Origin of the sequence: Chryseobacterium sp. MIQD13, assembly GCF_050496705.1 — a bacterium.
Taxonomy (GTDB): Bacteria; Bacteroidota; Bacteroidia; order Flavobacteriales; family Weeksellaceae; genus Chryseobacterium.
Genome location: NZ_JBNWAF010000004.1, coordinates 288358 through 346028, shown reverse-complemented (window position 1 = coordinate 346028; position 57671 = coordinate 288358). Strand labels below are relative to the sequence as shown.

Sequence of the window (57671 nt, the reverse complement as noted above, 5' to 3'; positions counted from 1 at the left end):
CCTTCAGTCTGAAACAAGCCGCACAGGTAGCCCTTTAAATGTTTCGCTTAAAGATTTTAAAATCGAGACGATTACTGAACTGATCAAAAAAGATACGGTTCTTGCCAGAGGGACCATTAACGGAACGGCTCAGCTAAGGGATATTACAAAAAATATGACCTTCACTTCCGATCTGAATATTTCAGACCTGATTGTATATGGAAATCCGGTTGGAAATCTGGCGGTAAAAGTAAACAATACTTCACCGAAAATATTAAATGCCGATGTTGCCCTTTCCGGTAATGATAATGATGTGAAAATTCTTGGGGATTACAATACTTCTTCAAGCACATTTGACCTGAATATGGCCATCAACAAGCTTCAGATGAAGAGTGTTCAGGGCTTTTCGATGAATGCAATAACCAATACGGAAGGCTATCTTTCAGGAAATTTAAAGATTACCGGAAGTACGGATAAACCGAATATTTTAGGTAAAGTGAAATTCAATGATGCCGGACTGGAAATTGCCAAAACGGGCAGTGATTTCAGAAAACTTAATGATGAAATTGATTTTACCAGCCGCGGTATCGAGTTTAATAAATTTAAAATAAATGATAAGGACGGAAATTCTCTTGTGATCAACGGACAGGTTCTTACGCAAACCTACAGGGATTTTGCCTTTAATCTTGATGTAAATGCCAAGGACTTCAAAGTGGTGAATTCTGAGAAATCCAATGACGCCATGATGTACGGAATTCTTTCTATTGATGCAGGACTTCATGTTCGTGGAAACCTCGATCTTCCAAAAGTTGATGGCAGACTGGCCGTTTCTGATGATACGGATTTCACGTTTGTTCTTCCGCAATCCAGTCCCTCCCTTCAGGAAAGAGACGGAATTGTAGAATTTATCGATCAGGATCAGGTCGTTTTAAATAAAACCATCGTAGCGGATTCTCTGAAAGCACAAAGCCGTTTTAAAGGAATGGATGTAAGTGTGAATATTGAGGTAAGCAAAGAAGCGAAACTGTCAATTGTTATTGATAAAGCCAACGGGGATTTTGTAAAACTTCAGGGGGAAGCTGATCTTACCGGCGGAATTGATCCGTCAGGAAAAACGACTCTTGTCGGGGTTTATGAGGTGGAAAAAGGATCTTACGAACTTTCGGTAAGTCTTCTGAAACGTAAATTCGATATCCAGAAAGGCAGCACGATTACATGGACGGGAGAACCTACCGCCGCCACAATGGATATTACGGCTGTTTATAAAACGGAAGCACCGCCTATTGATCTCGTTGAGCAGCAGGTAAGCGGTGAAGATGCTGCTATTATGAACCAGTTTAAGCAAAGAATTCCTTTCAATACATTATTAAAAATGAAAGGTGAGCTTCTGAAACCTCAGATTACTTTCGATATCACTACAGATGAAAAGAACAATGCGGTTTCTTCTACAGTAACGGATATTGTGGATCAAAAGCTTACCCAGCTCAGAACGCAGGAATCGGAAATGAATAAGCAGGTTTTTGCGCTTCTTCTACTGAATCGTTTCATCGGAGAAAATCCGTTTGAATCCGGCGCGGGAATGTCAGCCGAAATGATGGCCAGACAGAGTGTAAGTAAAATTCTTTCCCAACAGCTGAATAATCTTGCTTCCGGCTTGATCAAAGGGGTTGATATAGATCTTGGACTTGATTCTTCTGAAGATTATTCAAGCGGAGAAAAAAATACACGAACAGATTTAAACGTTGGGGTAAGCAAAAAACTGCTGAACGACCGTCTGAAAGTTTCCGTGGGAAGTAATTTTGCCCTGGAAGGTGAAGCACGCCAGAATGAGAATATGACGAACATCGCAGGAAATGTGACTGTGGATTACAGTCTTTCAAAAGACGGAAGATATATGCTCCGGGCCTACCGTAAGGATGAATATCAGGTGGCTCTTCAGGGGCAGATCATAGAAACGGGGTTAGGATTCATCATCACTTTAGATTATGACAAATTCCGTGAGATTTTCCAGAAATCAAGAAAGGACAGACGTAAAAAAGAAAACAAAAATAACCAGGTGGTAGAATTTAAATAATGAAAAGTAGATTCAGTACATATTACAAATATTTGTTCGCTTCAGGATTTGCGGCTGTCAGTCTTTCATGCAGCAATACAAGATTCCTTAAAGAAGGCCAGATGCTTTACACCGGCGGGGAAGTAAAAATAGTGAATGATACGATCTCGAAGAAGGAGAAAAACGAGCTTAAGGCAGCGCTGGAAGAAAACCTGGTTCCTAAGCCCAATTCCTCTATTTTAGGCCTTCGCCCGAAACTGTATTTTTATAATATTGCCAAAGAACCTAAAAAAGACAAGGGTTTTAATTACTGGCTGAAATATAAAGTAGGTGAAAAACCTGTTCTATTGGGCGATGTAGATCGTGAATTCAACAAAGATATTATTGAAAACTACTCTGAGAACAAAGGGTATTTCAACGCAAAAGCAACTTACGATACGGTTTCCAAAAACAAGAAGGCAAAAGTTATTTATACATTACGGCCTGGTGCAAGATATATGGTAAGCAACGTTAAGTTTCAGCAGGATTCTTCACTGGTTAACAGGGAAATTCAGACTTTGGCTCCAAAAACTCTGCTTAAATCCGGGAAACCTTTTGACCTGGATGTGATCAAAGATGAAAGAGTACGTATTGATAATGGTTTAAAGGAAAGAGGGTTCTATTATTTCAATCCTGATAATATTATTGTTCAGGCAGACAGTACGGTAAGTAAAAATCACAAGGTTGAGCTTAATGTAAAATTAAAGGATGATACTCCTGATCTTTCTAGACAGCAGTTCAGTATTGACAAGGTGATCGTTTTCCCCAATTATAATATCCAGGATGTAAAGAGAGGGAAATACAGTGTTCCGATGAATACGGATTCACTGTCTAAATATGCTTATGGTGATATTTATGTGATTGATCCGCAGCATAAATTCAAGCCCAAAATCTTTGACAGGGCTTTATATTTTAAGAAAGGGGATCTTTACAACCGCTCCAATCATAATCTTACGCTTAACCGCCTGATCAGCTTAGGTGTTTTCAAGTTTGTAAAGAATGAATTCATTGTTTCGGATTCACTGAAACATCAGTTTGATGCCTATTATTTACTGACGCCAAGACAAATTCAGTCACTCAGACTGGAAGCTTTGGGAAGAACCAACTCAGCCAATTATGCGGGTAGCGAGCTGAATTTAAACTGGACACACAGGAATTTCTTCAGAGGTGCAGAACAGTTTAAAGCAGCCATTTACGGAGCTTTTGACTTCCAGATGGGAGGACAGGAAAATGCACAGAACCTTTTCCGCGCAGGAACAAATGTTCAGCTTTCGATACCAAGGATTGTAGCGCCTTTCCGTTTCAATTCTTCAAGTGCTTTTGTCCCAAGAACGAATATTACTTTGGGTTACGAGTTCCAGAACCGCACCCAGCTTTATACGCTTAATAATTTCAATGCTTCGTTCGGGTATGTCTGGAAGGAAAACGCCAGAAAGGAACATGATTTAAAGGTCATCGACATTACCCTGGTTTCTCCTGCCAATGTAACGGAAAAATTCTATGAGCAGGCCACTACTCCTGCAGCAAGAAGAGTTGTTGAAAAACAGCTGATCTTCGGGCCTACCTATTCGTATACCTATACCAATACGATGCTTCCCAAAGCCAATACAATCTATTATAAAGGTACACTGGATCTCGCAGGAAATATCACCGGTCTGGTAACAGGAGCCAATGTGAAAAATGATAAAGAAAAAAAGATTTTTGGCATCCCGTTCAGTCAGTATGCAAAAATTGAAAACGATTTCAGATTCTATCATAAATTTACGGAGAAGACCTCATTGGCCACCAGATTTATTGGCGGGATTGCTTATCCATATGGAAACTCGGAATTTATTCCTTTCTCCAAACAGTTTTTCTCGGGGGGAAGTAACAGTATCCGTGCTTTCCGTGCCAGAACTTTAGGTCCGGGAAGTTTTGATCCGCGTACTATTCCGGCAGGAACTCTACTGGATCAGGCCGGAGATATTAAACTGGAGCTGAATGCTGAATACCGTGCCAATATCTATAAATTTTTAAATGTAGCAGCATTTGTTGATGCAGGAAATGTCTGGCTGATCAATGAAGATAAAGACAGGCCCGGAGCGAAATTTTCAAAAGAATTTTTAAGTGAAGTTGCCGTAGGAGCCGGAGTTGGTTTGAGACTTGATTTCTCTATCCTAATTTTAAGACTTGATCTTGCCATGCCGCTGCGTGTTCCTTATTACGAAAAAGGAGACCGATGGGCATTTGATAAGATCGACTTCGGTAATTCAAACTGGAGAAAAGATAATTTAGTTTTAAATATAGCCATAGGATATCCTTTCTAATATGATCAACAATATCAAATTTTTCTGGGAGGTTCTTAAAGAGACCTTCGCCGAATGGAACAATTCTTCCGCATCAAAAGATTCGGCAAGTCTGGCCTATTATGCGATTTTTTCTATCCCGGGATTATTGATTATTATTATCTGGATTGCCGGAAATTTCTTTGGTGAAGAAGCCATTCGCGGGGAAATCAGCAATCAGATCAGCGGATTGATGGGAAAAGATGTTGCGAAAAGTATTGAAGGAATGATTGCGGGAGCCCTTATTGACAAACAGAATATTTTCATGAAAATAGTAGGGATAGGATCTTTGGTTTTCGGTTCCACTACCCTGTTTTTTCAGCTTCAGCATACATTAAATACGCTTTGGGATGTGGAAGCAGCTCCTAAAAAGGCACTGATAAAATTTCTTTTGGACAGGGCCAATTCATTGGGAATGATTCTTATTCTTGGCTTTTTACTGATGATCACCATGATTTTATCTTCAATGATAAGTCTTTTTAATAACTGGATCACCAATTATTTCGGCCTTGAAACCTATATGCTTGTAGAAGTCGTGAATTTTGCGATCGGATTTGGATTGGTTATGCTGCTGTTTGCCTTAATGTTTAAAGTGCTGCCTGATGTGAGAATAAGTTGGAAACCTGTATGGAAAGGCGCTTTATTGACTACTATTCTATTTACACTGGGTAAGTTTCTGCTGAGCCTGTATTTTGGTAATTTTAAGCCTACTTCTACTTTTGGAACAGCTGGAACTGTTATTCTGATTATGATGTGGATCAATTATTCCTGTATGTTAGTATTTTTCGGAGCAGTGTTTACAAAAGTGTATAACTATAAAAAGGGTTATAAAGTAGTTCTTTCCAAACATGCAAGATGGAATGCAGCGAAACTGTATAGAGATAGCAGGAAAAATGGTGAGAATGAATTGAAAGAGAGTTAAGAGCTTCGAGATATACGATTCTGCGTATTGCGAATTGTTTATCTCATGCACTATAAAAAAATAGCCTCCCGAATTTCAGGAGGCTTTTATATTTTACATTCTGTCTACGGTTCCTATACCGAGAAGCGCTAATGATTTTCTGATCGTCTTTGCCGTAAGATCTGAAAGATTCAAACGGAATTGTTTTAAATTTTCGTCTTCAAGCTTCAGAATAATATTGCTCTGGTAGAATGAATTATAAGATTTAGCCAGGTCATAAACATAGTTTGCAACCAATGCAGGGCTTAATGCTTCCGCTGCTCTTTCTACAATGGTTTTGTAATTGGCTAATAGCATAATCAATTCTTTTTCAAATTCGTTCAGAACAACATCTGAAACTTCTTTATACTGATAATCTGCTTTTGCCAGCAATGACTGTGTACGTGCATAAGTATATTGAATAAACGGTCCTGTATTTCCGTTAAATTCAATACTTTCCGCCGGATTGAACAGCATTTTCTTCTTAGGATCCACTTTCAGCATGAAGTATTTCAATGCACCCATTCCAATGATTTCGTAAGAAGCTACTTTTGCCTCTTCTGAAAGACCTTCAAGTTTCCCTTGTTCTATGGCTTTTGATTTTGCTGTTTCATGCATTTCTGCCATCAGATCATCAGCATCCACTACGGTTCCTTCACGGGATTTCATTTTTCCTTCAGGAAGCTCAACCATTCCGTAAGAAAGGTGGAACAACTGATCTGCCCAAGAATATCCAAGTTTTTTCATGATTTTAAATAAAACCTGGAAGTGATAATCCTGCTCGTTTCCAACCGTATAGATCAGCTTTTGAATATTGTTATCTTTAAAACGCTCTACCGCCGTTCCCAAATCCTGGGTCATATATACTGAGGTTCCGTCTGAACGAAGCAAAAGTTTTTGGTCAAGTCCTTCATCAGTAAGATCACACCATACGGAGCCATCTTCTTTCTGATAAAGAATACCTTTATCAAGACCTTCCTGAATAAGATCTTTTCCTAAAATATAGGTATTGCTTTCGTACTGAACCTGATCGAAGTCTACTCCAAGTCTTTTATACGTTTCATTGAAACCTTTATAAACCCATGAATTCATTTCGTTCCAAAGGTCTCTTACTTTCTGATCTCCGTTTTCCCAGTCTAAAAGCATCTTCTGAGCTTCTTTGATCAACGGGGCATCTTTTTTAGCCTGCTCTTCTTCTACTCCCTGCCCTACAAGCTCTGCAATTTCTTTTTTGTAGTTTTTATCGAATTCTACGTAATAATTTCCCACAAACTTATCTCCTTTTGTATTCGTGGTTTCCGGAGTTTCTCCATGTCCGAATTTTTCCCAGGCCAGCATAGATTTACAGATATGAATTCCTCTGTCGTTGATAATCTGTGTTTTGATCACATCATAACCTGCCTCTTTCAAGATCTGAGCCACAGAGAATCCCAATAAGTTATTTCTTATGTGCCCCAGATGAAGTGGCTTGTTGGTATTGGGTGAAGAATATTCCACCATTACAGTAGAATTTTTCTTTTCAATTGTATCAAAATCATTGCTTACGGATCTGAAATTATCCACAAATAATTGATTCTGTACTTTAACGTTAAGGAAACCTTTTACTACATTAAAACTTTCGAACAGATCAGACTGCTCCGTTAAGGCTTCTCCTAGTTCAACACCTATACTTTCCGGGTTTTTCTTCAACTGTCTTACCAATGGAAATGTAACTATGGTAAAATCACCTTCAAATTCCGTTTTATTTTCCTGAACCTCCAGATTGATGTCTTTTAACTGATAAACATTTAAAATAACCTCTGAAAGTTTCTTCTCTATACTATCTTTAATACTCATGTGTATATTATTACTTTTTAAAGGGCTATATGGAACAGCCTGATTTCATCTCAAATTCTGAGATACAAATATACGGAAATAAAAAAACCGCCCGAAGGCGGTTTTTGATATGAATGTTGTTAAAATACTACTAGTTATTATCCCAGATAAGCTTTGTATCCATTTTATCTCCTCCGATAGCAGTAGCTGCTGCCTGATAATTGGCAGTATTTAATGTCTGAACGGTTGTTGGATAGAAAATTCTTGTAGGCAAATCATTTAACCCAGCAATAAGAGAGGTAAATGTATAAGTTGTCTGACCACTTGCTGACGGCACATTAAGATTTGCTGTTTGTCCAGGCAATAATAGGTGGTTAGGATAACCTGTTCTTCTATATTCTGCCCAAGCTTCATTAGGCTGCATGAATAATGAGACATACTTCTGTGTTAAAACATTCGCTTTACTTGCAGCTGGTAGAGCTGCCACAAATGTATCAATTTTATCAGTAGGAACATTCCATCTTTCCATAGAAGCCCTAACTCCTTTCGCATAATTAGTTTGTGACCAGCCATTAGCCTCTGCCAATAAAAATTCAACTTCAGCATATTCCATAAATACTTCTGTATAAGCAGGCTTTAAAACACTTGCACCAAAGAAACTTGATGAGGCAGCCTGGCTAGCAGCTAATGTACTAGGTACACCATAAGGCATACCAGCAATTTGACTTGCACTGGTTGCTTCTACCATAGTCTGGTTTCTGATGTTTCCAATTTTTACAGATGTAGGAGATGCATACTTGAAAATTCTAGGATCTTCACCAAAATTTCCAGCCTGACCTTTCAATAATTGTACAAAAGTTTTAGAAATTGCAAAGTCTGATCTTGTCTGATAAGTTAAGAAGAAAGGAGAAGGATTAATTAGGTTATTCTCATAAGTTAATCCAACTGTATCATCATTAGAAGTCATTACTCCGGAAGCTATAGCATCTGTAATATGAGCTTCAGCTCCAGCAACTACACCTTTAACTCTTGTTGCAACTCTTAATCTTAATGAATTAGCAAACTTTTTCAGTTTTTCAGGATCATTACCAAACAGTTGATCACCACTTGTTAAAACATCCTTGGTCACATCAATCATTGCTGCAGCTTCTTTAAGCTCCTTCATAATATCTGCATAAACTTTTTGCTGGCTGGCAAATTTAGGCTGCAGATTCTCATTTACATTAAGAGCCTGAAAATCGGCATCTTTATTCCCGTAAGAATAATAAGGGATATCACCAAAAGCATCAGCCAAATTCAAGAACACATAAGATAACATAATTCTTGCAGCTGCAATCTGGTTTACATTGGCTCCATAGTTCGACATTTGTGCTGCTGTAGCAGGATCTGTATTAAGATCGATAATTTTCTTATAATCCTGAGCAACATAATAAGATCTAGTCCATAGCTGAGTACCAGTAGTAAGCCTATATTGATATCTGTCCTCTTCTGTATATTGTCTCTGAGCAGAATATTGTACCCAAGGTAACATCATTCTTCCAGACACCCAACCATCTCTTGTATAATCTACATATTCTTTATTGGCACTATTAAACAAGCCTGTTGGTAAAGGATTCTCAGTCGAGTTTGGGTTTGTATCGATTTCGTCAAATTTATCTGCGCAACTATTAAGTACTAGAGACAAACCTGCCAATGTTAATATTGAAAATATCTTTTTCATTGTGATTTAAAATTTAAAGTTTACATTAATTCCGTACATTCTCGTAGAAGGCAATGAACCTCCTTCTAACCCTTGAATATTACCAGATCCATACGCCGTATTTTCAGGATCAACACCTTTGAAAGCAAGGTTCCAAGCAAACAGGTTTCTACCAAAAGCAGATATTCTTATTCCTTGAAGAGAATTACCTATAATTGATTTCGGTAAATCGTAAGAAATTGTAAGATCTCTTAATTTAATATAGCTCGCATCAAAAACATTTTGTGCATCCACTGTACTATAATAAGTTCCTCCCCATGTTGGTGCATCCAATAATATATCGTTTGCTGTACCATCTTCTTTTACACCCGGAAGGATAACTCCAGCCTCCCTGTTTCCTCCAAGAGCAGTTTCTTCAAGCATCCCTGAATACATACCCCACATGTGTGTAGTTGAGAAATATTTACCTCCTTTCTGAATATCAATTAGGAATGATAATGCAAAGTTCTTATACTTAAATGAGTTTCTGAATCCCATATTATAATCAGGAAGTACAGATCCTAAAGGCTTAATTTCAGATGCTTTATAGAAACCATTCTCATCTACAATCTTATTCCCATTTGCATCATATACAAAATCAGTTCCTAAGATTACACCATATGAATATCCTACCTGAGCAGCAAGCTGTACTCTAAACGGAGCATTTGTCAAAATATAATTTTGTAAATTTCCCTGTAGCTCAACAAGTTTATTTTTATTTTTTGTAAAGTTCCAAGTAATATCCCACGAGAAATCATCGCTTTTAATTGGTGTAACATTTACCATTGCTTCCAACCCTTTATTGGTCATTTCCCCAGCATTTATGGTCTTGAATCCATATCCTGTAGAAGGATCAACAGGTAATGGAATAATCAGATCAGTTGTTTTTACATCATAGTAGGTAACATCAAATCCAAATCTATTTTTGAAGAAGCTTGCCTCCAAACCAATTTCTTTAGTTGTCTTTAATTCTGGACGAATTGCAGGCTCACCATTGGTTGCTGGCATAGAGTATACCGGGCTTCCACCAAATGGAGTTCCAATAGTTGCATAAGTTCCTCTTACATACGGATTTGAACCACCAGCGATTCTTGACCAACCTGCTCTTAATTTACCGAAAGATAACCAGTTTGTTTTTAATACTTTAGAGAACACAAAACTTCCTGTAACTGACGGATAGAACTGATCATCATTTAACATAGAGAACCAGTCATTTCTACCTGTAGCTTCTAAAAATAAAAAGTCTTTATATCCCAATGAAGCTGAAGCAAATAAACTTCGTACGCCTAAATGATTGGATACATTTGAAGATTGTGCAGGTTCAACACTATTAGATAGATTGTATAATCCTGGTATAATTAAACCTCCAACAGAATTTCCATTCAATACATCCCATTTACGGTCCATGATATTAAATCCGGCAAATGTATTTAAGCTAAAATCCCCGAAGTTGTCATTATAGTGAATTCTACCTTCATAGTTAAATTCAGAATTATTTCTTTTTTGAATATTGTATTCAGGCAAAGCTGCTGATCCAATTGCTACTCTTGAAGTAATGGTCTGAGAATAAGTATCTCCATATACTTTTCCGGCAACATATACCTTTTTAGATATATCATAAGTTAATCCAGCATTTCCAAAGAATCTGTGTCTATTATCATCTGAAGTATTCTCATAAATAGTCCAGTATGGATTATCTGAAAAGTTTGGTGTTCCATTATCCCATGCAGTTCTGTTCCATGATCTCTGCATACCGTTAGGCAGCTTATAATTTTTTAATTCTGCAAAATCAAGCTGTCTTTGCCCCCATTGATAAAATTTCTGTGCAACGGAATTATCTCCATATCCTTGTTCTGGTCTGTTAAATCCTGCAGTGTGTACATAATTGAAAACTGCATCTGCTTTTAATCTATCAGATAGTTTGGTATTAACATTTAAACTAAAATTATCTTTTTTGATCTCTGAATTTGGAACAACACCATTGATTTTAGTATTGGTATAAGATAATCTTACATTGGTATTTTCAAATGACTTGGAAACTGAAAAGTTATTTGTGTAAGTAGTTCCTATTCTGAAGAAGTCATCAACATCTTTTGTAGGAGCTACCCATTTCTTTAGCTTCATATACTCATTTGGAAACTCAGGATCAAAAGAGTCCCAACCTAAATAATATAAGTTCGGATCATATTTTGGTCCCCAGCTTTCGTCAGTTCCAAAGTCAGTAATATTATAAGTCTGTCCATTGATTGTAGCAGTAGGTAAAGTAGACTCTAAACCTCCACCATATTGATTTTGTAATTTGGGTCTGATGTAGATAGATTCAAAAGATACTCCAGTATTAAGCTGGATTTCTGTTCTACCTTTTTTAGCTGATTTTGTAGTATAGATTATTGCTCCGTTTCCTGCTCTATATCCATATAAAGCCGCAGCAGGTCCTCCCTTCAAAACCGTTACGCTCTCAATATCATCCGGGTTGATATCAAATGTTGCATCACCATAGTCTCTACCCCCAGCTCCTCTTTGAGTATCAATACTGTTAACATTTGAATTATCCAAAGGAACTCCATCTACAACAATTAATGGGCGGTTTTCACCCGTAACCGAGCTGATCCCCCTCATTGTAATCCTTGTAGATCCCCCCATAGAAGAAGGTGCTGTAACCTGAACCCCTGCAACATTTCCTGATAATGCACTTACAGCATTTGTTTGCCCTGCATCGGAAATTAGATCCCCCTTAATTTCTTGAGATGCATATCCAAGAGCCTTTTTTTCTCTCTTAATACCTAGTGCAGTAACCACTACACCCTCAATCTCCTTAGTCTGAGTAGTTGTATCATTTTTCTTTTGCTGTGCCTTTACAATAGCAACAGAAGAAGACAATACTACAACAAGAAGACTCATTGTTAGTTTCTTCATATCAAATTTTAATTTTGTATCCTGTACAAATTTGTAAAACTTTCTTAAAAATACAAAACAAAATCTTAAAAAAATATCAATTATTCATTTATTTTCAATGAAATTATCGCAAAAATTATTAAATTAAGTTAAAAAAAAAGGAATTAACAAAATCTAAACATTTATTTAATATTTTATTTCGTAAAAATATAAATCATTTTAATTGATAATTTCTATATCAAATATTAACAAAATACAACAATAACAAACTGATTATCAAATGAATTAGTCACATTACAATGACAATTAGATATTTAATCAAAATAAAATACAATGCTATGCATATAATATTTTTCACCCCTTTTAGCGAGAGCTAAAGGCTATTAAATAAAAAAACCGCCCGAAGGCGGTAATAAAAATATATTAAAAATTTGTTAAATTTATTTCAACCAGAACGGAGAATAAGCATTAACAGAATACATTTCATCAATACTTGGGTTAGGTACATTCGCAGTATTGGAAATATATTCAGATTGTGCGTACATCAACCTCTTAGGTCTAGATGGATAATAAGATCCCAGTGGCATTGGCAACTGAGGGAATCCAGTTTTAGTATAACTGATATACGTTTCAGTAGGATTAATATTTGTCAATCCAATCCACTTCTGATACTGAATAGCTTCAATTTTATTAGCAGTAGCATTCCAGCTCAATCCTGGTTTCGCTGCTATATTATTAAGATAACTAGTAGCAGATGCAGCAGAAGCTCCCAATGTCAGGAACGATTGAGTAACCCCATCGTTAAATGATGTCTGGCCATTAAATGCCATAGTAGTAGGATATACAACCGAAGCCTCAGCCTGTAAGAATCTAACTTCACCCAAAGTTAATACAAGTCCCGGAAGGGCAGCAAAAGTATTAGCCTGTGTTGATGATTGAGCAAAAGACATGAACAAACCTAAGGTAGCAAAATCACCTTCCGTCATTCCTTCTTCTTTACTTCCTCCTTGAACCTGCCCAACATAACCGGCCACACTAGTAGTAGCAGAACCCATTCCTTGACCTACAAACAATCTAGGAAGTCTTCCATCAACAACTCCAGATGTTAAAGGTGTTTGACCTGTCAATGTATTTATTATATGTTCTGATGCAAATGTTTGTCTGAAACCTGCAGCAATCTCACCCGAACTAATATCTATTCTTCCATATGTATTATAGAATGGATTTCTTTGATCCGTAGTAGCACCAGTGTATCCTGGCTGAATTTTAACATCTGCATTGATAAAATTAGCCAAATTACCTGTAAGTGATGCCATACTTTGCAATTCAGCATTTCTCCAAGCTAGTACTTCCGCATCTGTACATTTAGAAAGCCTTACTAACATTTTCAACTTCACAGTATTAGCCATCTGAGTCCAGAAAGTTCTCCAACTTGCAAGATCCTGCGTAGCACTAGACCCCTGGAAAATAGGATCCTCATTAAAAGCAAGTGTATAGATTGCTCCATCCGGAGTTTGCTGGATTAATGTACGCGCCTGGTTTAATTCCGCCATAAGACTCTTATAGATATCCTTAGCTTTATCATATTTAGGATTTTTGTTAGCCTGGCCTTTAAATGCCTCCGAATATGGAGCATCATTATAAAGATCTACAATCGTCTGCATGTAATAGGCTTTCATAATTTTAGCTACCGCTACATGGTGAGGATATTTTGCCGCATCAGGAGCGTCAATAATACTTTGAAAGTTAGCTAGTCCTAAGTAAAGATTATCCCAAATATTACTGTAGAACTGAGAATCTGCTCTCATTCTGAATTCATCACCATAAGGAGATGCATAATAATAGATATTCCCGGCCCATGCGTTCATCATCAGGTTCCCAAATCTATTCATGGTATTGGCCTGTGTTCTGAAAATAACAGATTCCGCCGCACCAAGCCTATCTTTAGGCGTTACCTGATTGGTATATGCTTCGTTTACGTTTTTATTAACATCTAAGAAATCATCGCTACATGAATTGAAAAACAGCAGCGTTGTCATTCCTAAAATAGGTATTAATATCTTTTTCATTATGATTTATTTAAAAATTAATTGTAGTAGTGAAACCTACTGTTCTTGTTGATGGATATTGGTTAGAGTTAGAAATACCTGAAATATTTCCCGTAGTAAATGATGCTTCAGGATCTGCGTAACCTTTGTTTTCTTTCGCGAACTTATAGAATGGGTTTCTTGCATACACACTGAAACTCAACCCTGTTAAACCAATAGATCTTGCTGTTTCAGAGCTTAGCGCATAAGAAAGACCTAATTCTCTAACTCTGAATGCAGTACCACTCATAATAAAGTTCTCTCCGATTCTTGAATATACACTTCCGTAATAATCCGGTAAGTCAGCATAAGTTTCTCCTCCAGATTTGATTGAAGTGTTTTCAACGTACTGCCCTGCAGAATTCAAATATACAGAGTTTGGAATAATATATCCCCCTTGAGTTCTGTCATATTCAGCTGACTGCTCTAAGCTTCCGCTGAAAGCAAGCCCCTGCATAGCACCAGAATAGATTTTACCTCCATTTCTATATTCCAATACTGCATACAGTCCGAAATTTTTATATTTAAAGTTCGTGTTAAATGCCAATGTATAGTTTGGCGTTACACGACCAAAGTTCACATAGTTATTAGTAATATATGGGTTACCATTATCCGGGTTGATGATAATTCTACCCTGCTCATCTCTCATATATGCTGTAGCCTTCAACATAGGGAATTCCTGTCCTTTAACAGCATAGATTCCCGCATACCCTCCAGTAGAAAGGTTTACTTCGTCCTGTCCATTAGCCAGTTCAATTACTTTTGTTCTGTTGATAGACCAAGCTAAATTAAAATCCCAAGAGAAGTCATTACCTTTAATTGGTGTAGCTCCTAAAGTAACCTCCATCCCCTTATTTCGAATATCTCCAATATTCACCGGAGTAAATCTCAATCCTGATGCGGAAGAAGTAGTCTGGTTAGTAATAAGGTCTTTTGTAGTCTGGATATAAAAACTTGCATCTAGGGTAATTCTGTTTTTAAGGAATCCTAGTCCTAAGCTCACATCGTTACTGGTTACTATTTCCGGTCTGATGTTAGTGTCTGTAGGAGTCTGGTTATTAACAAAACTTAGTGGTAATGATGAACTGAACGGATATCCTGTTCCTAAAACCACTGTATCTTCAATACCAAAGATAGTTACCGGGTCATTACCTACTCTTGTATAAGATGCTTTTACAACCATTCTGCTTAAAATGTCGCTTTCAACATTAAATGCTTTCAAAGGCATAAATGACACCCCTCCAGAATAATAGAAGTAATCCGAATTACTCGCAACGTTCACATCATTATGACGAAGTTTAGATGTATTTTCATAACGAGCAGTACCATTTACAAATAAATAATCTTTATAAGAAATGTCCATATTCGCAAAGAATGCATACTTGTTATCTATAAATCTTCTGTTATTCAAGTTATATGGAATTGTCAGATTCGACAGGTTCCAGTACTGATAAATTCCAGGAATTTTAATCCCTGTACCGCCTACGGAAGTAGTTTTAGATTCAGTCTGCTGAACGTTATATCCTAATGTCAATTTAAAATTAATATCTTTCGTAAAGTCATAATTAAAATTAGCCATTAAATCATTATAGAAGTATCTGGAAATTGCATTAGACTGCGATAAACTTGAAGTAATTGCATTCAGTACTCCAATTCTGTTTATATTACTAACTAATGGTCTTGCATTGGCTGCAGAATAACCATTATTATAATTCAGAACATCTGTTGAAGTAATTTGAGCCGATCCTGTATTAACTAAGGAAATATGGTCATTTATTTTATATCCTAATGAAATTGTACCATTCAACATATCAACTTTAGAGTTGTTTCTAATATTTTTGATTGTCCAATAAGGATTCTGATAATACATAGTCCATGCATAAGGGTGCGGGCTACTTTCGAATTGTGTAATTGGAATTTCAGGAGAAGACTGAAGCAGGTTCGTATAAAGATCCGCAGTTGTTGTAGAAATAGACCTGTTGATATAAGTAACAGTTCCATCTAAAGTAAGTCTTCCCAACTTGAATCCCCCGTTAAACATTACGGAAGTTTTCTTTAATTTATCATCAGCAACAATGAATTCTCTGTCCTGACGGTTAATTGACAATCCGGCGTATGCACCTTCGCTTCCCCCTGTAATAGTCAATGTATTGTTAAAATTAAGACCTGTCTGGAAAAACTCCTTGGCATTATCTTTACTTCTTGCAGCATATGGTGCAAAAATTGATGCTGCTGCATCCTGTGCAGGCACATCTCCATCTGAATTTACAAAAATAAAGCCATCTCCATTTACATCATAGAAAGGCACCCCTATAGCTAATTGCTGACCAGCATATGCAGGATCAGAAAAAGCAGGCCCCCATGACCCATTCTCCACGTGAATTCTATCTCCATACCATCCTTGACCGTATTTCTGCTGTCTCTTCGGAGTGAAGGCTACATTATCAAATTCAACATTACTATTAAAGCTAATTCTAGGTTTTCTGTTTCCGCTTCCTTTTTTAGTGGTAACAATAATTGCACCGTTTACCCCCTGAGACCCGTAAAGAGCAGCCCCTTGAAGACCTAATAAGGTTGTTGTAGATTCAATCATATCAGCCGGTAAAGACTGGAAAATTGTCATATTAGAAATTACACCATCAATAACGATCAAAGGAGCAGTACTTCCTGTTAGGGTTCTTGTACCTCTAATCTTGATATCATAAGTACCATCAATACTACTGTTCGTTTTATTAATTGTAAGACCAGGAACCTTACTTGCTAACGCAGCAACAGCATTGGGAGCACCTGCCTGAGTAAGTTTATCTTTCCCGATAACAGCTGCCGTTGAAGTCTGAGCATCCAGCTTCATTTTTCTGTTCATGGCTCCGGTCATAATTACCTCACCAATCTCCGTCGTTTTAACAGTATCTCTTTCCTGTCCACTTGCTAACGCAAAAGTTGAAGATAGAACTACCACTAAAACACTAGTCGTTAATTTCTTCATATTTAAATTGATTATTTTTTTATTGATTGCAAATATGTGAAACTTTCTTAAAATTACCAAATATTTCGTTAAAAATATTTAATTCCACAACAAGAATAGCCATAATAAGCCAAATACTTACAAATACCCCAATAAAAAACACATATAATTTAAAAGAACTCAAAAGCCCTTAATTACATACAATACAGCCATTGTGTCAAATGGAAGCAATATATTTATTAATATTCAAAAATGTTTAAAAATACAAACATTACACTAAAATATAATTTTCGCTAATTTTACGGTTATTTTATGATTTGATAGAAATAATAATATGGATTTATTGCAAAAATGGACAGATCACTACATCGAGGCTGGATGTGACGAAGTGGGAAGAGGATGCCTTAGTGGGCCGGTAGTGGCTGCAGCTGTTATTTTGGATGATAGTTTTAAGCAAAATCTGGTTAATGATTCCAAAAAGCTGACATTCAAAACAAGAATGGAACTTGATAGCTACATAAAAGATAATGTAAAAAACTACGCTATCGCCGAGCTACCTCCCGCTTTCATTGATGAGCACAACATCCTTAATGCAAGTATTCATGCTATGCACCGTGCTTTAGATCAACTCACAATAATTCCTGAATTAATTTTAGTAGATGGAAATAAATTTCATCCATACAATTATATTCCCTATCAGTGCATTATAAAAGGAGATTCAAAAGTACTCTCCATTGCAGCCGCTTCTATTCTGGCCAAAAATTACAGAGACAGATTAATGATCGAACTTCATGAAGAATTTCCACAATACAGCTGGAACACTAACTTTGGCTACGCAACAAAAGCTCATCAACAAGCCTTAATAAAATACGGTCCGACAAAACATCACAGACAGTCATTCAGATTGAAATATGATTAAATAAATCTTCCAACGGACTCAAAATAAATAAAAGAGAAGCAAAATTTGCTTCTCTTTTATTTATTATAATATCTTTTATCAATCTTAATCCTTACTTCCAGCCCTTCCTTAGAAAATATATTTGAAAAAATTCAAATAAAAACAGTTGGAATAGATATTTTATCTATATTTGAATTACAAACATCATATAATTCTTGTTATTTTTCAAGAAATATAAAAACAATCTCAATATTAAAACATGAAAAACATTACAAAAATCAAAAATGCTAAATTAATTAGCAAAAGCCAGTTAAAACAAATTATGGGTGGACAAATTTGTCCTTGTGATACAGTATGTCCACATATGGATCAACCCGTCCCAAAACCGTGTAACTAAAAAAACAAAAAAGAGAAGCAAAATTTGCTTCTCTTTTTTATATAATATCATCTACTTTTTCTTTCTTTGCTGCTCCTGCATCTTCTGTTGATCCTGAGCTTTCTCCATCATTTCTCTCATTCTTTTCTGGAACTTACCTTCTGCTTTCGGCTTTTCTTTATTGGCCTGAATCTGTGCATGGATTTTCTTTTCATCCAGTATCCAGTACTTAATAACAAGAATAATCAGAATGTTAATCGCATTGGAAACAAAATAATACCATGAAAGACCGGATGCTGATGTATTCAGGAAGAACAGGAACGTAATCGGGAAAATATACATTAACACTTTCATGTTAGGCATTCCTTCCTGTTGAGGCTGCTGCATATTTCCAGAAGTCATTACCGTATAAATCAGGATTACAATTGTACATGCCAATGCAAAAACACTTAAATGATCTCCAAGGAAAGGCACTTTAAAAGGAAGCTTGATCAAATCATCATAAGCCGTCAAATCTTTCGCAAACCAGAACCCCTGTCCTCTAAGATCAATAAAGTTCGGGAAGAAACGGAATAAGGCATAGAAAATCGGAATCTGAACCAGCGCCGGAAGACATCCCGCCATTTGGTTCACACCTGCTTTTCGGTAGATTTCCATGGTAGCCTGCTGTTTCTTCATTGGGTCTGCATCTTTCAGTTTAGCATTCACTTCGTCAATTTCAGGACGGATCACCTTCATCATTGCACTTAGTTTATGCTGCTTATACATGATCGGTGATAAGATCAGTTTCACAATAATTGTCATTAAGAAAATAACCCAACCTGCTGTAAGTCCCCAGCTGGCAATAAAATTATACATTGGCATGAAGAACCCACGGTTCATCCATCCAATAAGAGACCATCCTAATGGTAAGATTTCGTCAAAGTTTTTATCGTAAGATTTTAACAGAGGTAAATCAAGTGGCATAAAATACCATGTAAAATCCTGATTAAGCTCACTTCCGGTCATTTGCACAAATCCTTCAAAATTAAGCTTCTTCAGGTACTCACCTTCCTCAATCGCTTCCTGACTTCCTTTACTCTGTGTGAAACCATTTTTAGCTTCAATTACAGAAGAGAAGAACTGCTGTTTTACACCAATCCAGTTAAGCGTTTCCTTCTCTTCATTCATTTCTGTTCTTCCATCATAATCATAATCTTTATAATTATTGAAAGCATAAGAGAATTCTGAGTGAGACTGTTCCTGCGCTCTACCCTTTTCCAAGTTTCTTACACTGTAATCCCAGATAAAGTCTGCTTTATTATCCGCAGTAATAGCAGCAAGTCCTTTTGTTCTTACTTTAAAATCCAGTGTATATTTCGGAAGCAACGTATAAACAAACTGAATAACAGCACTATTATAATTGGCTGTCATCGTTACAGCATTTCCATTAACAGAGGGTGTAAAAACTAAGTCTTTAGTATTAATTACCTTTCCTGTTTTATCTTTAAACTGAAAACCGTAGTTGGAATTCTTTTTATCAATCAGGTAAAGCGGAAGATCTGCTTTATCCGTTTTATGATCATATGCTTTATATTCTGCAAGTTGTACTTTAGAAACCTGCCCTCCCAGGCTTGAGAATTCAACATTCAATTCTTTGTTGGCCAGACTGGCTGTCTGAATTGAACCAGGAGTTACATTTGGATTGATATTGCTTGCCTGAGTCTGTTTTATAGCATTTTTCACCTGCTCGACTTTTTGCTCCTGAGCTTTTACCTGCTCTTCTTTCGACTGCTTGTTCTGAAAATAGAACATGAATCCGAAAAGAACCAAACATAAAACCGCAAAACTGATCATTTGACTTTTATCGATTCCGTTGTTTTGTTGCATTTTATTTTTATATTAAAATTTTAAATTTAACGAAGCATAACCATGTTATACTTTTTGAGCTGACAAAAATACTGTTTTTTTATCAAAACTCTATGCATTACCATGTTACTATATAATAAACTCAAGCTGAGAATAATCAGCCTGAGTTTAGATAAGACGTTTATGGTAGATAATTACCTTATTTCTTTTCGCAAGCCTTGATAAAAGCTCTGAAAAGAGGGTGCGGCGTTGCTACTGTACTTTTGTATTCAGGGTGGTACTGCACTCCTACATAGAACGGATGATCAGGAAGCTCGAGAGCCTCTACAAGACCTGTTTCAGGATTGGTACCTGTTGCCAGGAAGCCGTTCTTTTCAAATTCCTGAAGGTAATCACTGTTAAACTCATAACGGTGACGGTGTCTTTCGGAAATGTTTTTGCTTCCGTAGATTTCGGATAGTTTTGAATTGTTTTTCAAAGAACATTTCCATGCTCCAAGACGCATTGTACCTCCTTTGTCTACAATATTTTTCTGCTCTTCCATTAATGAGATCACAGGATCCGGGGTTGCCGTATCAAATTCCATTGAATTCGCTTTGGTATGTCCGAGAACATTTCTAGCAAATTCAATTGTCATGATCTGCATTCCCAGACAGATTCCCAGCATCGGAATTTTATTTTCTCTCGCATATTGCGCAGTAAGAACTTTTCCTTCAATTCCTCGGTCTCCAAATCCGGGAGCTACGAGAATACCGTTAACACCTTTTAAAGTGTCTTTAATGTTTTCCGCTGTAATATCTCCGCTGTATACCCATCTTACTTTCACTTCTGTTTCAAGATCGGCACCGGCATGTTTGAATGCTTCGGCAATAGAAATATAAGAATCCTGAAGAGAGATATATTTTCCAACCAAAGCTATTTCTACGGTCTTCTTAGGATTCTGGAATTTTTTAAGGAAATTTTTCCATTCTTTAATATCAGCTTCTTTATCACTTTTAAGGTCTAAACCTTTTAGTACAACATCGTCAAAATTCTGTTTCTGAAGGTAAATAGGAACTTCATAGATCGTTTCAAGATCTTTACATTCAATTACATTATCCAGAGGAACGTTACAGAACTGAGCCAGTTTTGCTCTCTGATCTTTAGGGATCTTATGCTCTGTTCTGCAAACCAGGACATCCGCCATAATTCCGCTTTCCATTAACTGACGAACGGAGTGCTGTGATGGTTTCGTTTTCAGTTCACCGCTTGAAGCAAGATAAGGAAGAAGTGTCAGGTGAATTACCATAGAGTTTTTCTCACCAAGCTCCCATTTCAACTGACGTACCGTCTCGATGTATGGAAGAGATTCAATATCCCCTACAGTTCCACCGATCTCAGTGATGATGATATCGTAGTTCTGCTTGGAAAGCATTTTGATTCTGCGTTTGATCTCGTTGGTGATATGAGGAATTACCTGAACCGTTTTTCCAAGAAAATCTCCTTTTCTTTCCTTTTCAATAACTGTTTGGTAGATTTTCCCTGTAGTAACGTTGTTGTTTTGGGAAGTAGGAGCATCCAGATAACGCTCGTAGTGACCTAAATCCAGATCCGTTTCTGCACCATCTTCGGTTACATAGCATTCTCCGTGTTCATATGGATTCAGTGTTCCCGGGTCGATGTTGATATAAGGATCCAGTTTTTGGATCGTTACGTTAAAACCGCGTGATTTTAACAAAAGTCCCAGAGAAGCAGACACGATTCCTTTTCCCAAAGATGAAGTTACACCTCCTGTCACAAAGATGTACTTTGTATTCTTTTTACTCATTAGATTAGGTTTGTGCAAAGTTAGGGGAAAAAGAGATACAAAGCAATTTTTTACATTTTGAAAACGGAAAAACCTTCCCGCATCAATTATAAATTCCGATTAAAAATTTTATCTATATTTGATAGACACAATGACAAAAAGCTATAACCATCATGATTTCGGTATATAAATTAAAACCAAAGTTTCAGCAGCTGCTTACTCCGGTTTTATTATTTCTGCATAAGAACAGAGTCACAGCCAACCAGATCACCATAAGCTCTATTTTGCTGTCCGTTATTATTGGAATTTTATTCTGGAACGCAGATCTTTCAAAATGGTTTTTCCTGAGTCTTCCCATAGGACTGCTTTTAAGAATGGCACTGAACGCTCTGGATGGAATGATGGCCAGAAAATTCGACCAGACCAGCAGATTGGGAGAAGTCTTAAATGAAGTTGGAGATATTGTTTCCGATGTGATTATCTTTTTTCCATTGCTTAAATTCCAGCCGGAAAGCGTCTACCTGATTGTTACTTTTATTGTTTTAAGTATCATCAATGAATTTGCAGGGCTGATAGGAAAAGTTATCGGAAAAGAACGCCGCTACGATGGCCCGATGGGGAAAAGCGACCGTGCCCTGATCCTTGGAATTTATGGTTTAACTGTATTTTTCGGAGCCAGTATTTCAGGAATATCAATATATATTTTTAGTATTATCATTATTCTTCTGGCTATAAGCACTTATACCCGACTAAAGAAATCCCTGCATGAAGCCTGAAGAAAATAAATTTGCAGATGTCCCGCTACGGGTAAAAACATGGATCTACATCATTATCGTTTTTGCAGTGGGAATATCACATCCTTTGATCATGAAAATTTTTGTGTCATGGATCAGCTTTCAGTGTTTTTTTGAGTTTTTGAGACTATTTAAAATCAATTCAAACCGCATTATCCCATCTTTACTATTGGGGATCACGCAATTTTTCCAGTTACATTTTTTCGGTATTGAAAACTACTTTATCTTTAGTTTTGTTTTCTCTGCCGCCATATTATTATATTTCGTTTTCTTAAAAGCTTCTGTAAAACAACTCTACGGAATTATCATCGCTTTGCTGGTTTGCCTTTTTGCTTTTCCACATCTTTTCTTCATCAGAGAAATGGTTTCCGGACTGAATTCCATTATTTTCATTGTCGTGGTAACAGAATTGAATGATGTTTTTCAATATCTGATGGGCAAATTTTTCGGGAAACACAAAATCACACCCAAAATCAGTCCTAATAAGACTTTAGAAGGATTTATAGGGGGAGTTTTTCTTACTGTACTACTAAGTAATATTTTAGGCTTTTTCTTACTAAAAACAGATATTTTGGTCAATACTCTCTTAGGAATCATTCTTGGAGTTTCAGGATTTATTGGTGACGTCTTTATGTCTTATTTAAAAAGAAAAGCTGATGTAAAAGATACAGGAACCCTTCTTCCCGGTCACGGTGGCCTGTTAGACAGAGTGGACAGCCTGATCTTTAATGCTCCCATTTTTTTCTGGATACTTTTTATTCTTGTAAAAATGTAAGATCATGGGTGAAAAATTTAAAAGAGCTGTTTTATTTTCAGGTGGCGGAACCAGAATGATGGTCTATCTCGGTATGTTTGCCGCTCTGGAAGAAATGGATATGAAACCGGATGTACTCATCGCTTCATGTGGAGGAGCATTTGCGGCAGCTGTCATCAATGCTTTTCCTGACAGTATTTCCCGAAAGGAATACCTGAAATCAGAAGAATATTTCCGGTTTGTATCAGGAACGGTTTTAACAAAGCATAAAAAACTTTCCCGGATTGGCCTTTTCTCTTTAAAAAAACTGCTGGATAAAAGAAATGCTCCTTATATAGAAGATGTCTTTGGCAGATATCTGGTCGAAATGCCACAAAATTTATCCGAAGTTTTCCCTACTTTGAAAAATGCCCAGTTTTCAAAAGAAATTTCAACATTGATCATCGGTTCAGAGATACTTTTTGGCCCAAAAGAAACAGGACTGCAAAGAAACGGCAGGAAACTGTACAGGAAAGTTATTTTAACTGATCCGGAAACTGCTGAAAAAATTGATCCGGAACAGGTCATAATTCAGTCTGAAAATCTCTTAAACAGTGCTGTAGAAAAACTTCCAGCAATAAAAACCAATCTTTCTTTACTTGAAAGTGCCCGCATTTCTGTTTCCGATATGTTTTATGTAGAACCCGTACTTCTTCAGGAAACTTATTTTGCCGGAGGAGCCATTGATCTTGTTCCAACTGAACTGGCCCAACATCTTGCTGAGGAGATTATTATTGAGAAAAAACAGTCTTACAGTCCTGTTGAAGAAGCATTTGTCCGTTCCGTACTCGGCTTCAGCGGTAATGAACGGCTTTCAGAGATTGAAAAAATTCCAGTGAATTTCCAGATTGATACAACAGATATTAAGCAGGCTTTGAAAGGACACTATCTTAAAAAGAGCATCAACTGGGGAAAATTTGAGATTGGTTTTTCTTTTCCGAAAACATACAGCCAGTTTGCAGAAGATATGGAAATGCAGTGGCAATATGGCTTTAATCAAACCATGAAATCTATCCGCAGATGAAAAACTTTTGTTTCTTTTGCGGGCGATAAAAATTCAGCCAACCATCCGACTTTCAGTTTTAAAATCTATTTTTACATAAAATTGAAAATTATAACCATCTCATGAATGTTTTTATAGCAGGCGGAACTTCCGGTATTGGATATGCTCTTGCACAGCATTATCTCGAAAAAGGATATCGTGTAGGAATCTGTGGAAGAAATCCGGAAAAGATTCCTGAAAACCGTCCTGATCATTTAGAAACATTTCAGGCAGACGTTTGTGATACAGATTCTATTGCCATTGCCATACAATCATTTACAGCCGGTAAAAACAGTCTTGATATTTTTATTAACTGTGCAGGAAGCTATGCTGAAGATGTTGCAGGAAAAATTTCTTACGAAGAAGCAGAAGAAATGCTCCAAACCAACATTTTGGGAACAGTCAATTGTTTTGAAACGGCAAGAAAGGTTATGAAAGGACAGAAAACAGGCAGTATTGCCGTCATTGCTTCTGTTTCCGGAATTTTGGAATACGAAAATTCAAGCCTTTATACCAAAACAAAACGGTCTGTAATTCAGATCGCTGATGCATACCGCCGCGCCCTGAAACCTTTCGGAATTTCTGTAACGGCAATCGCTCCCGGATATGTAGATACCGAAAAGCTGCGTCAGCTCAACAATAATGATCTGAGCAAAAAGCCATTTCTTACGAATGTTGAAACTGCTGTAAGCACAATTTCTGCTGCCATTGAAAACCGGGAAAAACTGATTATTTTTCCAAAAAAAATGAAGTGGATGATGAGATCGTTATCCTTACTTCCTTCTTCCCTATTAAATATAATTATGTTCAGGAAAGCCAAATGGATGAAAGACGACCGACCATAAAACAGCAATTTTATTCTTTTGTTCTGTGTGCCATTGTATTCATGATTGTCTACAATTCTGCAGCGTGGTATACCTCAAGGGCTGAAAAAATCCCGTCATTTGTATTTGATTTTGAAAAACATGTTCCGTTTCTGCCCTGGAGCATGATTCCGTATATGACCAGCGGTATTTTTTTCTGTTCAGTATTTTTCCAGTGTAAGGATAAAGAACAGCTAAAAATTTTAACCCGGAGAATGCTTTTTGTTACTGTAGCAGCAGCCCTGTGTTTCATTATGTTTCCATTGCGGTTTTCTTTGCCAAAACCCAATACTGATGATTCTGTTTTAAAGTATTCTTTTCTATTTTTAAAAATATTTGACTCGCCTTTCAACCAGTCTCCGTCGCTTCATATTGCTTATGCTTTTATTTTCTGGACGGTTTTCAGGAACTTTAAAAAATTCCGGACCTTTTTAATGATATGGCTTATTTTGCTGGGAATCTCTACACTGACGACTTACCAGCATCATTTTATTGATATTCTTTCCGGAATTGTTCTTGCTCATATCAGTTTTATCCTTTTCCCATACCGGAAATACGATTTTCAATACAGAAATTTTCATGTTGCCAATTTCTATTTCCTGTTTGGCTGGATCCTGGCTTCGGTTTCAATTCTTTTGAACAGATTTTCTGATCATCTCTGGCTTATTTTGCTCTGGCCGGCATTAATGTCAATGATCATCGGATATCATTATCAAAAAAATCACACTCATTTTTTAAAAGACAAAAACGGAAGGATTTCATTGGCGAAAAAGTCCTTTTATATGCCTTACCTGATCATTTATTGGCTGTTCTGGAAGTTTTTACGGAAAAACAGGAAACCTTTAGAGATTTTACCCCGCATTTACATTTCATCAAGGCCAGGTTCTGAAGATTTACATTATTTCCAAACCAACAACCCTGTTTTAGTATATGACCTTTCAGCAGAAATTGAAGAAATACAGGAATTAAGACAGAAAACGTCATATCATTCAGTTCCCTTTCTTGATATTGGAACTTTTGATATGAATGAGACAAAAAAACTTATTACAGAAATCACGGAAAACTATAAAAAACTTCCGGCAGACGGAAAAATATTCATCCATTGCACAATGGGCTTTGCAAGAAGCTCTGTGATAGGTATTTTGGTAATGAAAAATATTCTATCTTTACCTGTAGACGATGCAGCAGAAACCATGAAGAGCATTAATAAAAATGCAGTACTCCATCCTTATCTGAAGGATTTTTTGAAAAAAATTTAAACTATGAACAACGGACATTTTAAGAGTTTTGACGGTAGTACTATTTTCTACCGTGAATGGAATTACCAGCCTCAGCAGAAAAGTATCATCATTATCCACAGAGGCCATGAGCATTCCGAAAGACTGAATGACATTGCACAATCCCCACAGTTTTCGAAGTACAATATTTTTGCTTTTGATCTCCGTGGACATGGACATACAGAGACAAAAACTTCTTCCGTTTTCATGGATTATGTTAGGGATCTCGATTCTTTTTCTAAATTTTTAGATTCAAAATATAATGTGAATATTTCAGATATTTTCGTTCTGGCTAACAGTATCGGAGGCGTTGTTGCTTCGGCGTGGGCTCATGACTTCGCACCTGATATTGCAGGAATGGCTTTGCTGGCTCCCGCTTTCAAAATCAACCTTATTGTTCCGCTGGCCAATGAAATGATCACTCTCGGAACAAAACTGAAAAAAGGTCTGATCATCAAAAGCTACGTGAAGTCGACTATGCTAACCCACGATCCGGAACAGCAGAAAGCTTATGATACCGACCCTCTGATCACAAGATCCATAGACGCCGAACTTCTTATTGATCTGGCAAAAGCCGGAAAACGTCTGGTAGAAGATGCCGAAGCTATTGACACTCCAACCTTGATTCTCGCTGCGGAAAAAGATCATGTCGTATTTAATAAGGAACCGAAAACCTTTTATGACAAACTTGATACAGATCTGAAAAAATACGAAGTCCTGCCCGGTTTTTTCCATGGGATTCTGTTTGATACCGGAAAAGACAAAGTATATGATAAGGTAGCTGACTTTGCGGAAAAATGTTTCAGCAGGACACATAAAGCGGCTTCTCTTCATCCTGACCGTTTTTCGGTAAAAGAATATGAAGACCTTCAGAATAATATCGGAAACAATCTGAATTTTAAGCTTCAGAAATTTTCACTCAACAGCATCGGAAAAATAAGCAACGGAATGGCTATCGGCCTGAAATACGGCTTTGATTCGGGAGCTTCACTTCATTATGTCTATCAGAACCAGCCGAAAGGGAAGCTGGGTTTTGGAAAAATGATGGATAAAAATTACCTCAACGCCATTGGCTGGAAAGGAATCCGTATCCGCAAGGTACATCTGATCCAGCTTTTGGAGCAGAATATTCAAAAGCTGAAACAGGAAGGCCGGAAAATTAAAATTCTTGATATCGCAGGCGGAACAGGGAATTATTTGTTTGATGTCAAAGAGAAATATCCCGAAGCCGAGATCGTTATCAATGAATTTGTAAAAGCCAATATTGAAATCGGAGAAAAAGTTATTAAGGATAAAAATTACCAAAAAATCCGTTTTACCAATTTTGACTGTTTTGATCCTGAAACTTATAAAAAACTTGATTTTGAGCCAAATATTACTATTATCTCAGGAATACTGGAACTTTTCGGAGATAATGAAATGGCGGCAAAGGCTGTTAAAGGAGCGGCTTCCATTTCCGAGAAAAATTCTTTTGTAGTTTATACCGGACAACCTTGGCATCCGCAACTGAAAATGATTGCTTATGTTTTGAATAATCATCAGAATAAAGACTGGATCATGAGGAGGCGTTCACAGAAGGAACTTGACAGGGTACTGAAATGCAGTGGTGTACAGAAAGAAAATATGCTGATTGATGATTATGGTATCTTTACTGTTTCTTCGGGGAGGGTAAATTTTCAGGCTTTGTAAAAATATATTTATCTCTCGCAGATTTAGCAGATGACGCAGATGTTTGCGTTATAATTAATCTGCCTGATCTGCTAAATCTGCGAGAGATAAAAAAATAAGGACTGCTGTTCCAGAACAGTTTAATAAAAACAAAAAGGTTTCTCAAGTGATTGGGAAACCTTTTTAACTAGGTTATTTATAGAACTATTGTTTTACTAACTCAAAGAATAAACTTACTTCTACGTCCTTTGCTACACCGGCACCCGTTGGGTCATATTTAATTCCATAATCTAGACGGTTAACCGTAAACTTTGCCTGAAAGCCCATCACTTCTTTTCCCTGCTGGTTTTTAGTGATACCTCCAAATGTTACCGGAACACTGATTTCCTTTATAGTTTCCTTAATTTTCATGGTCCCTTTCAATATGTAGGAATTATTTTTATCCTTGGTGATAGAAGTACTGTGAAAGCTCATTGCCGGATATTTATCTACATCAAAGAAATCAGCACTTTTAAGGTGCTTATCTCTCATCTCTACACCTGTGTTAATAGAATTTACTTCTACTCCAAAATCAAAAACGGCATTATCCAAATTGGCTCCTTCAGCAGTTACTCTTCCTTTGAATGCATCAAATCGTCCCTGTACAAAATTAATACCCATATGCTTGATATTAAAGTTTACCGAAGAATGCATAGGATCTACCGCCCATTCGGTTTGTGCGAAACCAAGAATGCTTAACAGCATGAATACGAAGGATAAAAATACTTTTTTCATAGTAGTATATTTTTATATTTTTTTAATTTGAGTAAAGATATGTTATAAAACGATATGCAGTATTGATGTATGTTAGTTTTTAATCTTGGCTGAAATTATTCTGGAATAAATGATATCAAAAAGACATACAATAAGAAAAATCACTATTGAATTTATATACAAAAGTAAATCTATAAGATGACTATCTGTACTCTCCGTAAAATAAGCAAAAGGACCTGCCCCAGACAGCATCAGCATTAAGAGATAAAGAATTTCAAATAAAACAGCCATTTTCCATAGAGTATCATAACCTCTCCTGAATATTAATATGGTTATCAAACCAATTACAGTAATAATCAAAGATCCGACAAGAACAGCCGTTGAAAGCATTCCAAACTGACCGCCGGGCAACTTAAGGAATTCTCCGCTCCAATAGGCAAGCTGAGTGTTGAGAAAACTCATCACAACAAATACAGCCAGACTTTTCAGAAGAATATTTTTCATGTTTGAAAATTAATTAAAATTCTGAAAGGACATTCATTTTTTTTAACTTCGCAGTATGGCAAAACTGAAAACAGCATATTTCTGTCAAAACTGCGGAACCCAATACTCTCAATGGATGGGGCAATGCAAAAACTGTGGAGAATGGAATACTCTTGTAGAGGAAGTGGTTGAGAAAACCTCATCCAAAACTCCCCCTTTTTCAAAATCAAAACAGCACGTCATCAACATTATTGAAGTTGAGACCAGCGAGGAACCGAGAATAAAAACTCCTTCCGAAGAACTTAACCGTGTTTTAGGCGGCGGAATTGTACTGGGTTCCGTAACCCTGATCGGAGGAGAGCCCGGAATCGGGAAATCCACACTTCTTCTTCAGCTGGCCCTAAAGATGAAGAAAAAGGTTTTCTATGTTTCCGGAGAGGAAAGTGCCTCACAGATTAAGATGAGAGCAGACAGATTGACAGACGTTCAAAACCCAAACTGTTTTCTTTTCACTGAAACTTCATTGGAAAAAATCCTTCACGAAGCCAAAAAACTGGAACCGGATTTCATGATCATCGATTCCATCCAGACGCTTCAGTCCCAACTGATAGAAAGTTCACCTGGTACTGTTTCCCAGATCAGGGAATGTTCCAATGAGATTATAAAATTTGCAAAAGAGAATAATACACCCGTTTTTCTGGTAGGTCATATTACTAAAGATGGCCAGATTGCCGGACCGAAAGTTCTGGAACATATGGTAGATGTGGTTTTAAATTTCGATGGAGACAGGAATCATCTTTTCAGACTGCTCAGAGCCAATAAAAACCGCTTTGGTTCTACTTCCGAGATCGGTATCTATGAAATGATTTCCCAAGGTTTAAAAGAGATCAGAAATCCTTCCGAGATTCTGATCACCAAAAAGTTTGAGGAGCTTTCAGGAAACTCTGTAGCAGTAACTCTCGAGGGGAACCGTCCCATGCTTCTGGAAATTCAGGCATTGGTAAGTACCGCTGTTTATGGTACCCCGCAGAGAAGCTCTACCGGATTCGATGCGAAAAGACTGAATATGCTGCTGGCTGTTCTGGAAAAGCGTGCAGGCTTCCAGCTTGGTGCTAAAGATGTCTTTTTAAATATTACGGGAGGCATCAAAACGGATGATCCGGCATTAGATCTTGCCGTGGTAGCTTCTATTCTGTCTTCCAATGAAGATATTGCCATTTCTGAACATTTCTGTTTTGCGGGAGAGATTGGATTAAGCGGAGAAATCCGTCCTATCGCTCAGGTAGAACAGAGAATTACGGAAGCTGAGAAATTAGGTTATGAAAAAATATTTGTTTCAAACCTTAATAAAATTCCGAAAAGGAAATTTGGAATTAAGATTGAGGAGGTAAGCAAAATTGAGGATTTCCACGAAAGGATTTTTTAATTGCATTATTAAATATGGGCTTACTCATTCATATATAATTTATACCTTTAATCTATGAATTATTTAGCCCATTCTTTTCTTACTTTTTCGGACGGCCAGATCGTAGGGCAGTTTCTTGAAGATTTTATCCGTAACAAAGACCGTTATTCTTTTCCGAAAGAGATTCAGGATGGTATTACCATGCACAGGGCAGTTGATACATTTACAGATTCCCACCCCGCTATTCATGAAGCCAAAAAGGTATTTTCTCCTTTGGTAAGGCTTTATGCCGGTGCTTTTGTGGATGTCGCCATGGATTACTTTGTAGCCACGGATCTGTCTCTGCATTCTCTGGCTGAATGGAAAGCCCATTCATTACATGTATACAGAGTATTGCACGAGCATGAACAATGGCTTCCTGAGAATTTCAAAAAAATGCTGGTTAAGATGGAGGAAGATGACTGGTTGTATAATTACCGTGAAGACTGGGGTATCAAATTCAGTATGCGAAATGTTCTCAATAAAGCAAAATACCTGAACCCGGACATTCCTGTTTTTGAAGCTTTTCTGGAAAACAAACTTTTTCTTCAGGAGTGTTACAACGATTTTTTTCCTGATCTTCTCACTCACGCAAAAGGTATCAATACAATGATTCAACTGGACCATAAATAAAAAACACCTACGTCTCCTGTAAGTGTTTTTTAACAATTTGTGTTGTTAGAATCTACTCCTTTCAATGTAGTAAACGGGAAATTTTTACTTTACATTAAAGATTTTATTTGGCTATTGATCAGCTGCTTTGAATTTTTCTGTTGTCTGCTTTCAGATAACCGATCTTTATTATTCAGGTATTTATCTTTTTAACCTTTATTGGACACCGCTTATAAACACGATTATTCAGTATTAATTTAGAATATCTATTCTAATCCCTACTTAAACAATACAAATTATTGGTTCCACTAAATGTTCATAAAGAATGCATCTGTTTCATTTTCATCCCAATAATTTTTGATATTCAATCAAATTGTATTTTTGATGAAAAATTTTACCTTAATAAATTATTAATTAAAAATTAACCATGCTAAAATAGCCATACACAAATATAATTTATTTTAAAGAAAAAACAAATACAATATGTGTTAATTAATAAAATAATACTATAAATAAATTATCAACACCAAAACTTAAAATTCTTTGAAAAATAACCATTAAAAATAATTTCAAAAGAAACACAACTTAAAATTATTAATCAACAATTAGTGATTTAATATTTGTAAAAAGTGGAATAAAGAACCAAGAATACTGCAATAACTAAAACTGCCTATACAAATAACGGTTCGGGTATGTGAGTTTTTCGCTCTTTCTCACGCCATTCACGACCATATGAATAATATTGATCTGGTCATCAAAAAGATTATACAGAATACTGACTGCAGCCTCTACCTTCTTAGGAGCAGGTAACGTTTCCGATTCTAAAAAGACATTAACGGACTCACTGTCTTCTTCATATCCGATATAATTTACTTTTAAAAATCTACCGTCAGCTTTTAATTTAAAATACTCTGTACAGTACTTTTCCAGAGCCTCATTGAGTTTGGTTTTATACTTTTCATCATTGAAATGAAAAGAGCTTCCATATTTTTTACCCAATCCGTTTTCAAGATCGTCCAGGAAAAATCTACCGGTGATCTCAAAAGACTTCGACTTAGCATTATAATTAATTTCTACAGAACCTACATGATAAGGGTGCTTCGCTTCTGAAAAAGAGAATAAAAAAAATACCGGCAACAAAAACAGCCATAAATTCTTCATATGTCCTGATCTTTAAAATTTGTTCGAAATTAATCATTATTTTCGTACGCATTATATTTTTACGTTATGATGCAGGATTTTCTATTCTATCTGAATTTGGGCTGGGAACATATTATTTCTCTCGATGCCCTGGACCACCAGCTGTTTGTTCTTGCTTTGATTGCTGTATACTCTTATACTGACTGGAAAAAAATTCTGATTCTGGTGACCGCATTTACAATCGGGCATTCCATTACACTGGCATTGAGTATTCTTGACGTTTTCAGGGTTCCTTCTGCCTGGGTAGAGTTTTTAATTCCTCTTACCATAGTTCTTACCTCTCTGGATAATATCCTTATGAAAAATAAAAAGCAAACCCTGATGCGGGCCAATTATTATCTGGCAGCCATCTTCGGACTTATTCACGGAATGGGTTTTGCGAATACGGCAAGGGTAATGATCACCAAAAGCCAGAGCATTGCTGTTCCGTTATTGGGCTTTAATATCGGACTGGAACTGGGACAGATTGTTATCGTGGCTGCCATTCTTATCCTTTTATTCGTCTTATTCAATATTTTTAAGGTGAATAAGAAAGACTGGATCCTGTTTGTATCTTCCGGAGTATTTGCATTGGCTCTAAAAATGACTTTGGAAAGAATTCCGTTTTAACTTTGAAACATTTTCAATATTTCAACTACTTATTATTATCTTTGACAACTATTAAATCAATCCGGTAATGAAATTAAAAGCAGCACTATTTTCATTTTCTGTATTTGCATATACAGGCTTCACCGCACAAAATATTCAGAACAATCCGGGAAGTAACCATGGGAACAGGTTTGAACAGCTTGGAACCATACTTCCTACTCCCAATATTTACAGAACGGCTTCGGGAGCTCCCGGACAGGGATACTGGCAGAACAAAGCCGATTATGATATCACCGCTTATCTTGACGAAGACAAAAGAAACCTGAAAGGTTCCGAAACCATTACCTATTACAATAATTCTCCGGATGATCTGGATTATATCTGGCTTCAACTGGATGAAAACGAACAGTCTAATGTAAAAAATGCAGGTTTTGCGTTTCCTTCCACTCTTCCTGCTTCAACTAATGATCAGCAGCTGAAAGTAACTGAGCTTCCTGAAAAAGACAACGGCTACGGCGTTAATCTGGAAAAGGTAACGGATGCTTCCGGAAATCCTCTTAAATACACGGTGAACAAGACGATGATGCGTATTGATCTGCCGAAAGTTTTAAAGAAAGGAGAAAAACTGGTCTTCAAAGTAGACTGGAACTACAATATCCCGAACAGAATTAAAATGGGCGGCCGCGGCGGCTATGAAAATTTTGCAGAAGACGGAAATGATCTGTACACGATGACCCAATGGTATCCGAGAATGTGTGTTTACAGTGATTTTCACGGATGGCAGAACCACCAGTTCACAGGACGCGGGGAATTTGCATTGGTATTCGGAAATTTTAAAGTTTCGATGAATGTACCTGCAGATCATATTGTAGGCGGAACCGGCGAGTGTAAAAATTACGAACAGGTTTTAACCTCAGACCAGATGGCAAGGTACAGAAAGGCTGAAAGTGCTGCCGAACCTGTTGAAATTGTAACATTGGATGAAGCTAAAAAAGCAGAGAAAAATCATTCCAAACAGAGAAAAACATGGGAATTTACAGCTAATGACGTAAGAGATTTCGCATGGACCTCATCCAGGAAGTTCGTATGGGACGGAATGCGTGTTACTATTCCTGAAAATAACAATAAAGTGATGGCCATGAGTTTCTACCCTAAAGAATCTTATAACCTTTACAGAAAATACTCAACAAAAGCTGTTGCCCATACCATCAAAACTTATTCTGAATTCACAATTCCTTATCCCTATCCGGTAGCACAGTCTGTAGAGGCAGCCAACGGAATGGAATATCCAATGATCTGTTTCAATTACGGAAGAACGGAAAAGGACGGAACTTATTCTGAAGGAACCAAAAACGGAATGATCGGAGTAGTGATCCACGAAGTCGGACATAATTTTTTCCCGATGATCATTAACTCAGATGAAAGACAGTGGAGCTGGATGGATGAAGGCCTAAATACCTTCACGGAATATCTTACGGAAGAAAAATGGGATAATAAATTTCCTTCAAAGAGAGGTCCGGCATGGACAATCACAGACTATATGAAGCTGCCGAAAGATCAGCTGGAACCAATCATGAGTAATTCTGAAAACATTATCCAGTTTGGCCCGAATGCTTACTCAAAACCAGCAACAGGTTTAAATATCCTTCGTGAAACCATTATGGGAAGGGAGCTTTTTGACAAAGCTTTTAAAACATATGCTAAAAGATGGGCCTTCAAGCACCCTGAGCCAGCAGATTTCTTCCGTACAATGGAAGATGCCAGCGGTGAAGACCTTGACTGGTTCTGGAGAGGATGGTTCTACGGAACAGATCCTGTAGATATTGCGATCGATAAGGTGACTGTTGCTACTCCGGACCTAAACACCCCACCAAAAGAAGTTAAGAAAATAAAATATAAAGTGGAAAAGCCACTTCAAAATTCATTTGAAGATATTTCAAAAATCAGAAACAGAGAAGATAAAAACATTACTTTCTATGTGGATAAAGACAAGGAATTGCAGGATTTCTACTACAGATATGACAGAGGCCAGGAAAAAGTAGACAATGATAAAGAATATACTGTAAAAGCAGAAGCGGGTATTCCTTTGGATGCTAAGGATAAAGAGAAGTTCAAAAATCTTACAGGCTATCAGATTGACTTCGTAAACAAAGGTGGTCTTGTAATGCCGATCATTCTTGAATTCACTTTTGAAGACGGATCAAAACTGTATGACAAATCATCCGCACAGATATGGAGACAGAATGAGCAAAAGGTTTCAAAGACTTATTATTTTGATAAAAAGATCAAATCTATACAGCTTGATCCGATGAGGGAAACTGCGGATATTGATACTTCCAATAATTTATGGAACAGTGGCGGTGCAGATGGTCAGGTTTCAAAATTCCAGTTGTTTAAACAGAAACAAGGTGCCGGTCCGGTAAGAGGAGGAGCCAGCGGAAAAGAAAATCCGATGCAGGCCGCCGGAAAGAAATCATAAACTAAAAAAGGTTGTTTCACATTTGAGACAACCTTTTTTATTGAACCTAGATTTTGACTAAAGTCTTTTTAGATATCTTTAAATTATACATCTAAAAAATCTGCATAATCTGTGTAATCTGCGAGAGATTTTTTAAACGCAAAGTTTTACTCTTCTTTGAAAACATTTAGAGTGCAAAGAGTGAATCAATTTTTCAAATTGATCTGACGAAGCTGCCTTTATAATCAATTCATATAAGCTTTTAAAGAGTTTTTATATGTTCTTCCAAGCGGAAGCTTTTCCCCGTCTTTTAGATATACATGAGCCGTATCGTACGAACTGATATGGGAAGACAGGACAATATATGACTTATGAATCCTGATGAACCCCAAATTCTGAAATTTCTCTTCAAAATTAGACATCCGTTCAAGAAGCATATACCTTTTCAGATGCGTCACCAAAATTATATATTCCCCGAATCCCTGCACCCAGCGTACATCATCCAGAAGAACTTTGTTCATCACATAATTGGATTTAAACATGATAAAATCTTCCTTTTTCTGATGTTCCGCAGAGTTTTTAAACTGCAGGAAGTCTTTTGCTTTATTAATAGCTTTTCTGAATGTTTCAAAATCCACAGGCTTTACAAGATAATGTACAACGTCCAGTTCAAAAGCTTTGACCGCATATTGCGTTTCCAGAGTAAGAAATATGCACAACGGTTTGTAAGGAAGCTGATGTAAAAGCTCAATTCCGTTGATATAAGGCATATTGATATCCAGAATCACCAGATCTATCCTGTTCTGTTTAAGGTATTCCAGCGCTTCTTCCGGATTCTGAAAAACCTTCAGCAGATCCACACCTTCCATCTGTTCGCAATACTTCTGGATAAGCTGGAGAGCCGGATATTCATCGTCAACACTTACGATCGTCAGATTAGCCATTACAATTTTATTTTTAAAATAGTCTGATAGTTATTGTTTTCTGCAGGTTCAGATATAAAGGTGAATCTTCCTGCATAATTTTTTTCCAAAATGTTGATCACTGCTTCATTACCCAAACCACTGTCATTCATATTATTAACGGAGTTCCTTTTCTTTGCCACAGAATTTTGGACCTCAAACAAAAGCACCTGATCCTGTATTTTATAATTGACATTGATGTAACTCCCCTCTTCTATTCCCACCGCAGAATGTTTCAAGGCATTTTCAAATAAAGTGAGACACACCGAAGGCGGAATATCAATTAATTCCAGAGTCTCTTCATCTTCAATATTGAAATGAATCTTCAATACATTATTGTACTTTAACTGATAAAGCCCTGCAAGTGATTTAATTGATGAAAACTCCTGAGCCATACTTATTTTCTCTTTACTTGTATCGTAAATCACATACTGAAGCAGTTTGCTGAGCTGTAAGATAGATTCCGAAGTATTTTCTGAAGGCTGGAAACTTTTGGAATAGATATTATTAAGGGTATTCAGTAAAAAATGAGGATTCATTTTAGATTTCAAAAGATCCAGATACAGCTGGTCTTTTTCCTCACCCAGGTCTTTAAAATCCTGTTCAATGAGGAATTTATCCTTCGTAATACCAAGAAATGAGGCAACTAATATTACAATTCCCTGCGCAGTATACACATTATACAAAAATTTGGTATTGGAAAGGTTCTCATTAAAATGCATCTGAAACACTGCAGGTTCCAACAGAATTCTAAAAAGACTTGAGACAAGAAAAGTAATCAGTGCGAAGAGGATGAACTCGGGATATTTATTGGAAAGATAGAATTCCGGGACGAGATAAAAATAGACAACGCTGTAAATTCCGACATTAAAAATAACAACGGACAAAACACTCCAGATGAGTTCCGGAACATCCAAAAAGTAGTTTTCGGTAAAAAAAGTGATGATAATGAAGACCAAAAGGAAAAAAATATGCTGAAACTTCAGTAAAAGTCCCCAATGATATTCCATCAGTCTTTTCAGAATTTTTGCATTAAACAAAATCCTGAAAACCAATAATATAAATACAATATTTATAATTAAAAACATCTAAAAATCCCAATTTTCAATCTTTCAAATATACCATCTTTTTCAGCCTGTCCTGCAGTTCACTGATAAAAACTGTCATTGATTGAAAAATAAATCTGCGGCTGGTTCTTATAAATATATTTGAGACATCAGGATATTAACTCAATATTACATGAAAATTAAATTCAAATTAACCATCATTTTGCTGCTGGCAATAATTGGCCAAACAAAGGCGCAAAGCCGTGATAACTACAATATGTGGTTCCAGTATCTGATGTCGGCAAAACTGACGGATAAAAGTACGCTGACAGCTCTGTCGCAGTATCGTTCTTTTGATCTTGCCTATGACACCAGGCTTTTTCTTGTTTCTGCTTATGTAGATTATGAGGTAGCCAACGACGTGAAACCTGCTGCCGGATTTATGTTTCTGGTACTGGATTCTTATAAATCTGATAATACTAAAAAAGAGAGGTATGAAAAAAGACCCTTCCAGCAGGTGACTCTTGGAGGTAATATCGGAAGAACTTCTGTTTCACACCGTTTCCGCGTGGAAGAAAGGTTTATAAGCAATCCCAATGAATTTATCGTCAGACTCCGTTACCTGATTTCTCTGAAAATTCCTTTTAACAGAGCCGGAGAAAAAGAAAAGCTATACGGTATCCTGAAAAATGAATTAAGGATGAATGTGGTAAAAGAAGATCCTTTTGACAGCAACCGATTAACAGCCGGGCTCGGAATTAAGGTTGGTAAAAACTCAGCAATTGAGGTAGCTTTCATCAATCAGTTGGAAACCGGATCTACAAGCAATTACGGCTACATCGGCTACAGAAACAGCTTCGACTGGAGAAAAAACAAAAATAAGTAACTATAAAATCAAATCATCAATGCTTACATTCCTTGGATTCCTCATGATTCTGATCTTCATGGTCCTGATCATGAACAAAAAAATGACTCCGCTCACAGCTTTGGTTATCGTACCTGTAACCATAGCTCTTTTTGCAGGTTTCGGACCTGAACTGGGAGACATGATGAAAAACGGTGTTAAAGAAATCGCTCTTACAGGTGTGATGCTGATCTTTGCCATTTTGTATTTCAGTTTAATGATCGATACTGGGCTTTTTGAGCCTTTAGTGAACATCATTTTAAAAGCTGTTGGAGACAATCCTATCAAAACAACAATAGGAACTGCCATTCTTACAGCATTGGTCTCACTGGATGGCGACGGTTCTTCTACCTATTTAATTGTAGTAGCTGCTATGCTTCCACTTTATAAAAAACAGGGCATGAATCCGCTAATCCTTACCTGTATCATTATGCTTGCCGGGCAGATTATGAACATCCTTCCATGGGGAGGTCCTACAGCTAGGGTAATGAGTTCCCTAAAACTTGGACATACAGAAATTTTTGTTCCTATGATCCCCATTATGGCAATAGGAATTCTATGGGTGATATTCGTTGCCTACATTTTAGGAAGAAGAGAGAAAATAAGAATTGCCAAACATGGAAAATTCACGAATTATAACAGCAATGATATTATTGGCGAGGTAGATCCTAAACTCCGCCGTCCGAAACTGATTCTGATTAATCTTATTCTTACAATCACCCTTCTAGTAGTAATGATATTGGATCTTGTCCCTTTGGGTATTGCCTTTATGATTGCTTTCTGTATAGCTTCTATTATCAATTATCCAAAACTGAAAGATCAGCAGAAAATTATTTCCAAGCATGCAGGAAATGCTTTATCCGTAGCAGGAATGATCTTCGGGGCAGGGATTTTCACAGGAATTTTGAATGGTTCAGGCATTATGCAGGCGATGGGAAACAGCATGATAGAAATAGTACCGAAAAGCTGGGGAGGTTATCTGAATATTGTAACCGCTTTATTCAGTATTCCGCTTACGTTTTTCCTTTCGAATGATGCTTATTACTTTGGAATATTACCTATTATCGTTGCTACCGGCCATCAGCTGGGGATTTCAACGGAAATATTAGGAAGAGCCAGTCTTATCGGGCAAGGCTCCCATCTTCTGAGTCCGTTAGTTCCATCAACTTACCTATTGGTATCGTTAGCAGGGGTAGAATTTTCGGATCATTTGAAATATACTCTGAAATGGGCTTTGGGTTCTTCCATTGTAATGCTTCTGGCAGCACTGATTCTTGGGGTTATTTAATTTTGAATTCGATAATTATCATTATATTTCGGATGTATAATCAAATACCGGTTTTGTACAGACCGTATATTTTTTCAGATGAATCTTTTTGAAACAAAGAAAACATTCACAGGAAGGTATTTAAAAAATCTTACCTTATATGTATTTGCCGCAATTCTCGGTGGAGTGCTTACAGGATATTATGCCCCTGAGGCAAGCATTCAGCTGGGAATTGTAAGCCGGTATTTTTTTATGATTCTGGAAATAATCATTCTTCCTGTTATTTTCATGGCGATTATGTACGGGATCTGTCAGCTTTCAGGAATTAAAAACGCAAGCAGTATTGTCTGGAAAACCATTCTATACTTTCTGATCATTAGTTCTATTGCTATTATTTTAGGATTTATTTTCGGTTTTGCCGTAAAACCCGGAGCAGATACGGGCATTGATCCTGCTAAAATTAGTAAATCACTTCCCAAAACCTTTGAAATTAACAGTTCCACTATATCCGGTGCTTTATACCTCAACAGGCACGGAATTTTTCTTATTGTGTCAATTCTTGCAGGAATTTTCATGAATCTTTCCGGTGCAAGAGACAAATTTCTGAACTTATTGGACCGTGGGCTTAAGGTTTTTTATACTGTGATCAAGTATCTCTATATTATTCTGCCTGTTATTATTTTCTGCAATATCGCGTATGGAGTTTCTGTATATGGCATCAATACGCTTTTGCCACTAAGTAAAGTTGTAGCAACAGTATATCTGGCTGATATTGTCTTTATCATCGGGATTTTGGGAATTGTTTCTTATCTGTTTAAAATTCAGCTCTGGAAATTTTTGCTTGATTTAAAAGAGGAGATTATCCTTGTAGTCACTACATCATCCTCCAAAACAGCTTTTCCTCTGATCTTTGAAAAAATGGAGTCTGAAGGCTACAGCAGGAAGATTTTAAGGTTTGTAATTCCGTTGGGATATAATTTTAATCTTTCGGGCGCGTGTATTTATATTTCGGTTACATGCTGTTTCCTGATCCAGTTTTACAATATTTCATTGACCGTCACCGATTATCTGTGGCTTTTCGTCATTATTTCCGTAACCTCAAAAACGGCATCCGGTGTTCCGGGTTCAGGATTTCTTGCTCTTATTTTCACTTTGAACAGGTTTGGGAAAATTCCTTTAACGGATATTGCACTCCTTTACAGTGTGGACCGTTTTATGAATGAAGCAAGATCGGTAACAAATTTTATAAGTATTGCTATTTCCGGGGCGGTTATTTCAAAAATAAACCAGGCTTCAAAAAATCATGAAATACAATAATATTTTTTTGCCGGATCTGGTACAACAGTTATCTTAACATTCATCCCTCTACAATTTACTGATTTACATTAATTTGATTCAATTTTAAATTATACTTATCTCTATAAATGTGTAAATTTGAATCAATAAAAAAACTTAAAAACCACCTGAATGAAAAAAACTGCTTTACTTTTTGTAATGTCACTGATCATTTTTGCCTGCAAGAAAAATGATACCGAAAAGAGAACATTAAAAGCATCAAATTATAATGATGAAAGTACAGAATACTATAACAACTATTCCGAAAATGAATATAATGATGATGAATATACTGAAAGTGATGATGAGCAGAATGAAAATTATTATGACGAAGAGCAAGAAAACGAAAATTCTTTTGAGGATGGAAAAAGAGTCTACAATGGAACTCTTCCTGCTACTGTAAGATATTATAATCCTGAAACCGGATATTCAAATACCTACACTCTAGATGTAGATGTAAATAATGGAGAAGTTGAACGAATAAATTTCCCTAAAGGAGGTTGGCTAGATGATGATGTTCATCCTATTGAAAGCCGGCTCTCTTCTGAAGAATTAGATGAAAATGGAACAGCAACATTGAAAGATAGTGATGGAAGAACATTTGAAGTAGAAATTGATGATTGATAAGCCTTGGTATAAAAAATAAAGAATCAAAAGTTTACTATGTCAGTAAGCTTTTTCTTTTTTTAGACATTGGTCCGAATTAAAAATCCACAACTACCCTATTACTGATAGATTATTAAAACACTGATTTTCAAAATACAAACTACAACAATTAATCTACAAACAGTGAATAACGCATTTATATTTTCCTTATCTTTGAATAACAATCACACCAAATCGTCAAAAATCCTGATTGACATTAAATGCTCAGGAATGTAAAACAAATTAAATATTAATCATGAAAAATGCTAAATCATTAAGCAGAGACGCTCAAAAATCCATTGTAGGAGGAGCGGCCAGACTTGTTTGCTGCGAATGGAACGAACAAGGAAAATGCACTTTATGGATTGGGCCGGGACAATACTGCCCTTAATTCACAGAATTATTAGAGTTAAATACTGAAAGCCGGAAAATTTCCGGCTTTATTTTTTTCATTTTTCTGCCAAATTTTCACACTCGAAAATAAAAGTCTGCCATTTCATCCGCCAGTGTCTCATGGCATACATTTAGAGAATTACAAGACAGAAATAATTAAAAAATAAATATATTATGTCAGTAAACTTTAAACCATTAGCAGACAGAGTTCTTATTGAGCCTATCGCTGCCGAAACTAAAACAGCTTCAGGTATCATTATCCCGGATACGGCAAAAGAAAAGCCGCAGGAAGGTACTGTAGTGGCAGTAGGTCCTGGTAAAAAAGATGAGCCAACAACGGTTCAGGTAGGTGACAAAGTTCTTTATGGAAAATATTCAGGTTCTGAATTAAAGCTGGAAGGAAAAGATTATTTAATTGTTAAGGAAGGAGATTTACTTGGGGTAATCGGGTAAGATTCCAGATACAAGACATCAGATTTCAGACTTAAAACTGAATAAAAAAATAATTCTAAAATAATGCTTGGCGTCTAATATCTGACGTCTAACATCTAATATCTAAATAAAATGGCAAAAGAAATAAAATTCGATATTGAATCAAGAGACGCTTTAAAAAGAGGAGTTGATGCATTGGCTAATGCAGTAAAGGTAACTTTAGGACCAAAAGGTAGAAACGTTGTGATTGAAAAATCTTTCGGGGCACCTCACGTAACTAAGGATGGTGTTTCTGTGGCAAAAGAAATCGAACTTGAAGACAGAGTAGAAAATATGGGAGCGCAGATGGTAAAAGAAGTGGCTTCCAAAACTAATGATATTGCAGGAGACGGTACTACTACCGCTACTGTATTGGCACAGGCTATCGTAAGAGAAGGTCTTAAGAACGTAGCTGCAGGTGCTAACCCAATGGATCTGAAAAGAGGGATCGACAAAGCTGTTTCCACAGTTGTTGAGAACCTTAAAGCTCAGTCTCAGGAGGTTGGAGATTCTACAGACAAAGTAAAGCAGGTTGCTTCAGTTTCTGCTAACAACGACGAAACTATCGGTGCTTTGATCGCTGAAGCTTTCGGAAAAGTGGGTAAAGAAGGGGTAATTACTGTAGAAGAAGCTAAAGGTATCGATACAACGGTTGATGTTGTAGAAGGTATGCAGTTCGACAGAGGATACCAGTCGCCTTACTTCGTGACTAATCCTGAGAAAATGCTTGCTGAAGTAGAAAACCCATACATTCTTTTGGTAGAGAAAAAAATCTCTTCCATGAAAGAATTGCTTCCGGTTCTTGAGCCAATTGCTCAGGGTGGAAAATCTCTATTGATTATCTCTGAAGAAGTGGAAGGTGAAGCTTTAGCTACTTTGGTGGTAAACAAACTGAGAGGTTCTCTTAAAATTGCTGCTGTAAAAGCTCCGGGATTCGGGGACAGAAGAAAAGCAATGCTGGAAGATATCGCGATCTTAACAGGTGGTCAGGTAATTTCTGAAGAGCAAGGTTTCACCATGGAAAACATTTCTCTGGATATGCTTGGAACTGCTGAAAAAGTGACTATTGATAAAGACAATACAACGATCGTAAACGGTGGTGGTGACGAAGCTAAAATCAAAGGAAGAGTAGCTCAGATCAAAGCACAGATGGAAACTACAACTTCTGACTACGACAGAGAAAAACTTCAGGAAAGACTGGCTAAGTTAGCCGGTGGTGTTGCCGTACTTTACGTAGGTGCTGCTTCTGAAGTGGAAATGAAGGAGAAAAAAGACAGAGTTGACGATGCGCTACACGCTACAAGAGCAGCTGTAGAAGAAGGTATTGTTGCAGGTGGTGGTGTTGCTTTAGTAAGAGCAATCTCTGCTTTGGACAACCTTACAGGGATCAATTCTGACGAAACTACAGGAATCAAAATCGTGAAAAGAGCTATTGAGGAGCCATTAAGACAAATCGTTGCCAATGCAGGCGGTGAAGGTTCTGTAATCGTTGCCAAAGTAGCAGAAGGAAGCGGAGACTTCGGATACAACGCAAAAACTGACGAGTATGTAAACATGCTTGAAGCAGGTATCATAGATCCTACCAAAGTAACAAGAGTTGCCCTTGAAAACGCAGCTTCTGTTTCCGGAATGCTTCTTACCACTGAATGTGTAATCACTGAAGTGAAAAAAGACGAGCCAGCTATGCCAATGGGTGGTGGAATGCCAGGAATGATGTAACAGCTGTTGCTGAGACAATTTAATATACTAACCGTTCTATTTTATAGAGCGGTTTTTTTATTTGAATTATGGTTTTCCGTAAGGAAATATTACTTTAATACTTTAATTTAGTCAACCAAGTTTTATTATAAAAAATTATATATTAATAATAAAAAGTATTTTTTACGTTTTAACAAATGCATATATTTGATTATATCTTAAAAATTAATAATGAAAAAAATTGCAATTTTTAACCATAAAGGAGGGGTTAGCAAAACAACGACAACTTTTAATTTGGGTTGGATGTTAACCAAATTGGGCAAAAGAGTTTTATTAGTAGATGCTGATTCACAATGTAATCTTAGCTTATACACTATAGGCAATAAAAGGTATGAAGAACTTTTAGATGATAGTTATAAACACAATATTAAAGATGCTTTAGAACCAGCATTCAAAGCAAGGCCTAAATTAATTGAAGCTATTGATTGTCTAAATCCAAAATCCAATGAAAAACTCTTTCTTTTACCTGGTCATTTAGATTTAACTGAATATGAAGTTGCATTAGGTGTCTCATTTCAACTATCAAATGCTCTAGGTACTCTTAAAAACTTACCCGGATCATTTAACTATTTAATTGAAAAAACAGCAGCTAAATACAACATTGATTATGTATTAATAGATATGAACCCAAGTTTGAGCTCAATAAATCAAGATCTGTTTATTTCATCTGATTATTTTTTAGTTCCAACATCACCAGATTTATTTTCGTTAATGGCAATTAATTCATTGGCACGAATCTTACCTCAATGGGAGCGTTGGGCACTAACAGCTAGACCAATTTTTTCTGATTCTGAATATCCTTTACCAGAAACTTCTCCTAAATTTCTAGGGTATACAATAAATGATTTCAATCTCTCATCAGGAATGCCTTCATCATCATTTATTAAAATTATGAATAGAATAAGTGATGCTGTTCATAACGGCCTAGTTCCTGAGTTAGCAAAAGTAAATCTAACCTTAGATCAAGAGAAGTACCATAAAGCATCTAGGTTAAATAATAAATTAAAAAGCCAAAGGGAAATTGACAAATACTGTCTAGGTGAAATATCGAATTTTAATAAATTGATTGCATTATCAAATACATTGTCAATTCCTATTTATAATATTGATCCTAAAAGAGCAAATCTAGGAGTTTCTCAGGAAAGAACATTAAATTGGTTTAATTTACTTTATAAAACAATAGCTGAAAAAATTATAATATTAACTAAAAATGAGTAATCCCCTAAATATATTTGATAAAAATATTGAAAGCATTAATTCATTGGCTAGTATATACATGTATTTTGAAAATAATAAAGTGGAAGCTTTGGACTTTACAGAAATTTTACGTGCCGAATTTGTACTATTAGTTAGTGCTTTTGATCACTATGTTCACGAATTAGTTAAAGAAGGTATGCTTGCAATTTTTGAAGGAAGTAAATCTACTAACAAAAATTTTGATAATTTTACGATTACATTGAAAACTCTAAATCTAATTCTATCAACAGATGAACAACATGAAAAGAAAGCAATTCTTGATGGAGAAATAAAAAAAATTACTGCTAAAGATTCTTACCAGTCACCATCAAGCATTGAAAAAGCTCTCGGTTTCATTGATTTTACAAATGTCTGGAATACTATTAGTCCAGAAATGGGCATTCCTCCAAAAGATATCAAAGATAGGCTAGCGCTTATTGTAAATAGACGTAATAAAATAGCCCACGAAGCTGATTTTGATTATACCTTAGGATCAAAAAATCCGATTGATAGAGGGCTAGTAGACGATGTCAGGAATTTTATTATAAAACTTGTTAAAGCTATACATTCTCAAATATAACAATTAAGACTTAGCTTCTTCATCTAAAGAAATTCTTCACCATTACCAAAAGTAATTATTTTACATTCGTTAAATAAAAATAATCCCTTTATAGCAAGCTCCGAAGTCTTAAGACTTCGGAGCTTAGTTTTTATTCTATTTTAAAATCAAATAATTCTTGCGGATGAACTTCTAAACCTTTAGCCAATTCCTGTATTGTTGAAATCCTTAAATCAACTTCTCCTTTTTCAATTTTGCTGATATTACTATGGTCTACATCACATTTCTGAGCTAATTCCCGATAGCTTAAACCCATCTTCTTCCTAAATTTTTCAACTCTTTTACCAAAAGCTATTCGAAATTCAATTCTGTCCATTACAATACCATTATCAGAGCAATTTGGAAAGTTTATAATAAAAAAATGTAGTTGAATTAACCTACAATTCAAAAATTATATTATATTTGTACAATAAGCTACAATAAATGTAGCTTTGCGATACTTCAAAGAATAAAAGAAGCTATTGCTTAGAATCTTGCTTTTGAAAACTGGTAATTTTTAATAGGAACAAGACGATAAGCAGGAAGCTCACGACCTAGGCGTGGGCTCTCTTATCTGTTCCAAGGTATACCAGTGCCTCAAAAGCGGATATTGTAGAGTCTCATGCCGTTTTTATTTTCATGCTGTTCTGTTTTTCTACAATCATCTTTTCTAAGCCTGCTTTACAACATAAGTATCATGATACGGTACAATGGGGTGTACAATCCATTGCGGCTTTAGGGCTTTTAGAAAAACACAAATTCTATCATACTCATTTGGCTTGTATGGGAAGGAAGTTCAGGCGGGCTTCCTCCTTTACGGCCAGTAAAATCGTACAGTAAAAAAATACAAACTCATGAAAAAAAACAGAACAGACTTTCAATCCCGGCTTGGCAAAGGCCGGAAGAAACATTGCGGCACACAGCTAATGGAAAACTATTTTAAGCTTAATGACCTGACAGCATCCAAAGAGCTGCTAAACGACATTATAAGTTATGCGGTAAAAAGAAATAGCTGGATAAAAGAACATCCGTCCGTTCTCCTTCATTTTAAGCAGGCTATGCAGTCATTCATCCGTGCAGGCTACCTCATAGCGCTACAGGAAAAGAAACGGGCTACAACTATTCAGTTGGAAGAAGTTTCTCCACTAGTTCTTGGCTTACTTTCCGAGAAAGAATACCAAAATCCCCTGTTGGTCTTTAAAAAAGCATTCAAAGAATACACCATCAAGGAATTTGATTATTTTATGTCCGGCATGGTCTATTTCTCACTGGGAATCTATGATCACCTACCGGAAAGGAATATGATAAGCCCATACATTCACCTGACCAAAATGCTGGATGCAGCGTACCTCATTATTGAAAGAAGAGGGAAAAGATGAACCTTGTACAATGTCTTCAAACCTCAAGCAATGAATTAAGTTTTTTATAAAATTTCGCTAATTAAAAACAACATTTTGCAATTTCATAGGTTAATATTGGCGTAATGTGTAAATTTGGATGCTGTAGGCAATTTGCAGCCTCACAAATCAGATGATGAACAATTTAAACGAACAATCAAAGAACAATCGACACAGGGTTCCCCGCATTTTCTACGTACTTACTATCTTTGGAGTCATGAACCTTTTAACCATGTTCAGCAGCCCCGCCTGGGCTAATATCCGAGGAGTAGATATTGTACGTCTCATCGGCACAGGTATGTGCTTTGGAGGGGCAATCATGTCTTTTGTGGCATACTTTCTAGACCGTCGCTCATCTTAAAAAATATGTATTTACGATTGACCAGAAGAGGAAAAAAGAGAAATACAGCATATCGCTTAGATAATTCAATATACTACCCGTTCTATTCTACAGGGCGGTTTTTTATATTATATTTGACAACTAATCATGAAATAGCCCAAAATGAAAATCAACTTTTTTTCTAACTTATATATTTGGTTATTACTAATAGCTTTACCACAAATTGTATTTTCACAATCAACCGATTTTACTATTAAGGATGTAAAGTTTGAAAGCCAGGGTATCACTCTTGCAGGCTCAATTTTAAAGCCTGAAAAACCATTGGCAGCAGTTGTAATTGTTCACGGATCTGACCCGGTAAAAAGAGAAATGGACTTCGCAAAACGCCTTGCTAAAGAAGGCATTGCTGTATTGACGTATGACAAACGCGGAGTTGGAGAATCTGGCGGTGTGTACGTAGGACCATCTGTTGGCACGAATAATATCGATCCTGCTAATCTTAATCTATTAGCTCAAGATGCCAATGCTGCAGTAAAAACATTTCAAGCCTATTTAAAGGATAAAAAAACATCAATTGGATTAGTGGGTTTCAGTCAGGCAGGATGGATCATCCCGATTGCTGCAAGCAAAGATCCACAAATTGATTTTATGGTATTATTTAGCTGCCCTACCATTACAACTCTGGAGCAACTTCGCTTTCAGTTTTACACGAATGGGAACAATCAATTTTGGGAAAATCACACAGAAGCAGATGCCATTGAGCATACCAGAAATGATCCGGACAAATATCAGTTTACAGCGACTGACCCCAAAACCTATCTGAATACCCTTTCAATTCCCGGGCTTTGGCTTTTCGGTGAAAAGGATATACAGATTCCGGTAAAGTTGTGTATAGAACAATTGAATACACTTAAAGTTCAAGGCAAGCCCTTCGAATATACTTTCTTTTCTAAACTGGGACACAATACTTCCTCTAGTGATGATACAGCTCCTGTTGATATTGCTGTACAATGGATCAAGCAGAAAGCTTTGGATATTAAAAAATCTAAATTTTCAAAATAAAGCAGAGCTTGGGCGGAGTACAGGGAATGGTGTAACAACATATTGCTGAAACAATTTATATACTAACAGCTCTATTTTCGTAGGGCGGTTTTTTATATTATATTTAACAACTAACCATGAAAAATAATCCAAAATGAAACGAATACTACAATTTACATTATTGATCAGCTCAATTTGTTTGTTTTCTCAAAATTTAGAGAAGAAAATTTCAAACGAAATTTGTACCTGCTTAGGAAATGTAGAAAATTTAAAAGATCCTGAAAAAAAACTGGAAGAATGTGGCAAAAAAATTTTTGACAATAACTATACTGAAATTGTTAAAAAATTCAATGATCCTCAGAATACAAAAACAAAAGACATTGAAGATTATTATGTTTCTATTGAAGGACTTTTGCTAAGTAATTGTAAAAGTTTTTTAGAATACAGAAAAAAAGAATTTGTCCGCGAAAAGCAAGAAAGCATCTCTAATTGTGACGATATTAAAACAGGAGTTTATTATTATGAAACGCTGCAAAAAAGAGAAAAATCGTACTTAACATTTACAAAAAATGAAGTTATCGAAACCAGAAAAAACAATGTTTATTCAATTAATAAAATTGAATGGACTGATAAATGTACATACAAATTAAATCTGCTGGAAACTAACAGTAATTATGATGAAACCTATCTCAAAAATAAATCACTGATTTTCAGAGTAATTGAAAACTCCCCAACATACTTTGTTGTACAAACCGAATATTTTGAAAATGGCGGTTTAAATAATGTAAAAATTTTTAAACTTCCCTTTATCAATGAATAAAAACCTATATAATATTGGCAAAATTTAGGCTTCAATCGGAAAACCTTGCCTTCGGTAATATCAAAACCATTAGCAAAAATTTCATCCAAAAACGTCAATAAGTTAAAATTAAAATGAGCTATTATCAATTCAACTTTTATCACGACAATGAATACCTTTCAATAATTAAGATTGAAATAATAAAACTCATTGAAATATATGATGAAGAAATTAATTACTATAAAAAATTCTGTAAAAACCTCCCTAAAGATGCACCAAGACATACTGAGTATAATTCGATCCTGAATATTAGATCTGAATTAGTTGAAGCATTAAATCATAACAAAAATTTGGATTTTAAAGATAACACAAACTACATAGCATCATTTTCACAGAAGGCTATAAGAAAAAATGAATACATTTCTATGTATTGTGTTAAATGTGAAACTAATTATAGCAGAGACGAAATTAATTCAGAAAACTGGTCAATAGGTTCAGGATTAGTTGCTTCGGGAGGAAAAACATTATTTTGCAGAGAACATCACCTATTGTTTGGATGGATGGAATGGAACTCTTAAAAGAAACTTCTGCTAACAAGAGTTTCGCAATAGTAGGAGGAAACTGCAAAATTGACATTTTGTGATGTCAATTGCCCGTCCGTCTAAAAACCATGAAACAACCGTAATCAAAGACAACCGAAGAATTAATGACAAATAAATTCCCAGCCATAAACAGCACACTTTCACCCAATGAACTTGGCCAACTTATTCAACAAAAATATAACCTAAGCAACAAGACCGAATGCAGCATTTTTCGATTGGCCATGAACCATTTATACATTGTTCAGGATGGCGGGCAAAAATATGTTTTCAGGGTTTACACACAAAATTGGCGGACAAAATCAGAAATTGAAGAAGAATTAAGATTATTAGTTCACTTAAAAGAACACAACAAACAGGTTGCTTATCCCATTGCCGACAAGTCGGGCGAATATTTACAGGAAATTGAAGCACCGGAGGGAAAAAGATTCGGTGTTTTATTTTCATATGCCAAAGGCACAAAGACCGCAAAATTTTCACCTCAGGCAAGTTTTCTAATTGGGCAGGCATTGGCAAAAGTTCATCAATCAGCAGAAAATTTCGAACTATCAAGGATATCTTACAATACCCAAAACCTGCTCAATAATCCTGTTTTAAGAATAAAAAAGTTCTTTAATAAAACCAACAGCGAAATTGAATTTTTGGAGAAACTATCTGCTTTTTTAACACTTAAAATTAACAACATTGACCAGCAGAACATGAGATACGGAAGCGTGCATCTTGACGTTTGGTTTGACAATCTGCACATTGACGATGAAAATGAAATCACGTTTTTTGACTTCGATTTTTGTGGCAACGGCTATTTATGTTTTGACATTTCTTATTTCCTGTTTCAGTTACTGGCGACCAATTTAAATGAAGAAGAATATCAATTAAAAGCAGACCATTTTTTAAAAGGATACGAAACAGTAACAGAAATCAGCAACGAAGAAAAAGAGTTTTTGCCTTTTGCCTGTTTAGCCATTATGACCTATTACATAAGTGTTCAATGCGACAGATTTGATTATTGGACCAATATTTTCCTGAATGAAGACCATCTGAAAAGAATGGTTGGAAATTTAAAACGATGGATTGCTTACCATAAAATTGAAATAGAATAATATAACGGTCAGCGACCGAGGCAAATTAATATACTAACCGTTCTACTTTTTGTGGGGCGGTTTTTTTATTTGAATTATGGTTTTCCGTAAGGAAATAGTATATTTAATAATTAACAAATAGATAGCTAAAACAACACTTTCGCAATTTTATACACTGCATATTGACGCAATGCGTAAATTTGGATGTTAGCAGAAATTTTAAACAAACACTCGCCACAAATGAAATTTATTATATTTTTTCTTGGAATTTCTACATTTTGCTTCTCGCAAAAATTCACTTTTATTTACGAAGCAAAATTCAGACTAAATTCAGAAAAACCAGATGATGTTAATTCCGATAATATGATTTTGGATTTAAAAAATAATACTTCAATTTTTAGAGATTCACAAGACAAAAAATCTGATTCAGTAAAGTTGAATAATGGAAACGGAAGGTATAAAATGGGTGTTGAAAACCAATTCTATATCAAAAAGAATCTAACTCAAAAAAAAATTGAAAAAGTAATAACTTATTTGAGAACAGATTATCTTCTTCCCATTGAGGAAATATTAAATTGGAAAATAACTTCCGAACAAAAAATGATTGGAAAATATAAATCTCAAAAAGCCGAAACAAATTATGGAGGGAGAAACTGGATTGCTTGGTTTACTACAGAATTACCTTTCAGCGATGGTCCATATGTTTTCAATGGTTTACCCGGGTTGATTGTTTCTGTTCAAGACTCAAACAATGAATATTCATTTAATTTGATAGAAGTCAAAAAAGGCGGAAATATTTTTGACGCACGCACAAAACCAATAAAAATTGATTGGAAAAAATATGAAACACTTGCAAAATCATTTTTTAATGATCCTTATGATATAAATACAAAAGTGGCAATGGGAAAAACAGTTACATTTACCAGCCCGAATGGTATTGTAATGGATATTTCAGTAAAGACTAAAGAAATGCAAAAAAATATTTTACAAGAAAATAATCCTATTGAATTAAATCACAAAATAAACTACAAATAAAAACTTCCTCCAACATTGTATTAGTAAAATACGGAAAAAATGCAAAATAGAATAAAAAAAGACAAATCCCAGCTCTTGCTAGGATTTTTTCTTTATTTCTATTTCTTTTACAAATTCGTATTTCTCTTCCAAAATTGGCAGTTCTGGCCAGAAGTCTTTTGGAGAGCATCCCAAAGCTTTTGATATTAAGTTTAAGCTTTTAATATTATATTTTGCCGTTTTGGAATGTGCTTCAATATCTGAAATATAACTTGTACTCTTGCCAATAGCTAAAGAAAGTGAAGTTTGGCTAATACCTCTCTGTTCTCTTATTTCTTTCACTTTTGAAATTATAAATCGTTCTATTTCGTCTAAAGAATCATGCATAGTGACAAAGTGAGCCAAAAACAAAATAAAAAACTAAGGACTATAGTCCTGTATTTTAAAAATATTATTATATTTGGAAAAGATTATTCATTAGAGTAATTTTGCGATACTTCAACGAAATATAGAAGCTATTGCTTAGAATCTTGTAATAGAAAACTGGTAATTTTTAAGAGACAAGAAGATAAGCAGGAAGCTCACGACCTAGGCGTGAGCTCTCTTATCTGTCTCAAGGTATACCAGTACCCCTATTACAGATATTGTAGAGTCTCATGCCGTTTTTATTTTCATGCCGTTCTGTTTTTCTACAATCATTTTTTCTAAGCCTGCTATACAACATAAAGTATCATGATACGGTACAATGGGGTGTACAATCCATTGCGGCTTTAGGGCTTTTAGAAAAACACAAATTCTATCATATTCATTAGGCTTGTATCGGAAGGAAGTTCAGGCGGACTTCTTCCTTTACAGCCAGTAAAATCGTGCAATAAAAAATACAAACTCATGAAAAAAACCGGAACAGACTTTCAATCCCGGCTTGGGAAAGGCCGGAAGAAACATTGCGGCACACAGCTAATGGAAAACTATTTTAAGCTCAATGACCTGACAGCATCCAAAGAGCTGCTAAACGACATTATAAGTTATGCTGTAAAAAGAAATAGCTGGATAAAAGAACATCCGTCCGTTATCCTTCATTTTCAGCAGGCTATGCAGTCATTCATCCGTGCAGGCTACCTCATAGCGCTACAGGAAAAGAAAAGAACCGCAACTATTCAGTTGGAAGAAGTCTCTCCACTAGTTCTTGGCTTACTTTCCGAGAAGGAATACCAAAATCCTCTGTTGGTATTTAGAAAAGCATTCAAAGAATACAGCATCAAAGAATTTGATTATTTCATTTCCGGGATGGTCTATTTCTCACTGGGAATCTATGATCATCTACCGGAAAGGAATATGATAAGTCCATACATTCACCTGACCAAAATGCTGGATGCAGCATATCTTATTATTGAAAGGAAAAAACAAAGGTAACCTCACCTCAAATTAATAGTATTCATTACAAAGCCTATTGCGGGAAACAAAACATAGTTGTATTTTGTTTCCCGCAACTTGTTTAAGGCTTCCTGACATTGTGTTTTAATACAAACAACCCTGTTTTAAACCAAATACAACCTACGGTAGCGAAAAACAGATATGTTTGTAACCAATGTAAAATATATTTTAATACAAACAACCTCGTTTGTATTAAAACACAACCTACGGAAGTCAAAACAGATGGGTGCCGGGTTGGGTAATTTTTACCTTCCTCTACATTATCTAAACAAACTAAAAACCAATTGATTTATGATTAAATTATATACTTTTCTAGCAACAGTGCTCCTATTCTTATTCAGTTGCACAAAAAACATTGAATATAGTGTAGGTCAGGAATGGCAATACAAAACCCGCCCTACCGAAGAGAATTCTACCCTCAAAATTTTAAAAATTGAAGAATATCCTAAAACCGGGAAGGTGATTCATATTTCAGTGAACGGATTAAAAATGAAAAATCCTGCCAGTCCCGAAGGTTTTGCACACACGCTAAGCCATATTCCGATTTCTGAAGAAGCATTAAACAAAAGTATCACCAAGCTGCAAAATGAAACCCACAAAATGCCCAACTCCATTGAAATGGATGGATATTCTTATTGGAAAAAAGAGTTTGATAGTGGAAACGCCGGAGTATTCTCTATTTCTGTTTCTGAGATTGTAAGTTTAATGGAAGAATCTATTGTTTCAGGAAACTATACTAAGTAAATACAATCCTTCTACATTTAGTTATCTCAGCCCTTCAACTATAATCCAATAAGAAACCTTATGACAATAAAAGAAATTAAAAATCTAGACTGTTCCATTTCAAGTTTTGAATTTATAAAAAAGGAAAGTGAAAAATATTGGCAGAAAATTGATTTACAAATATGTTGGGGACTGCAAATCCAGGAAGGAAGTAGATGGAGAAAAGGACTATCAGAAACTGAGCTAGAAGATTTTCAAAAACAATTAAACATCACCTTTCCAGAGTCATTAAAGAATTATTACAGAACAATGAACGGGCTTGATAAGCCCGGAATAGATAATAATGGCGGTTATGGAGACATTTATTTTGGTCCTATATTTTACTCTTATCCTGATGATATTCCCACAATACAATCCAGAATTGAATGGATAATGGAAGAAAATCGTGTCACCGAGGATATTATCAGAAACCAAAATGTTCCTTCAATCATACCTTATTTAGGGCATAGGTTTTTAATACTGGATAAAGAAGAAATTGTTCTTTCAATGTTTGGCAATGACATTGTATTTTGGGCTGATAATTTGTCAAAAGGGATAGCAAAAGATATTTTTTCACTTTATTCAACTATCGGAACAAGGAAAATCAATACAAACTCGTTTTGGAACAAAAAAATAGGTTAGCTATTTTGGAGAGCAATCGAAACAAAAAAAACAACAAAAGATTAAACATGTCATATTATAAAAAACTATTTCTATTTTTCATTATTCCTCTACTTTCCACAAGTACAATATTTTCCCAAAACAACAAGATCAATCAGATTGATTCCCTGATGAAACATTCAAATCAAATTGGAGCTTTCAATGGCAATGTTTTGGTTTCAAAAAACAATAAAATCATTTACAATGCCTCTTTTGGCTTTACAGATGCTACAAAAATGAAAACACTAACAGCAGATTACAGATTTCATATCGGTTCCATCACCAAAGAATTCAGTGGTGTGGTATTGATGCAATTGCAGGAACAGGGAAAATTGAAAATAGAAGATCGCGTTTCCAAATATATTCCGGAATTACCAAAATGGGCCAATGAAGTCACTATAAAAGATCTATTGCAGTACACAAGCGGTATTCCCGATGTAAACTGGAAAAAAATCAAAAATGATAAAGATCTTTTTGATGGTCTTCAACTTGTGGATTCACTGGATTTCAAGCCCGGGACCAAATACGATTACAAAATCTATAATCTATTTTTACGCCAGTTCATTGTTGAAAGATTAACAGGAATGAGCTTTAAAACATATGTGGAAAAATTCATCTTCAAACCTTGCAAAATGAATTCTTCCGTAATGACTCCTCTTGAAAATGAAAAAAATATAGCCAGAGGATTTAATAATGATTTAATAGCAGACAAAGAAGATCTGCCCATAACTGGCGCAACTTATCTAACCACTAAAGATCTGCTGAAATGGTCAGACTGTCTTCAATCCAATAAAATAATGAGTGCGAATTCTTTGTTTGAGCTGGGGCAACATTTTGATCTGCCGGATACCGAATCAGCTTTGGGACAGGCAAAATACAGAAACAAGAAATTAGTTAAGCATTTACATGATGGAAGAGCCGGAAACTATGAAGCCCTTCTTGTATCTGATGTGGATGAAAATTTTACCATTATTCTTTTAGGAAATAGTCATAATGGGAAGTTATTTGAAATTTCTGATGCCATTACAGCTATTTTGAAAAACAAAAAAATATAGTCTTCCAAAAAATAATCCGTAAAGATGAAAAAAACCTTTAAATTCCTTAAACAGCTGGAAAAAAATAACACCCGCGAATGGTTTGCCCAACACAAAACAGAATACGACTTTGTTATAAAAGAAAATAAAGCTCTATTCAATCAGATTTATACTGAGCTTCAGGAATATGACAATTTAAAAGGCATACATATTTTCAGGATTTACAGAGACGTTCGCTTTTCAAAGGACCAGACACCGTACAAAACCAATTTCGGGGTTGGATATTCCCGGTCAAAGCCGATGCTGAGAGGTGGATATTATATTCAGCTGGAACCCGGCAACAGCTTTGTAGGAGGCGGATTCTGGGGTCCTGAAGCCAAAGATCTTCTCCGTATCCGTAAAGAATTTGAGCTCAATACAACAGAAATTGAAAAGATCACTTCTGATAAAACTTTCATACAATACTTCGGAGAAATTAAAGGCGATGCCGTAAAAACAGCACCCAGAGGTTTTGACAAAGATCATCCCGCCATCGATCTGATCAGGAAAAAGCAATATGTGGTGATGCGGAAATTTACAGATAAGGAAGTTCTATCGGATAGCTTTCAGAAAGAGGCCGTTAAGACATTACTGGCAATGCGCCCTTTCTTTGATTACATGAGTGAAGTGCTTACTACTGACTTAAACGGAGAATCTTTATTTTAAAAATAGCTATGAAAAACCCGTTAACAATAATTGTTTTATTTCTTTCAGTTAATTGGGCTTTCAGTCAAAAATGTGGCTGTTCAAAAAATCCCAACCTGAAGGAAGTTATTTCCTGTGAGCCTTCCCTATTCAAAAACAATGCGAAAATATATTGGGAATATGACTGTAATTCATCCTGGATCACTTTTCAAAAGGGAAATGTAAAAAAGAAAATATTTAAACTTGAAAAAGAACTTATTGAACTGACGGGAAGACTGGGTTACAGAAGCTGGACAGAGTATAAGAATTCTTTTCTTATTGAAAATTCTGTTATTTCCGGCTGCTGTGAACCTGCAGAATATATTTTGTATAACAAAAACACCGGAGAAAAGATATCAGAGCTCGGAACGGTCATTTCTATTAATAATTCTGAAGATCAGCCTTATACAATAACCTTAAAAACAGACAGTGAGTTATTATATACCAACCTCAACA

The 57671-nt window shown here is 36.0% G+C and carries 49 protein-coding genes (2 of these 49 only partly in view); 35 read left to right on the top strand and 14 right to left on the bottom strand.

Going from position 1 to position 57671, the window contains the following annotated elements:
• The 3 genes in view from ACQWU4_RS18510 to ACQWU4_RS18500 are tightly spaced (at most 1 nt apart) and all read left to right on the top strand, a layout consistent with a single transcriptional unit that may run on beyond the window.
• Positions 1–2053, top strand: partial view of a translocation/assembly module TamB domain-containing protein gene (locus tag ACQWU4_RS18510; protein WP_429937227.1) — the end only. The gene continues 2978 nt to the left of window position 1, outside the view; 2053 of the gene's 5031 nt are visible here — the last part of the coding sequence; its start codon lies off the left edge, out of view; it ends in the stop codon at positions 2051–2053.
• Positions 2053–4377 (top strand): BamA/TamA family outer membrane protein, encoded by a 2325-nt coding sequence (locus ACQWU4_RS18505; RefSeq protein WP_429937226.1) that lies wholly within the window; start codon positions 2053–2055, stop codon positions 4375–4377. The genes ACQWU4_RS18510 and ACQWU4_RS18505 overlap by 1 nt, the downstream gene beginning before the upstream one ends.
• Position 4378: 1 nt before the next feature.
• Positions 4379–5317, top strand: a complete 939-nt coding sequence (locus ACQWU4_RS18500; protein ID WP_429937225.1) for a YihY/virulence factor BrkB family protein — start codon at positions 4379–4381, stop codon at positions 5315–5317.
• Positions 5318–5410: 93 nt separating this feature from the next.
• On the opposite strand, the gene argS is transcribed toward ACQWU4_RS18500, so the two are convergent.
• From argS to ACQWU4_RS18475, 5 genes are all read right to left on the bottom strand, one after another.
• On the bottom strand, positions 5411–7171 hold the full coding sequence (argS, locus tag ACQWU4_RS18495; RefSeq protein WP_429937224.1) for an arginine--tRNA ligase: 1761 nt from the start codon (positions 7169–7171) through the stop codon (positions 5411–5413).
• Between the two features lie 130 nt (positions 7172–7301).
• Positions 7302–8834 (bottom strand): SusD/RagB family nutrient-binding outer membrane lipoprotein, encoded by a 1533-nt coding sequence (locus tag ACQWU4_RS18490; RefSeq protein WP_429937223.1) that lies wholly within the window; start codon positions 8832–8834, stop codon positions 7302–7304.
• A gap of 42 nt (positions 8835–8876) precedes the next feature.
• Positions 8877–11804: a SusC/RagA family TonB-linked outer membrane protein gene (locus ACQWU4_RS18485; protein WP_429937222.1), complete on the bottom strand. Its 2928-nt coding sequence runs from the start codon at positions 11802–11804 to the stop codon at positions 8877–8879.
• A gap of 419 nt (positions 11805–12223) precedes the next feature.
• On the bottom strand, positions 12224–13852 hold the full coding sequence (locus ACQWU4_RS18480; RefSeq protein ID WP_429937221.1) for a SusD/RagB family nutrient-binding outer membrane lipoprotein: 1629 nt from the start codon (positions 13850–13852) through the stop codon (positions 12224–12226).
• Between the two features lie 10 nt (positions 13853–13862).
• On the bottom strand, positions 13863–16856 hold the full coding sequence (locus ACQWU4_RS18475; RefSeq protein ID WP_429937220.1) for a SusC/RagA family TonB-linked outer membrane protein: 2994 nt from the start codon (positions 16854–16856) through the stop codon (positions 13863–13865).
• A 313-nt stretch (positions 16857–17169) separates the two neighbouring features.
• Here ACQWU4_RS18475 and ACQWU4_RS18470 point away from each other — a divergent pair, with 313 nt between their 5' ends.
• Positions 17170–17754: a ribonuclease HII gene (locus ACQWU4_RS18470; protein ID WP_429937219.1), complete on the top strand. Its 585-nt coding sequence runs from the start codon at positions 17170–17172 to the stop codon at positions 17752–17754.
• Positions 17755–18181: 427 nt separating this feature from the next.
• Here the strand turns inward: ACQWU4_RS18470 and yidC are convergent, their stop codons facing one another.
• Both yidC and ACQWU4_RS18460 read right to left on the bottom strand, forming a co-directional pair.
• Positions 18182–19978: a membrane protein insertase YidC gene (yidC, locus tag ACQWU4_RS18465; protein WP_429937218.1), complete on the bottom strand. Its 1797-nt coding sequence runs from the start codon at positions 19976–19978 to the stop codon at positions 18182–18184.
• Positions 19979–20156: 178 nt separating this feature from the next.
• Positions 20157–21764, bottom strand: coding sequence for a CTP synthase (locus ACQWU4_RS18460; protein WP_429937217.1), 1608 nt, complete (start codon positions 21762–21764; stop codon positions 20157–20159).
• A gap of 152 nt (positions 21765–21916) precedes the next feature.
• Between ACQWU4_RS18460 and ACQWU4_RS18455 the strand changes: the two genes are divergently transcribed.
• From ACQWU4_RS18455 to ACQWU4_RS18430, 6 genes are all read left to right on the top strand, one after another.
• Positions 21917–22519 carry a CDP-alcohol phosphatidyltransferase family protein gene (locus ACQWU4_RS18455; RefSeq protein ID WP_429937216.1) on the top strand — a complete coding sequence of 201 codons (603 nt, stop codon included), beginning with the start codon at positions 21917–21919 and terminating at the stop codon, positions 22517–22519.
• Entirely contained in the window at positions 22509–23312 is an 804-nt protein-coding gene (locus tag ACQWU4_RS18450; RefSeq protein WP_429937215.1) for a phosphatidate cytidylyltransferase, read from the top strand. The genes ACQWU4_RS18455 and ACQWU4_RS18450 overlap by 11 nt, the downstream gene beginning before the upstream one ends.
• A 4-nt stretch (positions 23313–23316) precedes the next feature.
• Positions 23317–24354, top strand: a complete 1038-nt coding sequence (locus ACQWU4_RS18445; protein ID WP_429937214.1) for a patatin-like phospholipase family protein — start codon at positions 23317–23319, stop codon at positions 24352–24354.
• Between the two features lie 101 nt (positions 24355–24455).
• Entirely contained in the window at positions 24456–25217 is a 762-nt protein-coding gene (locus tag ACQWU4_RS18440) for an SDR family NAD(P)-dependent oxidoreductase (RefSeq protein ID WP_429937213.1), read from the top strand.
• The gene (locus ACQWU4_RS18435; protein WP_429937212.1) at positions 25124–26494 is read left to right on the top strand and encodes a phosphatase PAP2 family protein; all 1371 of its coding nucleotides are present in this window, start codon (positions 25124–25126) and stop codon (positions 26492–26494) included. Before ACQWU4_RS18440 ends, ACQWU4_RS18435 begins: the two co-directional genes overlap by 94 nt.
• Before the next feature lie 3 nt (positions 26495–26497).
• Positions 26498–28201: a bifunctional alpha/beta hydrolase/class I SAM-dependent methyltransferase gene (locus ACQWU4_RS18430; protein WP_429937211.1), complete on the top strand. Its 1704-nt coding sequence runs from the start codon at positions 26498–26500 to the stop codon at positions 28199–28201.
• A 183-nt stretch (positions 28202–28384) separates the two neighbouring features.
• Here ACQWU4_RS18430 and ACQWU4_RS18425 read toward each other — a convergent pair whose 3' ends face one another.
• Both ACQWU4_RS18425 and ACQWU4_RS18420 read right to left on the bottom strand, forming a co-directional pair.
• Positions 28385–28954 carry a YceI family protein gene (locus ACQWU4_RS18425; RefSeq protein ID WP_429937210.1) on the bottom strand — a complete coding sequence of 190 codons (570 nt, stop codon included), beginning with the start codon at positions 28952–28954 and terminating at the stop codon, positions 28385–28387.
• A 72-nt stretch (positions 28955–29026) separates the two neighbouring features.
• On the bottom strand, positions 29027–29437 hold the full coding sequence (locus ACQWU4_RS18420) for a hypothetical protein (protein WP_429937209.1): 411 nt from the start codon (positions 29435–29437) through the stop codon (positions 29027–29029).
• A gap of 55 nt (positions 29438–29492) precedes the next feature.
• Between ACQWU4_RS18420 and radA the strand changes: the two genes are divergently transcribed.
• Both radA and ACQWU4_RS18410 read left to right on the top strand, forming a co-directional pair.
• Positions 29493–30842 carry a DNA repair protein RadA gene (radA, locus tag ACQWU4_RS18415; RefSeq protein WP_429937208.1) on the top strand — a complete coding sequence of 450 codons (1350 nt, stop codon included), beginning with the start codon at positions 29493–29495 and terminating at the stop codon, positions 30840–30842.
• Positions 30843–30896: 54 nt separating this feature from the next.
• Complete coding sequence (locus ACQWU4_RS18410; RefSeq protein WP_429937207.1) at positions 30897–31493, top strand: ACP phosphodiesterase; 597 nt, start codon at positions 30897–30899, stop codon at positions 31491–31493.
• 639 nt (positions 31494–32132) lie between these two features.
• Here the strand turns inward: ACQWU4_RS18410 and ACQWU4_RS18405 are convergent.
• Positions 32133–32633 carry a DUF6702 family protein gene (locus ACQWU4_RS18405; protein WP_429937206.1) on the bottom strand — a complete coding sequence of 167 codons (501 nt, stop codon included), beginning with the start codon at positions 32631–32633 and terminating at the stop codon, positions 32133–32135.
• A gap of 69 nt (positions 32634–32702) precedes the next feature.
• On the opposite strand from ACQWU4_RS18405, the gene ACQWU4_RS18400 reads away from it, so the two are divergent.
• Both ACQWU4_RS18400 and ACQWU4_RS18395 read left to right on the top strand, forming a co-directional pair.
• Positions 32703–33281: a HupE/UreJ family protein gene (locus ACQWU4_RS18400; protein ID WP_429937370.1), complete on the top strand. Its 579-nt coding sequence runs from the start codon at positions 32703–32705 to the stop codon at positions 33279–33281.
• Between the two features lie 67 nt (positions 33282–33348).
• Positions 33349–35739 carry a M1 family metallopeptidase gene (locus tag ACQWU4_RS18395; protein WP_429937205.1) on the top strand — a complete coding sequence of 797 codons (2391 nt, stop codon included), beginning with the start codon at positions 33349–33351 and terminating at the stop codon, positions 35737–35739.
• A gap of 224 nt (positions 35740–35963) precedes the next feature.
• On the opposite strand, the gene ACQWU4_RS18390 is transcribed toward ACQWU4_RS18395, so the two are convergent.
• The gene (locus ACQWU4_RS18390; protein WP_429937204.1) at positions 35964–36662 is read right to left on the bottom strand and encodes a LytR/AlgR family response regulator transcription factor; all 699 of its coding nucleotides are present in this window, start codon (positions 36660–36662) and stop codon (positions 35964–35966) included.
• The gene (locus ACQWU4_RS18385; RefSeq protein WP_429937203.1) at positions 36662–37768 is read right to left on the bottom strand and encodes a sensor histidine kinase; all 1107 of its coding nucleotides are present in this window, start codon (positions 37766–37768) and stop codon (positions 36662–36664) included. Before ACQWU4_RS18385 ends, ACQWU4_RS18390 begins: the two co-directional genes overlap by 1 nt.
• 151 nt (positions 37769–37919) lie before the next feature.
• On the opposite strand from ACQWU4_RS18385, the gene ACQWU4_RS18380 reads away from it, so the two are divergent.
• The 9 genes from ACQWU4_RS18380 to ACQWU4_RS18340 all read left to right on the top strand — a co-directional run bounded on the left by ACQWU4_RS18380 (position 37920) and on the right by ACQWU4_RS18340 (position 46315).
• A complete protein-coding gene (locus tag ACQWU4_RS18380; protein WP_429937202.1) occupies positions 37920–38612 on the top strand; it encodes a DUF2490 domain-containing protein in 693 nt (230 codons plus the stop codon).
• A gap of 19 nt (positions 38613–38631) precedes the next feature.
• Positions 38632–39918: a CitMHS family transporter gene (locus ACQWU4_RS18375; RefSeq protein WP_429937201.1), complete on the top strand. Its 1287-nt coding sequence runs from the start codon at positions 38632–38634 to the stop codon at positions 39916–39918.
• Positions 39919–39996: 78 nt separating this feature from the next.
• Positions 39997–41214, top strand: a complete 1218-nt coding sequence (locus ACQWU4_RS18370) for a cation:dicarboxylate symporter family transporter (protein ID WP_429937200.1) — start codon at positions 39997–39999, stop codon at positions 41212–41214.
• Between the two features lie 150 nt (positions 41215–41364).
• A complete protein-coding gene (locus ACQWU4_RS18365; protein ID WP_429937199.1) occupies positions 41365–41856 on the top strand; it encodes a hypothetical protein in 492 nt (163 codons plus the stop codon).
• A 277-nt stretch (positions 41857–42133) separates the two neighbouring features.
• Positions 42134–42268 carry a hypothetical protein gene (locus ACQWU4_RS18360; protein WP_429937198.1) on the top strand — a complete coding sequence of 45 codons (135 nt, stop codon included), beginning with the start codon at positions 42134–42136 and terminating at the stop codon, positions 42266–42268.
• 176 nt (positions 42269–42444) lie between these two features.
• Complete coding sequence (locus ACQWU4_RS18355) at positions 42445–42723, top strand: co-chaperone GroES (protein ID WP_080776869.1); 279 nt, start codon at positions 42445–42447, stop codon at positions 42721–42723.
• 111 nt (positions 42724–42834) lie between these two features.
• Positions 42835–44460 (top strand): chaperonin GroEL, encoded by a 1626-nt coding sequence (gene groL, locus ACQWU4_RS18350; RefSeq protein WP_429937197.1) that lies wholly within the window; start codon positions 42835–42837, stop codon positions 44458–44460.
• 210 nt (positions 44461–44670) lie between these two features.
• Positions 44671–45717, top strand: coding sequence for a ParA family protein (locus tag ACQWU4_RS18345; protein WP_429937196.1), 1047 nt, complete (start codon positions 44671–44673; stop codon positions 45715–45717).
• On the top strand, positions 45710–46315 hold the full coding sequence (locus ACQWU4_RS18340; protein ID WP_429937195.1) for a HEPN domain-containing protein: 606 nt from the start codon (positions 45710–45712) through the stop codon (positions 46313–46315). The genes ACQWU4_RS18345 and ACQWU4_RS18340 overlap by 8 nt, the downstream gene beginning before the upstream one ends.
• 130 nt (positions 46316–46445) lie before the next feature.
• Here ACQWU4_RS18340 and ACQWU4_RS18335 read toward each other — a convergent pair whose 3' ends face one another.
• The gene (locus ACQWU4_RS18335) at positions 46446–46670 is read right to left on the bottom strand and encodes a helix-turn-helix domain-containing protein (RefSeq protein ID WP_068944690.1); all 225 of its coding nucleotides are present in this window, start codon (positions 46668–46670) and stop codon (positions 46446–46448) included.
• Between the two features lie 517 nt (positions 46671–47187).
• Between ACQWU4_RS18335 and ACQWU4_RS18330 the strand changes: the two genes are divergently transcribed.
• From ACQWU4_RS18330 to ACQWU4_RS18305, 6 genes are all read left to right on the top strand, one after another.
• Complete coding sequence (locus ACQWU4_RS18330) at positions 47188–47712, top strand: hypothetical protein (protein WP_429937194.1); 525 nt, start codon at positions 47188–47190, stop codon at positions 47710–47712.
• A gap of 520 nt (positions 47713–48232) precedes the next feature.
• A complete protein-coding gene (locus ACQWU4_RS18325) occupies positions 48233–49132 on the top strand; it encodes an alpha/beta hydrolase family protein (protein WP_429937193.1) in 900 nt (299 codons plus the stop codon).
• A 133-nt stretch (positions 49133–49265) separates the two neighbouring features.
• The gene (locus ACQWU4_RS18320; protein WP_429937192.1) at positions 49266–49931 is read left to right on the top strand and encodes a hypothetical protein; all 666 of its coding nucleotides are present in this window, start codon (positions 49266–49268) and stop codon (positions 49929–49931) included.
• Between the two features lie 113 nt (positions 49932–50044).
• On the top strand, positions 50045–50488 hold the full coding sequence (locus ACQWU4_RS18315) for a hypothetical protein (protein WP_429937191.1): 444 nt from the start codon (positions 50045–50047) through the stop codon (positions 50486–50488).
• A gap of 245 nt (positions 50489–50733) precedes the next feature.
• The gene (locus tag ACQWU4_RS18310) at positions 50734–51609 is read left to right on the top strand and encodes a phosphotransferase (protein ID WP_429937190.1); all 876 of its coding nucleotides are present in this window, start codon (positions 50734–50736) and stop codon (positions 51607–51609) included.
• Between the two features lie 219 nt (positions 51610–51828).
• Complete coding sequence (locus tag ACQWU4_RS18305; RefSeq protein ID WP_429937189.1) at positions 51829–52623, top strand: GLPGLI family protein; 795 nt, start codon at positions 51829–51831, stop codon at positions 52621–52623.
• Between the two features lie 78 nt (positions 52624–52701).
• On the opposite strand, the gene ACQWU4_RS18300 is transcribed toward ACQWU4_RS18305, so the two are convergent.
• Positions 52702–52989, bottom strand: coding sequence for a helix-turn-helix domain-containing protein (locus tag ACQWU4_RS18300; RefSeq protein ID WP_429937188.1), 288 nt, complete (start codon positions 52987–52989; stop codon positions 52702–52704).
• Between the two features lie 501 nt (positions 52990–53490).
• On the opposite strand from ACQWU4_RS18300, the gene ACQWU4_RS18295 reads away from it, so the two are divergent.
• The 6 genes from ACQWU4_RS18295 to ACQWU4_RS18270 form a co-directional block, all read left to right on the top strand.
• Positions 53491–54015, top strand: coding sequence for a hypothetical protein (locus tag ACQWU4_RS18295; protein ID WP_429937187.1), 525 nt, complete (start codon positions 53491–53493; stop codon positions 54013–54015).
• A gap of 312 nt (positions 54016–54327) precedes the next feature.
• The gene (locus ACQWU4_RS18290) at positions 54328–54780 is read left to right on the top strand and encodes a hypothetical protein (RefSeq protein ID WP_429937186.1); all 453 of its coding nucleotides are present in this window, start codon (positions 54328–54330) and stop codon (positions 54778–54780) included.
• A 60-nt stretch (positions 54781–54840) separates the two neighbouring features.
• Positions 54841–55440, top strand: a complete 600-nt coding sequence (locus ACQWU4_RS18285; RefSeq protein ID WP_429937185.1) for an SMI1/KNR4 family protein — start codon at positions 54841–54843, stop codon at positions 55438–55440.
• Between the two features lie 47 nt (positions 55441–55487).
• Positions 55488–56513: a serine hydrolase domain-containing protein gene (locus ACQWU4_RS18280; RefSeq protein WP_429937184.1), complete on the top strand. Its 1026-nt coding sequence runs from the start codon at positions 55488–55490 to the stop codon at positions 56511–56513.
• 24 nt (positions 56514–56537) lie between these two features.
• A complete protein-coding gene (locus ACQWU4_RS18275) occupies positions 56538–57197 on the top strand; it encodes a DUF2461 domain-containing protein (RefSeq protein WP_429937183.1) in 660 nt (219 codons plus the stop codon).
• 8 nt (positions 57198–57205) lie between these two features.
• Positions 57206–57671, top strand: partial view of a hypothetical protein gene (locus ACQWU4_RS18270; RefSeq protein WP_429937182.1) — the 5' portion only. 203 nt of this gene lie beyond the right edge of the window; the window shows 466 of its 669 coding nt (coding positions 1–466); the start codon lies at positions 57206–57208; its stop codon lies beyond the right edge, outside the window.

What these genes read in the sequence shown, in the direction of transcription:
- ACQWU4_RS18430 (WP_429937211.1), top strand. Translation starts at nt 26,498, where the DNA reads ATGAACAACGGACATTTTAAGAGTTTTGACGGTAGTACTATTTTCTAC.
- radA (WP_429937208.1), top strand. Translation starts at nt 29,493, where the DNA reads ATGGCAAAACTGAAAACAGCATATTTCTGTCAAAACTGCGGAACCCAA.
- ACQWU4_RS18445 (WP_429937214.1), top strand. Translation starts at nt 23,317, where the DNA reads ATGGGTGAAAAATTTAAAAGAGCTGTTTTATTTTCAGGTGGCGGAACC.
- groL (WP_429937197.1), top strand. Translation starts at nt 42,835, where the DNA reads ATGGCAAAAGAAATAAAATTCGATATTGAATCAAGAGACGCTTTAAAA.
- ACQWU4_RS18505 (WP_429937226.1), top strand. Translation starts at nt 2,053, where the DNA reads ATGAAAAGTAGATTCAGTACATATTACAAATATTTGTTCGCTTCAGGA.
- ACQWU4_RS18300 (WP_429937188.1), bottom strand. Translation starts at nt 52,989, where the DNA reads ATGCATGATTCTTTAGACGAAATAGAACGATTTATAATTTCAAAAGTG.
- ACQWU4_RS18305 (WP_429937189.1), top strand. Translation starts at nt 51,829, where the DNA reads ATGAAATTTATTATATTTTTTCTTGGAATTTCTACATTTTGCTTCTCG.
- ACQWU4_RS18360 (WP_429937198.1), top strand. Translation starts at nt 42,134, where the DNA reads ATGAAAAATGCTAAATCATTAAGCAGAGACGCTCAAAAATCCATTGTA.
- ACQWU4_RS18480 (WP_429937221.1), bottom strand. Translation starts at nt 13,852, where the DNA reads ATGAAAAAGATATTAATACCTATTTTAGGAATGACAACGCTGCTGTTT.
- ACQWU4_RS18385 (WP_429937203.1), bottom strand. Translation starts at nt 37,768, where the DNA reads ATGTTTTTAATTATAAATATTGTATTTATATTATTGGTTTTCAGGATT.
- ACQWU4_RS18355 (WP_080776869.1), top strand. Translation starts at nt 42,445, where the DNA reads ATGTCAGTAAACTTTAAACCATTAGCAGACAGAGTTCTTATTGAGCCT.
- argS (WP_429937224.1), bottom strand. Translation starts at nt 7,171, where the DNA reads ATGAGTATTAAAGATAGTATAGAGAAGAAACTTTCAGAGGTTATTTTA.
- ACQWU4_RS18285 (WP_429937185.1), top strand. Translation starts at nt 54,841, where the DNA reads ATGACAATAAAAGAAATTAAAAATCTAGACTGTTCCATTTCAAGTTTT.
- ACQWU4_RS18460 (WP_429937217.1), bottom strand. Translation starts at nt 21,764, where the DNA reads ATGAGTAAAAAGAATACAAAGTACATCTTTGTGACAGGAGGTGTAACT.
- ACQWU4_RS18420 (WP_429937209.1), bottom strand. Translation starts at nt 29,437, where the DNA reads ATGAAAAATATTCTTCTGAAAAGTCTGGCTGTATTTGTTGTGATGAGT.
- ACQWU4_RS18275 (WP_429937183.1), top strand. Translation starts at nt 56,538, where the DNA reads ATGAAAAAAACCTTTAAATTCCTTAAACAGCTGGAAAAAAATAACACC.
- ACQWU4_RS18375 (WP_429937201.1), top strand. Translation starts at nt 38,632, where the DNA reads ATGCTTACATTCCTTGGATTCCTCATGATTCTGATCTTCATGGTCCTG.
- ACQWU4_RS18295 (WP_429937187.1), top strand. Translation starts at nt 53,491, where the DNA reads ATGAAAAAAACCGGAACAGACTTTCAATCCCGGCTTGGGAAAGGCCGG.
- ACQWU4_RS18440 (WP_429937213.1), top strand. Translation starts at nt 24,456, where the DNA reads ATGAATGTTTTTATAGCAGGCGGAACTTCCGGTATTGGATATGCTCTT.
- ACQWU4_RS18425 (WP_429937210.1), bottom strand. Translation starts at nt 28,954, where the DNA reads ATGAAAAAAGTATTTTTATCCTTCGTATTCATGCTGTTAAGCATTCTT.
- ACQWU4_RS18280 (WP_429937184.1), top strand. Translation starts at nt 55,488, where the DNA reads ATGTCATATTATAAAAAACTATTTCTATTTTTCATTATTCCTCTACTT.
- ACQWU4_RS18365 (WP_429937199.1), top strand. Translation starts at nt 41,365, where the DNA reads ATGAAAAAAACTGCTTTACTTTTTGTAATGTCACTGATCATTTTTGCC.
- ACQWU4_RS18405 (WP_429937206.1), bottom strand. Translation starts at nt 32,633, where the DNA reads ATGAAGAATTTATGGCTGTTTTTGTTGCCGGTATTTTTTTTATTCTCT.
- ACQWU4_RS18475 (WP_429937220.1), bottom strand. Translation starts at nt 16,856, where the DNA reads ATGAAGAAATTAACGACTAGTGTTTTAGTGGTAGTTCTATCTTCAACT.
- ACQWU4_RS18315 (WP_429937191.1), top strand. Translation starts at nt 50,045, where the DNA reads ATGAGCTATTATCAATTCAACTTTTATCACGACAATGAATACCTTTCA.
- ACQWU4_RS18410 (WP_429937207.1), top strand. Translation starts at nt 30,897, where the DNA reads ATGAATTATTTAGCCCATTCTTTTCTTACTTTTTCGGACGGCCAGATC.
- ACQWU4_RS18400 (WP_429937370.1), top strand. Translation starts at nt 32,703, where the DNA reads ATGCAGGATTTTCTATTCTATCTGAATTTGGGCTGGGAACATATTATT.
- ACQWU4_RS18345 (WP_429937196.1), top strand. Translation starts at nt 44,671, where the DNA reads ATGAAAAAAATTGCAATTTTTAACCATAAAGGAGGGGTTAGCAAAACA.
- ACQWU4_RS18470 (WP_429937219.1), top strand. Translation starts at nt 17,170, where the DNA reads ATGGATTTATTGCAAAAATGGACAGATCACTACATCGAGGCTGGATGT.
- ACQWU4_RS18335 (WP_068944690.1), bottom strand. Translation starts at nt 46,670, where the DNA reads ATGGACAGAATTGAATTTCGAATAGCTTTTGGTAAAAGAGTTGAAAAA.
- ACQWU4_RS18290 (WP_429937186.1), top strand. Translation starts at nt 54,328, where the DNA reads ATGATTAAATTATATACTTTTCTAGCAACAGTGCTCCTATTCTTATTC.
- ACQWU4_RS18485 (WP_429937222.1), bottom strand. Translation starts at nt 11,804, where the DNA reads ATGAAGAAACTAACAATGAGTCTTCTTGTTGTAGTATTGTCTTCTTCT.
- ACQWU4_RS18320 (WP_429937192.1), top strand. Translation starts at nt 49,266, where the DNA reads ATGAAACGAATACTACAATTTACATTATTGATCAGCTCAATTTGTTTG.
- yidC (WP_429937218.1), bottom strand. Translation starts at nt 19,978, where the DNA reads ATGCAACAAAACAACGGAATCGATAAAAGTCAAATGATCAGTTTTGCG.
- ACQWU4_RS18380 (WP_429937202.1), top strand. Translation starts at nt 37,920, where the DNA reads ATGAAAATTAAATTCAAATTAACCATCATTTTGCTGCTGGCAATAATT.
- ACQWU4_RS18340 (WP_429937195.1), top strand. Translation starts at nt 45,710, where the DNA reads ATGAGTAATCCCCTAAATATATTTGATAAAAATATTGAAAGCATTAAT.
- ACQWU4_RS18450 (WP_429937215.1), top strand. Translation starts at nt 22,509, where the DNA reads ATGAAGCCTGAAGAAAATAAATTTGCAGATGTCCCGCTACGGGTAAAA.
- ACQWU4_RS18370 (WP_429937200.1), top strand. Translation starts at nt 39,997, where the DNA reads ATGAATCTTTTTGAAACAAAGAAAACATTCACAGGAAGGTATTTAAAA.
- ACQWU4_RS18500 (WP_429937225.1), top strand. Translation starts at nt 4,379, where the DNA reads ATGATCAACAATATCAAATTTTTCTGGGAGGTTCTTAAAGAGACCTTC.
- ACQWU4_RS18455 (WP_429937216.1), top strand. Translation starts at nt 21,917, where the DNA reads ATGATTTCGGTATATAAATTAAAACCAAAGTTTCAGCAGCTGCTTACT.
- ACQWU4_RS18390 (WP_429937204.1), bottom strand. Translation starts at nt 36,662, where the DNA reads ATGGCTAATCTGACGATCGTAAGTGTTGACGATGAATATCCGGCTCTC.
- ACQWU4_RS18330 (WP_429937194.1), top strand. Translation starts at nt 47,188, where the DNA reads ATGAAAAAAAACAGAACAGACTTTCAATCCCGGCTTGGCAAAGGCCGG.
- ACQWU4_RS18310 (WP_429937190.1), top strand. Translation starts at nt 50,734, where the DNA reads ATGAACCATTTATACATTGTTCAGGATGGCGGGCAAAAATATGTTTTC.
- ACQWU4_RS18395 (WP_429937205.1), top strand. Translation starts at nt 33,349, where the DNA reads ATGAAATTAAAAGCAGCACTATTTTCATTTTCTGTATTTGCATATACA.
- ACQWU4_RS18325 (WP_429937193.1), top strand. Translation starts at nt 48,233, where the DNA reads ATGAAAATCAACTTTTTTTCTAACTTATATATTTGGTTATTACTAATA.